Origin of the sequence: Pseudomonas sp. G11-1 (genome assembly GCF_024031555.1) — a bacterium.
Classification (GTDB): Bacteria; Pseudomonadota; Gammaproteobacteria; order Pseudomonadales; family Pseudomonadaceae; genus Halopseudomonas; species Halopseudomonas bauzanensis.
Window position 1 is genome coordinate 1,090,977 of the sequence record NZ_QEYQ01000001.1, and the last position, 57,671, is coordinate 1,148,647.

General features: G+C 61.2%; 49 protein-coding genes and 2 tRNA genes (2 of these 51 cut by a window edge). 9 read left to right on the forward strand and 42 right to left on the reverse strand.

Features of this window, described 5'->3' with window-relative positions; genetic code table 11:
• The 9 genes from gltB to DHB74_RS05085 form a co-directional block, all read right to left on the reverse strand.
• Positions 1 to 3,990 carry the 5' portion of a glutamate synthase large subunit gene (gene gltB, locus DHB74_RS05045; RefSeq protein WP_499160916.1) on the reverse strand. Its footprint begins 459 nt before the window's first position, so only the first 3,990 of its 4,449 coding nucleotides appear in the window; its start codon is at positions 3,988 to 3,990; its stop codon lies beyond the left edge, outside the window.
• 504 nt (positions 3,991 to 4,494) lie between these two features.
• Positions 4,495 to 6,030, reverse strand: a complete 1,536-nt coding sequence (locus tag DHB74_RS05050) for an AAA family ATPase (protein WP_169304560.1) — start codon at positions 6,028 to 6,030, stop codon at positions 4,495 to 4,497.
• A gap of 20 nt (positions 6,031 to 6,050) precedes the next feature.
• Positions 6,051 to 7,130, reverse strand: a complete 1,080-nt coding sequence (aroB, locus tag DHB74_RS05055) for a 3-dehydroquinate synthase (protein ID WP_036990149.1) — start codon at positions 7,128 to 7,130, stop codon at positions 6,051 to 6,053.
• A gap of 123 nt (positions 7,131 to 7,253) precedes the next feature.
• Entirely contained in the window at positions 7,254 to 7,769 is a 516-nt protein-coding gene (aroK, locus tag DHB74_RS05060) for a shikimate kinase AroK (RefSeq protein WP_074778663.1), read from the reverse strand.
• Positions 7,770 to 7,774: 5 nt separating this feature from the next.
• Entirely contained in the window at positions 7,775 to 9,952 is a 2,178-nt protein-coding gene (locus DHB74_RS05065; protein WP_499160917.1) for a type IV pilus secretin PilQ, read from the reverse strand.
• Positions 9,953 to 10,009: 57 nt separating this feature from the next.
• The gene (pilP, locus tag DHB74_RS05070) at positions 10,010 to 10,540 is read right to left on the reverse strand and encodes a type 4a pilus biogenesis lipoprotein PilP (protein ID WP_036989112.1); all 531 of its coding nucleotides are present in this window, start codon (positions 10,538 to 10,540) and stop codon (positions 10,010 to 10,012) included.
• Entirely contained in the window at positions 10,537 to 11,166 is a 630-nt protein-coding gene (locus tag DHB74_RS05075) for a type IV pilus inner membrane component PilO (protein ID WP_499160918.1), read from the reverse strand. The genes pilP and DHB74_RS05075 overlap by 4 nt, the downstream gene beginning before the upstream one ends.
• Positions 11,163 to 11,741 carry a PilN domain-containing protein gene (locus DHB74_RS05080; protein WP_074777496.1) on the reverse strand — a complete coding sequence of 193 codons (579 nt, stop codon included), beginning with the start codon at positions 11,739 to 11,741 and terminating at the stop codon, positions 11,163 to 11,165. The genes DHB74_RS05075 and DHB74_RS05080 overlap by 4 nt, the downstream gene beginning before the upstream one ends.
• Positions 11,741 to 12,805: a pilus assembly protein PilM gene (locus DHB74_RS05085; protein WP_036989108.1), complete on the reverse strand. Its 1,065-nt coding sequence runs from the start codon at positions 12,803 to 12,805 to the stop codon at positions 11,741 to 11,743. Before DHB74_RS05085 ends, DHB74_RS05080 begins: the two co-directional genes overlap by 1 nt.
• A 185-nt stretch (positions 12,806 to 12,990) precedes the next feature.
• On the opposite strand from DHB74_RS05085, the gene DHB74_RS05090 reads away from it, so the two are divergent.
• From DHB74_RS05090 to DHB74_RS05100, 3 genes are all read left to right on the forward strand, one after another.
• Positions 12,991 to 15,390 (forward strand): penicillin-binding protein 1A, encoded by a 2,400-nt coding sequence (locus DHB74_RS05090; RefSeq protein WP_499160919.1) that lies wholly within the window; start codon positions 12,991 to 12,993, stop codon positions 15,388 to 15,390.
• Between the two features lie 196 nt (positions 15,391 to 15,586).
• Complete coding sequence (locus DHB74_RS05095) at positions 15,587 to 17,278, forward strand: AMP-binding protein (protein WP_074777492.1); 1,692 nt, start codon at positions 15,587 to 15,589, stop codon at positions 17,276 to 17,278.
• Complete coding sequence (locus DHB74_RS05100) at positions 17,278 to 20,562, forward strand: acetyl-CoA carboxylase family protein (protein WP_499160920.1); 3,285 nt, start codon at positions 17,278 to 17,280, stop codon at positions 20,560 to 20,562. The genes DHB74_RS05095 and DHB74_RS05100 overlap by 1 nt, the downstream gene beginning before the upstream one ends.
• Before the next feature lie 13 nt (positions 20,563 to 20,575).
• Here DHB74_RS05100 and cydC read toward each other — a convergent pair whose 3' ends face one another.
• Genes cydC through DHB74_RS05120 form a run of 4 tightly spaced genes read right to left on the reverse strand, consistent with a single transcriptional unit; the run spans position 20,576 to position 26,336 of the window.
• Positions 20,576 to 22,222, reverse strand: a complete 1,647-nt coding sequence (gene cydC, locus DHB74_RS05105; protein WP_499160921.1) for a thiol reductant ABC exporter subunit CydC — start codon at positions 22,220 to 22,222, stop codon at positions 20,576 to 20,578.
• Positions 22,215 to 23,915: a thiol reductant ABC exporter subunit CydD gene (cydD, locus tag DHB74_RS05110; protein ID WP_499160922.1), complete on the reverse strand. Its 1,701-nt coding sequence runs from the start codon at positions 23,913 to 23,915 to the stop codon at positions 22,215 to 22,217. Before cydD ends, cydC begins: the two co-directional genes overlap by 8 nt.
• Before the next feature lie 14 nt (positions 23,916 to 23,929).
• A complete protein-coding gene (gene cydB, locus DHB74_RS05115; protein ID WP_036989103.1) occupies positions 23,930 to 24,931 on the reverse strand; it encodes a cytochrome d ubiquinol oxidase subunit II in 1,002 nt (333 codons plus the stop codon).
• Between the two features lies 1 nt (position 24,932).
• Positions 24,933 to 26,336: a cytochrome ubiquinol oxidase subunit I gene (locus tag DHB74_RS05120; RefSeq protein ID WP_036989102.1), complete on the reverse strand. Its 1,404-nt coding sequence runs from the start codon at positions 26,334 to 26,336 to the stop codon at positions 24,933 to 24,935.
• Between the two features lie 228 nt (positions 26,337 to 26,564).
• On the opposite strand from DHB74_RS05120, the gene DHB74_RS05125 reads away from it, so the two are divergent.
• A complete protein-coding gene (locus DHB74_RS05125) occupies positions 26,565 to 27,338 on the forward strand; it encodes an outer membrane protein OmpK (RefSeq protein ID WP_499160923.1) in 774 nt (257 codons plus the stop codon).
• Between the two features lie 27 nt (positions 27,339 to 27,365).
• Here DHB74_RS05125 and DHB74_RS05130 read toward each other — a convergent pair whose 3' ends face one another.
• Positions 27,366 to 27,545, reverse strand: a complete 180-nt coding sequence (locus DHB74_RS05130; RefSeq protein WP_036989100.1) for a hypothetical protein — start codon at positions 27,543 to 27,545, stop codon at positions 27,366 to 27,368.
• 101 nt (positions 27,546 to 27,646) lie between these two features.
• Positions 27,647 to 29,083, reverse strand: a complete 1,437-nt coding sequence (locus DHB74_RS05135) for a YdgA family protein (protein WP_499160924.1) — start codon at positions 29,081 to 29,083, stop codon at positions 27,647 to 27,649.
• Positions 29,084 to 29,232: 149 nt separating this feature from the next.
• Between DHB74_RS05135 and DHB74_RS05140 the strand changes: the two genes are divergently transcribed.
• A complete protein-coding gene (locus tag DHB74_RS05140) occupies positions 29,233 to 30,123 on the forward strand; it encodes a DMT family transporter (RefSeq protein WP_136868787.1) in 891 nt (296 codons plus the stop codon).
• On the opposite strand, the gene DHB74_RS05145 is transcribed toward DHB74_RS05140, so the two are convergent.
• Complete coding sequence (locus tag DHB74_RS05145) at positions 30,095 to 30,181, reverse strand: small membrane protein YohP (protein WP_136868991.1); 87 nt, start codon at positions 30,179 to 30,181, stop codon at positions 30,095 to 30,097. The genes DHB74_RS05140 and DHB74_RS05145 overlap by 29 nt on opposite strands.
• 123 nt (positions 30,182 to 30,304) lie before the next feature.
• The gene (locus DHB74_RS05150; RefSeq protein WP_499160925.1) at positions 30,305 to 32,098 is read right to left on the reverse strand and encodes a thiamine pyrophosphate-requiring protein; all 1,794 of its coding nucleotides are present in this window, start codon (positions 32,096 to 32,098) and stop codon (positions 30,305 to 30,307) included.
• A 205-nt stretch (positions 32,099 to 32,303) separates the two neighbouring features.
• On the opposite strand from DHB74_RS05150, the gene DHB74_RS05155 reads away from it, so the two are divergent.
• Positions 32,304 to 33,158, forward strand: a complete 855-nt coding sequence (locus DHB74_RS05155; RefSeq protein WP_499160926.1) for an acyl-CoA thioesterase — start codon at positions 32,304 to 32,306, stop codon at positions 33,156 to 33,158.
• Positions 33,159 to 33,333: 175 nt separating this feature from the next.
• Here DHB74_RS05155 and benD read toward each other — a convergent pair whose 3' ends face one another.
• From benD to DHB74_RS05190, 7 genes are all read right to left on the reverse strand, one after another.
• Positions 33,334 to 34,113 (reverse strand): benzoate diol dehydrogenase BenD, encoded by a 780-nt coding sequence (gene benD / locus DHB74_RS05160; protein WP_036989093.1) that lies wholly within the window; start codon positions 34,111 to 34,113, stop codon positions 33,334 to 33,336.
• Positions 34,110 to 35,132: a benzoate 1,2-dioxygenase electron transfer component BenC gene (benC, locus tag DHB74_RS05165; protein WP_499160927.1), complete on the reverse strand. Its 1,023-nt coding sequence runs from the start codon at positions 35,130 to 35,132 to the stop codon at positions 34,110 to 34,112. Before benC ends, benD begins: the two co-directional genes overlap by 4 nt.
• Before the next feature lie 32 nt (positions 35,133 to 35,164).
• Positions 35,165 to 35,656, reverse strand: coding sequence for a benzoate 1,2-dioxygenase small subunit (gene benB / locus DHB74_RS05170; protein ID WP_499160928.1), 492 nt, complete (start codon positions 35,654 to 35,656; stop codon positions 35,165 to 35,167).
• Complete coding sequence (locus DHB74_RS05175) at positions 35,653 to 37,029, reverse strand: Rieske 2Fe-2S domain-containing protein (protein ID WP_499160929.1); 1,377 nt, start codon at positions 37,027 to 37,029, stop codon at positions 35,653 to 35,655. Before DHB74_RS05175 ends, benB begins: the two co-directional genes overlap by 4 nt.
• Before the next feature lie 108 nt (positions 37,030 to 37,137).
• Positions 37,138 to 38,082 (reverse strand): catechol 1,2-dioxygenase, encoded by a 945-nt coding sequence (gene catA, locus DHB74_RS05180; RefSeq protein ID WP_499160930.1) that lies wholly within the window; start codon positions 38,080 to 38,082, stop codon positions 37,138 to 37,140.
• 106 nt (positions 38,083 to 38,188) lie between these two features.
• Positions 38,189 to 38,479, reverse strand: coding sequence for a muconolactone Delta-isomerase (catC, locus tag DHB74_RS05185; RefSeq protein WP_136868782.1), 291 nt, complete (start codon positions 38,477 to 38,479; stop codon positions 38,189 to 38,191).
• Positions 38,480 to 38,493: 14 nt separating this feature from the next.
• Positions 38,494 to 39,612 (reverse strand): muconate/chloromuconate family cycloisomerase, encoded by a 1,119-nt coding sequence (locus DHB74_RS05190; RefSeq protein WP_499160931.1) that lies wholly within the window; start codon positions 39,610 to 39,612, stop codon positions 38,494 to 38,496.
• Between the two features lie 105 nt (positions 39,613 to 39,717).
• On the opposite strand from DHB74_RS05190, the gene DHB74_RS05195 reads away from it, so the two are divergent.
• Entirely contained in the window at positions 39,718 to 40,620 is a 903-nt protein-coding gene (locus DHB74_RS05195; RefSeq protein ID WP_499160932.1) for a LysR family transcriptional regulator, read from the forward strand.
• A 153-nt stretch (positions 40,621 to 40,773) separates the two neighbouring features.
• On the forward strand, positions 40,774 to 41,559 hold the full coding sequence (locus DHB74_RS05200) for an alpha/beta fold hydrolase (RefSeq protein WP_499160933.1): 786 nt from the start codon (positions 40,774 to 40,776) through the stop codon (positions 41,557 to 41,559).
• Between the two features lie 143 nt (positions 41,560 to 41,702).
• Here DHB74_RS05200 and DHB74_RS05205 read toward each other — a convergent pair whose 3' ends face one another.
• The 5 genes from DHB74_RS05205 to DHB74_RS05225 form a co-directional block, all read right to left on the reverse strand.
• Positions 41,703 to 41,969: a helix-turn-helix domain-containing protein gene (locus tag DHB74_RS05205; protein WP_235833871.1), complete on the reverse strand. Its 267-nt coding sequence runs from the start codon at positions 41,967 to 41,969 to the stop codon at positions 41,703 to 41,705.
• Positions 41,966 to 43,288, reverse strand: coding sequence for a HipA domain-containing protein (locus tag DHB74_RS05210; protein WP_499160934.1), 1,323 nt, complete (start codon positions 43,286 to 43,288; stop codon positions 41,966 to 41,968). Before DHB74_RS05210 ends, DHB74_RS05205 begins: the two co-directional genes overlap by 4 nt.
• 161 nt (positions 43,289 to 43,449) lie before the next feature.
• The gene (pcaF, locus tag DHB74_RS05215; protein WP_499160935.1) at positions 43,450 to 44,652 is read right to left on the reverse strand and encodes a 3-oxoadipyl-CoA thiolase; all 1,203 of its coding nucleotides are present in this window, start codon (positions 44,650 to 44,652) and stop codon (positions 43,450 to 43,452) included.
• A 13-nt stretch (positions 44,653 to 44,665) separates the two neighbouring features.
• Entirely contained in the window at positions 44,666 to 45,439 is a 774-nt protein-coding gene (locus tag DHB74_RS05220) for a CoA-transferase subunit beta (RefSeq protein WP_499160936.1), read from the reverse strand.
• A 1-nt stretch (position 45,440) separates the two neighbouring features.
• Positions 45,441 to 46,256 carry a CoA transferase subunit A gene (locus DHB74_RS05225; RefSeq protein ID WP_499160937.1) on the reverse strand — a complete coding sequence of 272 codons (816 nt, stop codon included), beginning with the start codon at positions 46,254 to 46,256 and terminating at the stop codon, positions 45,441 to 45,443.
• A gap of 145 nt (positions 46,257 to 46,401) precedes the next feature.
• On the opposite strand from DHB74_RS05225, the gene DHB74_RS05230 reads away from it, so the two are divergent.
• The gene (locus DHB74_RS05230; RefSeq protein ID WP_074777445.1) at positions 46,402 to 47,232 is read left to right on the forward strand and encodes an IclR family transcriptional regulator domain-containing protein; all 831 of its coding nucleotides are present in this window, start codon (positions 46,402 to 46,404) and stop codon (positions 47,230 to 47,232) included.
• 136 nt (positions 47,233 to 47,368) lie between these two features.
• Here DHB74_RS05230 and DHB74_RS05235 read toward each other — a convergent pair whose 3' ends face one another.
• The 13 genes from DHB74_RS05235 to mutY all read right to left on the reverse strand — a co-directional run.
• On the reverse strand, positions 47,369 to 47,761 hold the full coding sequence (locus tag DHB74_RS05235) for a septal ring lytic transglycosylase RlpA family protein (RefSeq protein WP_036989074.1): 393 nt from the start codon (positions 47,759 to 47,761) through the stop codon (positions 47,369 to 47,371).
• A gap of 127 nt (positions 47,762 to 47,888) precedes the next feature.
• On the reverse strand, positions 47,889 to 48,338 hold the full coding sequence (cynS, locus tag DHB74_RS05240) for a cyanase (RefSeq protein ID WP_499160938.1): 450 nt from the start codon (positions 48,336 to 48,338) through the stop codon (positions 47,889 to 47,891).
• Positions 48,339 to 48,405: 67 nt separating this feature from the next.
• The gene (locus DHB74_RS05245) at positions 48,406 to 49,635 is read right to left on the reverse strand and encodes an acetamidase/formamidase family protein (protein WP_499160939.1); all 1,230 of its coding nucleotides are present in this window, start codon (positions 49,633 to 49,635) and stop codon (positions 48,406 to 48,408) included.
• Positions 49,636 to 49,792: 157 nt separating this feature from the next.
• Positions 49,793 to 51,280, reverse strand: a complete 1,488-nt coding sequence (locus tag DHB74_RS05250; RefSeq protein ID WP_499160940.1) for a SulP family inorganic anion transporter — start codon at positions 51,278 to 51,280, stop codon at positions 49,793 to 49,795.
• A gap of 412 nt (positions 51,281 to 51,692) precedes the next feature.
• Positions 51,693 to 51,768 (reverse strand) — tRNA-Thr (locus tag DHB74_RS05255).
• 316 nt (positions 51,769 to 52,084) lie between these two features.
• Entirely contained in the window at positions 52,085 to 53,335 is a 1,251-nt protein-coding gene (locus DHB74_RS05260; RefSeq protein ID WP_499160941.1) for a methyltransferase, read from the reverse strand.
• On the reverse strand, positions 53,316 to 53,972 hold the full coding sequence (locus tag DHB74_RS05265) for an ABC transporter permease (protein ID WP_036990141.1): 657 nt from the start codon (positions 53,970 to 53,972) through the stop codon (positions 53,316 to 53,318). The genes DHB74_RS05260 and DHB74_RS05265 overlap by 20 nt, the downstream gene beginning before the upstream one ends.
• A 41-nt stretch (positions 53,973 to 54,013) precedes the next feature.
• Entirely contained in the window at positions 54,014 to 54,706 is a 693-nt protein-coding gene (locus DHB74_RS05270) for an ABC transporter permease (RefSeq protein WP_074779427.1), read from the reverse strand.
• Between the two features lie 55 nt (positions 54,707 to 54,761).
• The gene (locus DHB74_RS05275) at positions 54,762 to 55,514 is read right to left on the reverse strand and encodes an ABC transporter substrate-binding protein (RefSeq protein ID WP_074779429.1); all 753 of its coding nucleotides are present in this window, start codon (positions 55,512 to 55,514) and stop codon (positions 54,762 to 54,764) included.
• Positions 55,511 to 56,293, reverse strand: coding sequence for an ABC transporter ATP-binding protein (locus tag DHB74_RS05280; protein WP_036989068.1), 783 nt, complete (start codon positions 56,291 to 56,293; stop codon positions 55,511 to 55,513). Before DHB74_RS05280 ends, DHB74_RS05275 begins: the two co-directional genes overlap by 4 nt.
• Positions 56,294 to 56,549: 256 nt before the next feature.
• Positions 56,550 to 56,625, reverse strand: a tRNA-Phe gene (locus tag DHB74_RS05285).
• A gap of 96 nt (positions 56,626 to 56,721) precedes the next feature.
• A complete protein-coding gene (locus tag DHB74_RS05290; RefSeq protein WP_036989067.1) occupies positions 56,722 to 56,994 on the reverse strand; it encodes an oxidative damage protection protein in 273 nt (90 codons plus the stop codon).
• A 12-nt stretch (positions 56,995 to 57,006) separates the two neighbouring features.
• A protein-coding gene (gene mutY / locus DHB74_RS05295) for an A/G-specific adenine glycosylase (RefSeq protein WP_036989065.1) crosses the window boundary here: on the reverse strand, positions 57,007 to 57,671 show its 3' portion. It continues 388 nt past the right edge of the window; the window shows 665 of its 1,053 coding nt (coding positions 389–1,053); its start codon lies beyond the right edge, outside the window; the stop codon is at positions 57,007 to 57,009.

Genomic DNA, 57,671 nt, shown 5'->3' on the forward strand with positions numbered 1-57,671 from the left:
GCAGGTGTTACCGATGATCGAACTCTGCTCGGACCGGAAGGTACTGGCCGCCGGCGGTACGATCACCAGCTTGCCGCCGGTCATGCCCTTGCCGACGTAGTCGTTCGCATCGCCCTGCAGATACATATGCAGGCCACCGGCATTCCACACCCCGAAGCTCTGGCCTGCGGTGCCGCTGAAACGGAAGGTGATGGGCGCGCTGCTCATGCCCTGGTTGCCATGTACCCGGGCAATCTCACCGGAGACCCGGGCGCCGATCGAACGGTCGCAGTTGGTCAACGTCAGTTCGTACTCGCCACCGGTAGCGCCCTCAATCGCCGCGCGCGCCATATTCACCATGCCCTCGGCGGTCAGGCCCTTGTCGAAGGGTGCGTTGCCCTGGATCTGGCAATACTGCGGCTTGTCCGCCGGCACCGCGTCGCTATGCAGCAGCGGGCGCAGATCCAGACCCTGCTGCTTGCCGGTCGTACCGGGCAAAATTTCCAGCAAGTCGGTACGGCCGATCAGGTCCTGCAGCTGGCGCACGCCCAGCTTGGCCATCCATTCGCGGGTTTCGGTGGCGACGTAGGTGAAGAAGTTCATCACCATCTGCACCGTGCCGATGTAGTGGTTATCACGCAGGGTCTTGTTCTGCGTAGCCACGCCGGTGGCGCAGTTGTTCAAATGGCAGATACGCAGGTATTTGCAACCCAAGGCGATCATCGGCGCGGTACCGAAGCCGAAACTCTCGGCGCCGAGAATCGCTGCCTTGATCACGTCCAGACCGGTCTTCAGACCGCCATCGGTCTGCACCCGCACCTTGCCACGCAAGTCGTTGCCACGCAGGGTCTGGTGGGCTTCGGACAGGCCCAGCTCCCACGGCGAGCCGGCATATTTGATGGAGGTCAGCGGCGAGGCGCCGGTACCGCCGTCGTAACCGGAAATGGTAATCAGATCAGCATAGGCCTTGGCCACGCCCGCGGCGATGGTGCCCACACCCGGCTCGGCGACCAGCTTCACTGACACCAGCGCCTGGGGATTGACCTGTTTGAGATCGAAGATCAGCTGCGCCAGATCCTCGATCGAGTAGATGTCATGGTGCGGCGGCGGTGAAATCAGGGTCACGCCGGGCACCGCATACCGCAGCCGCGCGATCAGTTCGTTGACCTTGCCACCGGGCAATTGCCCGCCCTCACCCGGCTTGGCGCCCTGGGCCAGCTTGATCTGCAGCACTTCGGCGTTGACCAGATATTCCGGCGTCACCCCGAAACGACCCGAGGCGATCTGCTTGATCTTCGAGGTGCGGATGCTGCCGTAGCGTGCCGGATCCTCCCCGCCCTCGCCGGAGTTGGACCGGGCGCCCAGCCGGTTCATCGCCTCGGCGATGGCCTCATGGGCTTCCGGCGACAATGCGCCGAGGGAAATACCCGCGGAGTCGAAGCGTTTGAACAAGGAGTCCAGCGGCTCGACTTCGGATAGCGGAATGGGCGTCTGATCCTCACGCAGCTGCAGCAGATCCCGCAGCGTCGACACCGGGCGCTGATTGACCAGCGCGGCGTACTCCAGATACTTATCGTAGCTGTCACCCTGCACCGCGTCCTGCAAGGCCCGCACGATGTCCGGATTGTAGGCATGGTACTCGCCGCCAAAAACGAACTTGAGCAACCCGCCCTGCTGGATGGTCTTGCGCGGGTTCCAGGCTTCGCGGGCCAGCAATGCCTGCTCGGCCTGCAGATCGCTGAAACGCGCGCCCTGGATCCGGCTGGGCACGCCCTTGAAGCAAAGATCAACAATCTCATCGGCCAGACCGACCGCTTCGAACAGTTGCGCACCACGGTAGGAGGCGACGGTGGAAATACCCATCTTCGACAGGATTTTCAGCAGCCCCTTGGAAATGCCTTTGCGGTAGCTTTTGAAGACTTCATAGAGATCACCGATGACCTCACCGGTACGAATCAGGTCGGCCAGCACCTCATACGCCAGGTACGGATAGACCGCCGAGGCCCCGAAACCGATCAGCACCGCGAAATGGTGCGGATCGCGGGCGGTAGCAGTGTCCACCAGAATGTTGCAGTCGCAACGCAAACCGGCAGCGATCAGGTGATGATGCACCGCACCGACCGCCAGGGCCGCATGCACCGGCAGTTTGCCCTGCTCGATTGCCCGGTCGCTCAGCACCAGCAGCGTCTTGCCGGCACGTACCGCGGCTTCAGCTTGCTCAGCGATGGCGGCCACAGCGGCACCCAAGGGCACATCGGCAGCCACGTTGAGGTCGATGACCTGATGGGCGAAGCCCGGGCGTTCAAGGTTCATCAGGGTGCGCCATTTAGCCGGCGACACGATCGGGCTGCTGAGGATGGCGCGGTTGGCGTGATCCGGGGTCTCTTCGAAGACGTTACGCTCAGCGCCCAGGCAGGTTTCCAGCGACATGACCACGGCTTCGCGCAACGGATCGATGGCCGGGTTGGTGACCTGGGCGAACTGTTGCCGGAAGTAATCGTAGACCGTACGGACCCGGCTCGACAGCACCGCCATGGGCGTGTCGTCACCCATGGAGCCGACCGCTTCCTGGCCATTCTCACTCAGCGGCCGCAATACCTGATCACGTTCCTCGAAGGTGACCTGGAACATCTTCATATACTGCTGCAGGGCTTCGGATGCGAGGAATTCGTCACGGTTATCCCGGTCATCCAGCGTACCCTGAATGCGCAGGGCATGCTGCTTGAGCCACTTGCGATACGGGTGCCGCGATTTCAACCGGCTATCCACCTCATCGGTGTGCAGCACTTCACCAGTGCGGGTGTCCACGGCCAGAATCTGCCCCGGGCCAACCCGCCCCTTGCTGATGACATCTTCCGGGCGGTAGTCCCAGACGCCGACTTCCGAGGCCAGGGTGATGTAGCCGTTGGCAGTGATCACATAGCGCGCCGGGCGCAAGCCGTTGCGGTCGAGCAGACAGACCGCGTAGCGCCCTTCGGTCAAGACGATACCGGCCGGACCGTCCCAGGCCTCCATATGCATGGAGTTGTATTCATAGAAGGAGCGCAGGTCGGCATCCATGGTTTCCATGTTCTGCCAGGCCGGCGGTACCACCATGCGCACGGCACGGAACAGGTCCATGCCTCCGGCCAGCAGCAGCTCGAGCATGTTGTCCATGCTGGACGAGTCCGAGCCGGTGACATTCACCAGCGGTGCCAGGCTGTCCAGATCGGGCAGCAGATCATTGGTGAATTTGTTGCGTCGGGCATGGGCCCAGTTGCGGTTGGCCGTGATGGTGTTGATTTCACCGTTATGCGCCAACAGGCGGAACGGCTGCGCCAAGGGCCAACGCGGCAGCGTATTGGTCGAGAAGCGCTGGTGGAACACGCTGATCGCAGTTTCCATGCGCGGATCACCAAGCTCGGGAAAGAACTTGTCCAGATCGGCGGGCATCATCAGGCCCTTATAGGAAATCACCTTGGGCGAGAGGCTGCAGATATAGAAGTCCGGATCTTCCTGCAGAGCGATTTCCACCCGGCGGCGGACATAGAACAGCTTGATCGCGAACTGCTGCTCGTCCAGCCCTTCGCCGGAAATGAATAGTTGCTCGATATGGGGTTGGCTACTCAGCGCCAATGGACCCAATACATCCGGCTGTACCGGCACCTGGCGCCAGCCCAGGGATAATAGTTCCTGGTCAGCCAAGGCGGTGGCGAAGGCCTGGTGCGCGCACTGTTGCGCTTGCTCACTGGCGCCACTGAATACCATGCCCACGGCATATTGCTGCGGCAGGCTCACCGCCAGCTCATCCTGGGCAATGGTGCGCATGAAACGATCGGGCATCTGCAGCAGCAAGCCGCAACCGTCACCGGTCTTGCCATCAGCGTTGATGCCGCCGCGATGGGTCATGCAGGTCAGCGCTTCGATGGCGGTTTTCAGCAAATGATGACTGGCCTCGCCTTGCATATGAGCAATCAGACCGAAGCCACAGTTATCCCTGAATTGTTCAGGCTGATATAGACCTGCTTTCATAGACACGCTCTCGTATTTCCTTGAATTTCAGGCACTTGCAGTCTTAATCAGCCACAGAAAGAGCCGATGGACGCTGCAAGGGAGAACTCGATTGTACACACGCGACCTAGGGCCTACAATTATTTTTGCCGCAAAAACATATATAACTGTCGTAAAAATGAATGCATTATTTCCGAGTATGGAAATTTTGAACCAAAGCAGTGCAAGGAATAACTTTCCTGCACCATGAGAGGGCAATATCAGTACAGGGAACGCCGGGAGAGGATCGAACTGAAGTGTCAACTGGGAGCCCAACGCCGCTCACTTGGCCCCGTCATGCTTGGCGCAGACGAGAATGACAGGGTCGAGCACGACAAAGCGCCACTCGAACGGAGCCTGGAATGCCTAAGTGAACGGATTACAGCTGGAAACGGGCTGGCTAGTGATGGAGGCCGGCAAACCGATGCGGTCGGGACCGCTTCCACATGGTGTGGCGTAGTTGCACCACACCATGCAGGGTTGCTGTCAGCGTAGCGACTGCTGGATGCTACCCATGCTGCGTGGCCAGGGATTGAGCTTGCGCAGAGACTCGGGCAACCTCGCCGCGCCCTGTTGCGCCTGGGTACGGCCGGCATAGGCACCTTGAGTCACGACGAACCAGGGTTTGCCTTCATGCACCGTCTCGAAATAACCCAGATCCGCTACGCCTGATTGGGCTCTAATGAAGTCCAGTGCTGCCTGACGCGAACGGCTGCCCAGCACCTGCAAGCTGTACTCGCTGGCCGCACGTTGACGATACCAGCCAGCCTCGTGGTATCCACCGGTGGCTGGTGCAGAGGTAGTGGTCGGTGGCGCGGTCGGCGCGGCCGATTCAGGCTGGGGTCGAGGCTGAGATTGCGGCTGGGGCGCAGGCGCTGCCACTGGCTCTGGCGCCGCAACGACCGCAGGCGCCTCGATGGGCGTCGGCTCTGGCATGGCCATCGGCTCGGGCAGATCATTGGGATCGGCGACGCTGGGCGGCGGTAGTGTTGGCTCGTTACCGCTAGCAATGGCGGGGGTTGCCGGCTCAGCATCCGGATCCTGCAGGATCCGCTCGAGCGGATCTGCAGCATTGTCGCTGGGCATCTGCAATACCGGACCTTCTGCACCGCTCACATCCACAGTGGCAACCTGATCGGGCAGGTTGATGACGGTACGGGTGGCTTCCGGCTCATCACCGCCCATCATCCAGGCGATGGCGACTCCGATACCCACCAGTACCAGCGCGACCAGCGAGCGTAACGGCAGCACCGCGCCCTTGGCCCGGCGCGGCGGCATCGGCCGAGCCGGCTCGATCGCGTCAATCATCACCTGTCTGGCGACCTCGTTGATGTTTCCTGGCCAACCGCCGCTTTGCTGATGGATCTGGGCAATCTGCTCGTCATCCAGCAGCTCGATGCCCTGGCCCGCTGTCTCCAGACGCTGTCCCAGATAATCGCGGGTCTCCTCCAACTCGAAGGGAGCCAGCTCGACAAGTTGCAGCCAGACCCGATCCGCCGGCATATCCACAGTCGCCAGGAGGTCGGCGATGCTTTCATCTGCAAATAGAAAGACTCGTGGCGCGGCTCGCCCGCCGGATTGACTGAGATCGGCCAGCAACTGAATTGCTTCGCTGTCCAGACTATCGGCATCATCCACCACCAGATACAGCTGCAAACCAGTGGCATGCAGCTGTTCCGCGCGCTCGCATAGCGCCCGGGTATCCGCTACGTTCAGCGCCTGGCAGAGGAAACGCGTCAGCGCTGGCGCATCGGCAAAGTCACGCCCCGAGGTGACGATGCATTGCACATTGTCCTTGTTGCAACTGGCAACCAAGGCCTGGCGCAGCAGCGTCTTGCCGGCGCCAGCCGGACCGACCACCACTTGCACCTGCTCGGAGAAATGCGCCATGTGGTGCAACTGTGCCAATACCGGCTTGCGCTTGGGTGTGAAGAAGCGAAATCCCGGCGTGCGCCCAGCGAAAGGATCATGCTGCAACTGGTAATGACTGAGAAAATCCTCTGTTGCGCTCAAGTCGCTCATATCTTCTTCCGGTTGATCAATCATCGGCCAGCCACCGCCAGAACGGCGTGCAGGGCCTGCTTATCGAAATCCGCGGTAACCACCGCCTCGCCCAGACGCTTGAGCAGCACCAGGCGCAATTGCCCATCCAGCACTTTCTTGTCCACGGCCATGAGACGCGTGAAGTCCTCTGCACGCATATCGGCCGGCGGCGCGACCGGTAGCCCGGCGGCAGCAATCAGCTCAATGCAGCGCAGCTCTTCATCTGCAGCCAGCCAGCCGAGCCTGCGCGACAGCTGCAACGCCATGACCATGCCCGCGCCAACCGCTTCGCCGTGCAGCCAGGCCCCGTAACCCTGGTGAGCTTCGATCGCATGACCAAAAGTATGTCCCAGGTTGAGAATGGCCCGGATACCGCCTTCGCGCTCATCCGCCGCCACCACCTCTGCCTTGATCGCGCAGGAGCGGGCAATCGCTTCGGTCACCAATTGCGGATCCAGGGTGCGCAGGGCCGGTATGTTCTGCTCCAGCCAGTCGAGGAAGGCGCTGTCGCGAATCAGGCCGTACTTGATAATCTCCGCCAGCCCGGCACTGATCTCACGGTCCGGCAAGGTGCGCAGACTGTCGGTATCGATAAGCACCGCCTTCGGCTGATAGAAAGCGCCGATCATGTTTTTGCCGGCCGGGTGATTGATGCCGGTCTTGCCACCCACCGAGGAATCCACCTGGGACAGCAGGGTGGTGGGGATCTGAATAAAGTCCACGCCGCGCTGATAGCAGGCAGCAGCGAAGCCTGTCATATCGCCGATTACCCCCCCCCCCAGCGCAATGAGCGTGGTACGGCGGTCGTGCCGGGCAGCGAGCAGAGCGTCGAAAATCTGTTGCAGGGTCGCCCAGTTCTTGAAGGCTTCGCCGGTTGGCAGCACCACCGGTAATACCGCGTAATCGGCCAGAGTGCGGGTCAGGCGTTCGAGATACAGCGGGGCGACGGTGTCATCGGTGACGATACAGACCTGGCGGCCAGCAATATGCGGAGCCAGCAGCTCTACGCGATCAAGCAGGCCACTACCGATATGAATGGGGTAACTACGATCATCGAGATTAACGGTCAATTGCTGCATGAAACTCCCCATAGGATCGGTTGCCCTGAAACCCGCAAGGATACATCAGTCCCGATATCTGCGCATGCAGCCTTCAATGAGAAGCAGTTATCATCAACGCGGGGATGACTAGAGCTGTTGGTACTACTCCGGCTCCTGCTCCAACTGCGTCATGATCGTGTTGACCACCACCTTGGGACCGCGCTGATCGGTATCGATGGTGAGATGGGCGATTTCCCGGTACAACGGATCACGACGGGCCATCAGTTCGCGCAAGACCTTTTCCGGGTCAGCGGTTTGCAGCAGTGGTCGCTGGCGATCCTTGCTGGTGCGTTGCAATTGCTGATCAACGCTGGTGCGTAGATAGACCACCAAACCATTGGCCGCCAGTGCCAAGCGATTGGCCTCGCGCATGACAACACCACCACCAGTGGCAAGAACGATACCTCGCTCCTGCACCAACTCGGCGATCATGGCTTCTTCACGCTGGCGGAATCCCTCTTCCCCTTCCACATCGAAGATCCAGGGAATATCGGCGCCGGTTCTGGCCTCGATTTCCCGGTCCGAATCCTTGAAGGGATACCTGAGCTCTTTGGCGAGCAGGCGCCCGATGGTACTTTTTCCTGCCCCCATCGGGCCTACGAGGAAGACGTTACGCAACACTGTTACCTGGCAAGACTGATAGCTCCATTGTTGATAATGCGCGGAGTCAGGAATACCAGCAGTTCGGTTTTGCTTTCGTAACTCACGTCACGCCGGAAGGCTCTGCCGATAACTGGAAGGTCTCCGAGGAAGGGCACCTTCTCCTGACTCTTCTGCGATTCACTGGAGAATACACCACCGATGACGATAGTTTCACCATCAGCCACCAGAATCTTGGCATTGACTTCGTTCTTGCGGATGGTCGGCACACCATTCACCTCGTTGGTGAAGTCGGGCTCATCCTTGGTCACGATGACTTCCATGATCACCTGGTTGTCCGGCGTGATCTGCGGCGTCACCTCCAGGGACAGCACCGCTTCGGCAAAGGCCGTAGTGGTGGCGCCGCTGGAGCTGGCTTCCTGATAGGGGATTTCCGAGCCCTTGAGGATCTTGGCGGTTTCCTTGTCAGAGGTAACTACCTTGGGCTGGGAAATGATCTCGCCGTTACCAGTGCTTTCCATGGCCGACAGCTGCAAATCGAGGATGGTGTTGTCGGTGATGAAGCCGATACCGATACCCGAGGTAGCACCCAACACGCCCATATCGACGAAGGGGGTATTCAGCGGGATTTCCGGAATGCCGATGAAACCGGCAGTGTTACGAGACGGCACAAAGTTTTCATCGCCAGGGGACCCTTGCGCGTAGGGATCCTCGGCTACGCCCATGTTCGAGCTGCCATCCTGACCGAAGGCGTTGAACCGGCTACCCAGATTCACGTTACCACCCCAACGCACACCCAGCGCCTTGTCGAAGCCGACGTTGGCCTCGACGATGCGCGCCTCGATCATCACCTGACGTACTGGAATATCCAGTTGGGTCACGATACGGCGCAGCTCATCCAGCTTGGCCTGGGTTTCCAGGGCGATGATGCTGTTGGTACGATCATCTACCGTGATCGAACCACGCTGTTCACCCTCGCCAGCGGTGACGGAAGCGAACAAGGTGGCAATATCCGATGCCTTGGCGTAGTTGACCTGAATCAGCTCACGGCGCAGCGGCGCCAGCTCGGCGATCTGCTTCTGCGACTCCAGTTCCTGACGCTCGCGGGCGGCAATTTCTTCGGCCGGCGCGACCAGTAGCACGTTGCCGATCTGCCGCTTGTCCAGACCCTTGGTCTTCAATACCAGGTCCAGCGCCTGATCCCAGGGCACATTCTGCAGTCGCAGGGTGATGCTACCCTGAACGGTATCACTGGCTACCAGATTGAGATCGGTGAAATCGGCGATCAGCTGCAATACCGAGCGCACTTCGATGTCCTGGAAGTTGAGCGACAGTTTTTCGCCAGTATAGGAGAAAGCATCGGCGCGGCGCTGCTCGACCTCGGTCTGGCTCAGCGGCTTGAAGCTGACAATCAGCCGACTGTCAGCCTGATAGACCAGGTGCTCATAGAAACCAGTGGGCTCGATGGAAATGGTGGTATCCTTGCCGGAGGCGCTGGCATTGACGAAATTGACCGGGGTGGCGAAGTCCTTCACATCCAGGCGTACCCGCAGCTCATCGGGCAGGCTGGTATTGGGGAAATTCAACCGTACGCGACCGCCCTGCTCCTGCACATCGACGCGGATCGACGGATCGGACAGATCAACGATGACGTTACCTTCACCCTGCTCGCCACGCTGAAAGTCCAGGCTGCGAATAGCCGGCCCGCTGGTCGCCGCCGCAGGACTGCTCACCGCTGCCTGCCCACTGCTCCGCCAATTGCTGTTACCGGCCTGGGCCGGACCGGCGGCCGGCGTGGCCCCCGCAGCATAGCCGGGCGCCTTGTCAGCGCCGACCAGAATATACAGATCGTTGCCATCGACCCGGGTGGTATAGGGTGCCAGATCTGCCAGGTTGATGATCAGGCGGGTGCGGTCGTTGGCTTCCACTACGGTCAGGCTGCGGGCATTGCCCAGCCCGAGTTCCCGCGAACGCTCGCCCAGCTTGTTCTTGACACCCGGCAAGTCGATGGCAATCCGGGCAGGCTGGTCAATGGTATAGCCTTTGGGTGCGGCCGCCACCGGCTCGTCGAAGGACAGTTTGAGTTCCACCCGTTCCCCAGGCAGCGAGGCCACATCGAGACGTTCAAGGTCGGCCGCAAGCGCCAGCGGACTGAGCAGCGCAAGCACGGCTGCGAATGAAAACTTCCTGGTTAGAGGCATTTGATTGCGTTCCACGCGTGACTGTTTACAGTTCATGTTATCTCTCCCTGGTTGACCTTATCCGCGCTCAGGCAAGCTGAGTGTGCGCGGCCGCTCCAACCAACCACCTTCCCCATCCGGTACTATCTCGACCACATCGACACGACCTTCCTCGATGCTGGTAACCCGGCCGTGGTTACGGCCCAGATAATCACCGACCTTGACCCTGTGAACGCTTCCCGCGCCACGAATGAGTGCCTGCATGCCCTGGTTGTTGCTGAGCACGCCGACCATCTCGAACCCCTCGATATTGAAACCTTCGAGGAACTGCCGGACCCGGTTCTCGTCCGGCTTGATGTCCTGCGAGCCCTTCTGCCGTTGCGTCAGGTCAATACGCACCGGAGGCTGGAAGGGACTGCGCAGGGAGGAGGCACTGTAGGTGAAGGCTTCATAGGGCTTGAACCGGGGCAATGGCTCGATCTTGCCCGCCGGACGCGCCCGGGTCTCTTCCATGAAGACCTGCAAATCACTGAAGTCATTGCCACCACAGCCGCCGAGCAGCAACGCGCCGAGGATGGCCAGACCGGAAACCGGCTTGAACAGGCTCATGGCTGACCTCCCGCATCCGTATCATGATAGCGGTAGGTCCTGGCCAGGATATTCATCTTCAACAGATCGGGGTTGCCCTCGCTGACCGGTGCGATATCGAAGTCATGCAGGGTCACGATACGCGGCAAGCCGGCGACGCTACTGACGAAGGTGGCGATATCATGGTAATTGCCCTGCACCACGATACTGATCGGCAGTTCGATATAGAACTGCTGGGCCACTTCCGGCTGCAGGGTGATGGATTCGAACTCAAGGCCACTGTTCAGGCCCATCTGCGTGATGTCTTCCAGCAGGCCGGGCACCTCGGTGTCGCTAGGCAACTGCTTGAGCAGAGTGCCGAAGCGCTCCTCTATTTCGACCAGTTGCTCCTTGTAGGCTTCCAGGTTGGCGGCCTTGAACGACTTTCCGGCGAATTCGTTACGCAACTTCACTTCTTCGCTCTCGGTACGCTCCAGATTGGCCTGCAGGTCCTTGAGATGGAAGTGGTAGCCGAGAAACAGCAGCACCGCGAATACCAGTGCGCCGACGATCACCTTCAACGCACCGGGCCAGGAGCCCATATTGTTGAAGTCGAGGTCATTGATGTCGACCTTCTTCAGACTTTCCATGGATTGAGCAAAACTCATTGCTGCTGTTCTCCCTCAGCGGCTGGCGCACCCGGCTCGGTCTGGCGGACCGACATCTCGAATACGTTGGCCTGATCCAATGCTCCCTGGGTGACCGCCTTCACGGCGGTCAGGTTCGGCGTAGTCAGCCAGTCGGAGGCATCCATCTGTCGCATGAGATTGGATACCCGGCTGTTCGACTCCGCTCCACCCTTGATGCCGATCACCGCTCCCTTCATGTTGACCGAGGTGAAGTACACGCCATCCGGCAGCGTGCGAGCCATTTCGTCGAACACACGCACGATGATCGGACGATTGCCCTGCAGGTCCTGGATGATCTTCATCCGGTCCAGCAGTTGCGTGCGTCGAGCCTGCAGTTGTTCGATTTCCTTGATACGCCCATCCAGCAGGCTGATTTCCTTGCGCAGGAAGTCATTGCGAGCATTCTGCTGATCGATCTTGCCGTTCAGGTTGCGGTCGCCGAGAAAGACCAGCAGACCGGCAAACAGTACGATAAGCACCAGAATGCTGATGAATTGTTTCTTGCGCTCTTCCCTGAGCTGCTCGCGCCAGGGCAACAGGTTAATGCGAGCCATCAGTCGAAACTCCTCATTGCCAGGCCACAGGCGATCATCAGTGCCGGCGCGTCATTGCTGAGCGCGACCGCATTCACCTTGTTCGACAGAGTCATGTTTGCAAAGGGGTTGGCCACCAGAGTGGTGGTGCCGAGTTTCTGCTGGATCAGTTGATCCAGTCCCGGAATCGAGGCAGTCCCGCCAGCCAGCAGAATGTAGTCGACATCCTGGTACTGACCACCGGCGAAGAAGAACTGCAATGAGCGGGACACCTGCTGCGCCACCGCATCCTTGAACGGTTCCAGCACCTCGCTCTCGTAGTCGTCCGGCAAGCCGCCCTGCTTCTTGGCCCGGCCGGCCTCTTCCTGGGACAGCCCGTAACGGCGCTGGATCTCGTCGGTCAGTTGCTTGCCGCCGAACAGCTGCTCCCGGGTATAGATGGTGCGTCCCTGGCTCAGCACGCTGAGGGTCATCATGGTGGCGCCGATGTCGATCACCGCAATGGTCAGATCGTCGGGATTGCCGTCGAGCTGATCGACTACCAGTTCGCAGGCCCGCTCCATGGCGTAGGCCTCGACCTCGACGACCTTGACGTCCAGCCCGGCCAGCGCCAGTGCGGCTTCGCGGATATCGACGTTCTCCCGACGACAGGCCGCCAGCAATACCTCGACCCGTTCGGGGCTGCGCGGCGAGACGCCCTGCACTTCGAAATCGATGGAGACCTCGTCAAGCGGGTACGGAATATACTGATCCGCCTCAAGCTTGATCTGCTCTTCCATCTCGTCGTCATCGAGGCCGGCATCCATTTCGATGAGTTTGGTAATCACCGCCGAGCCAGCCACGGCGACAGCCGACTGTTTCAGCGAGGAACGCGAACGGGCCAGCACCTTTTCCAGGGTCTGGCCCACGCCTTCGAGTTCGATGATGTTTTTTTCCGCTACAGCGCCGGGTGGGAGCGGTTCAACCGCATAGGCCTCCACCTTGTAGCGGTTCCCTGATCGGCTGAGTTCAAGCAGTTTCACGGTTGTGGAACTGATATCAATACCCAGCAGCGTATTCGCCTTTTTTTTGAATAGCCCTAGCACAGCCAATTTCCTATCAGCATCCGCCACTTACGGGCGGTTTATGTTTTACCGCATTAAATAACAGTCCTTGTCCCAGCGCAAATGGCTAAACGGAAAATAATTCGCTTATAATGCGGACTGTTAACCCGTTCTCAACACCATCTCATATCAACCGTTTCATTTGACAGGGAAATGCTCAATCCCTCATGCGTTTTATAATTTTTCTCTTCTGGTTGCTGGTCGCCGTGGCGAGCGCACCGCTACTGGTCATCAGCGGGGTCGCCCTGTATCTCAGCCCGACATTACCAGACGTAGATACACTGCGTGATGTCAAATTGCAAACCCCTTTGCGCATTTACAGCGCAGATCACAAACTGATCGCCGAATTTGGCGAGATGCGCCGCTTGCCGATCAGTTTCGAGCAGATTCCCCAAGAATTTATCGACGCCATTCTGGCCGCCGAGGATGACAACTTCCTCAACCATCATGGGGTAGATCCCATGAGTCTGCTGCGGGCCACTTCCGAACTGCTGAGCACCGGGCAGATTCAGACGGGCGGTAGCACTATTACCATGCAGGTGGCGAAGAACTATTTCCTCAGCAGCGACCGGGTGTTCTCACGCAAGTTGAACGAGATTCTGCTGGCGTTGCAGATCGAACGCAACCTCAGCAAGCAAGAGATCTTCGAGCTGTACGTGAACAAGATCTACCTGGGCAACCGCGCCTATGGTATCGAGGCGGCCGCCCACGTCTACTATGGCAAGCCCATCGCCGAGCTGCCGCTGGCGCAACTGGCGATGATCGCCGGGCTGCCCAAGGCGCCCTCCGCATACAATCCGGTCGCCAATCCCGAGCGGGCCCGAATTCGTCGCGACTGGATCCTGCAGCGCATGCTGCTTCTGGGTAGCATCGACCAGGCCGCCTATGACGAGGCCGTTGCCTCGCCCATCATCGCCCGCAACCATGGTGCCAACCCAGAGATGGAAGCGCCATATGTCGCCGAGATGGCGCGGCTGGAGATGCTCGAACGGTTCGGCACTGCGGCCTACATCGACGGCTACCATGTCTACACCTCGGTCGACAGTCGCTTGCAGACGCTGGCCAACCAATCCCTGCGCGCCGGCCTGATGACCTATGATCAGCGCCACGGCTACCGCGGCCCGGAAGCCCGCCACCCGGATGCCACTCCCGAACAACTGATCGACCTGCTCAAGCCCCACCGCAGCATGGGCGGGCTGCGTCCGGCCATCGTTAGCGACGTGGGCGCGGACACCGTCAGCATCCTGCTGCGTAACGGTGACAGCGGCACCATCGCCTGGGAAGCCATGCGCTGGGCCCGTCCTTACCTGAGCGCCAACAGCATGGGACCGAACCCGAGCAAACCGGCCGATGTGTTGCAGCGCGGCGACCTTATTCGGGTACAGCCGGCCGAGCAGGACGGTCAGTACAAACTGGCGCAGATACCCCAAGCACAGAGCGCCCTGGTGGTGCTCTCGCCGGAAACCGGTGCCATTCAGGCGCTGACCGGCGGCTTTTCCTTCGTGCAGAGCAATTACAACCGCGTAACCCAGGCGCGCCGCCAGCCGGGCTCTTCGTTCAAGCCGTTCCTCTACAGCGCGGCGCTGGACCATGGCTATACTCCCGCCAGCCTGGTCAATGACGCCCCGCTGGTCTTCAATGATGGCAATCAGCGCGACGATTGGCGGCCCCGCAATTCCAGCGGCGACTTCCTCGGCCCGATCCGCCTGCGCGAAGCCTTCTACCGCTCGCGCAATCTGGTTTCAATTCGCCTGATGCAAGACATCGGCGTGGACCAGTCGCTGACCTATATGGAGCGCTTCGGTTTCAGCCGCGAAGAACTGCCGCGCAACCTGTCCGCCTCGCTGGGCACCCCGGAACTCACGCCGCTGCAGATTGCCACCGGCTATGCCGTCTTCGCCAATGGCGGTCATGCAGTCCGGCCCTGGCTGATCGAGCGTATTGAAAGTGCCGAACATCAGGTAATCGACTTTGCCCGTCCGGCAGTCATTCCCCGGGCGGTGGATTCCGAACAGCAGCGCATTGATGCCTATATCGGTTTGACGCCAGGTGAAGTACCGCCCGAGGCTCGCGTGGCCGAACAGGTAATCGATCCGCGCACCACCTATCAGCTCACCAGCATGCTCAAGGACGTGATCAACCGCGGCACAGGCTCCCGCGCCCGCTCGCTGCAGCGCAGCGACCTGGGTGGCAAGACCGGCACCACCAATGAGCAGAAGGATGGCTGGTTCGCCGGCTTCAATGGCGATCATGTAGCCACTGTCTGGGTCGGTTTTGATCAGCCCTCGACCCTGGGTCGGCGCGAATACGGCGGCACCACTGCACTGCCCATCTGGATGGAGTTCATGGCCGGCGCCCTGGAAGGCCAGCCCGAGCATGATCTGGAGCAACCCGAAGGCCTGGTCGTCACCCGGGTCGACCCGCTGACCGGGCGTAGCGCCCGGCCCGGTACCCCGGGCGCCTACCTGGAAATATTCAAGGAAGAAGATGTCCCGCCGCCAGCCAGTGAGCTGGACTCCGGTGGCTTCAGCAGCGACGGTGGCATCACCCCGTTGGAACTGTTCTAACCGCTGGTGCAGGGCAGCACCACATCTTATTGGTGAGAGCGGCCAAGGCCGCTCTCACCAAAACCCGCAGCGTCATGCCAGCGCTCACCATAAACATCGGTACTGCCCCGCCATTCGCCGTGGCAAGCATGCTGCTTTTCCTGCCGAACCGCTCTACTCTGACCTGCCACCAACAATAACAAGGCAGGTGTCGATCATGCATGAGCGAGACTATCTGGAGCAGCTTCGCGACCTACAGCGCCAGGCCTGGCCCGCCGGCCATGCCAGCGAACCGCAGTACCCGCTGGGTCAGCGCCCGCTTACGCATTATCTGCAGCACTGGGCGCAGGCGACCCCGAACAAGCCCGCCGTACGCTTCTATGGTCATGACCTCAGCTATGCCGAGCTGCATGAGCTAAGCGACCGCTTCGCTGCGCTGCTGTTGGATCAGGGCGTGCAAGCCGGGGATCGCGTCGCCGTATACATGCCCAACTGTCCGCAACTGCATGTCGTCTTCTACGGGATTCTCAAAGCCGGCGCCATTCACGCTCCGGTCAGTCCCATGGCCACGGCGACAGAGTTGGCCTACCAACTGAAGGACTGCGGTGCCAGCGTCATGGTGTGCTTTGATCAATTGCTGCCAGTGGTGCGCGCCGCGTCTGGTGAAACTGCGCTGCGCGTGCTGATCAGCACCAGTCTGGCGGAAGTCTGTCCCGCCGAGCCGCCTTTCGCCATACCTGAATTGCTGCAAACGCCGAAACTGGCCGTTACCGACAGTATCGACCTGCTGCCAGCCCTGGCGGCCACCGAGCCCAGAGCAGATCTGCCTGAACCGGCACTCGACGATATCGCCGCGCTCAATTACACCGGCGGCACCACCGGCCTGCCCAAGGGCTGCATCCACACCCATGGCGACATGCTCTATACCTGCGCCAGCTTTCTGCCCGCCGCGCTGGGCTTGGATAGCGAACGCGTGACCCTGAACTTCATGCCCGAATTCTGGATTGCCGGAGAAAACTCCGGGCTGCTGTTCCCGGTATTCGGCGGGACTACCCTGGTGTTGCTGGCGCGCTGGGATGCGCTGGCGTTCATGGGCGCGGTGCAGCACTACCAGGTCAGTCATGGCAGCCTGCTGGTCGACAGCGCGGCGGAAGTCCTCGATCACCCGCAGCGGCATGAGTTCGATCTCAGTTCGCTGGAAGTCACCAGCTGCGTGTCCTTCATCAAGAAGCTGACCCCCGAATACCGGCGCCGCTGGCGCGAGCTGACCGGCTGTACCCTGTTCGAGACCAGCTTCGGCATGACCGAAACCCATACCTGCGACACCTTTACCGCCGGGTTGCAGGAAGATGATTTCGATCTGCGCTCGGCACCGACCTTCGTCGGCCTGCCGGTGCCCGGCACCGAGTTCAAGGTGTGCGATTTCGACAGCGGCACGCTGCTGCCACTGGGCAGCGAGGGCGAGCTGTGCGTGCGCTCTCCGTCCTTGTTCAAGGGCTACTGGAATAAACCCGAGGCCAGCGCCGAGGCCCTGCGCAATGGCTGGCTGCATACCGGTGACAGCGGCGTGATCACCGAGCAGGGCTTTATCCGTTACCTGGGTCGGCGCAAGGAGATGCTCAAGGTCAATGGCATGAGTGTGTTCCCCAGCGAGCTGGAAGCCATGCTCGGCCAGCATCCGGGCATTCTCGCTTCGGCGGTGATCGGGCGACCGGACGAACAGCGCGGCGAGACGCCGCTGGCCTTTGTCATCGCTCGGCCCGGCAGTGGCCTGACCGCTGACCAACTGCGCGACTGGTGCCGCCAGACCATGGCCGTGTACAAGGTGCCAGAGGTGCGGCTGGTGGATACCCTGCCCATGACCGCCACCGGCAAGGTGAAGAAGAACGAACTACAGGAATGGATCTGATGCCTTTCAAACGTCTGCTGATTGCCAACCGCGGCGAAATCGCCATTCGCCTGGCCCGGGCCGCAGCCGAGCTGGATATCCCCAGCCTGGCGGTCTATGCCGAAGACGATGCCCAGTCGCTGCATGTACGCAAGGCCGATACCGCGGTGGCGCTGCGCGGCCGGGGCGCCGCAGCCTATCTGGATCATCGGCAACTGATCGATATCGCCCGGGACCATGACTGCGATGCCATCCATCCGGGCTACGGCTTTCTCAGCGAGAATGCCGATTTCGCCCGCGCTTGCACCGAGGCAGGCATTACCTTTATCGGCCCGGATGCCGAGGTGCTGGACCTGTTCGGTGACAAGGCCAGCGCCCGGCGCCTGGCAGTCCAGCATGATGTACCGCTGGTCCTGGGAACCAACCAGGCGACCAGTCTGGAGCAGGCGCAGGCCTTCATGGCCGGGCTGCCGGCAGGCTCGGCGGTCATGCTCAAGGCCCTGGCCGGCGGTGGCGGGCGTGGCATGCGTGCGGTGCACTCCATCGGAGAACTGGAGCAGGCCTTCGCTCGCTGCAGCTCCGAGGCTCGCGCGGCCTTCGGCAATGGCGACCTCTATATCGAACGGCTGATCCGCCACGCCCGCCATATCGAGGTGCAGATTATCGGCGATGGTCATGCGGTCAGTCATTTGTGGGAGCGCGACTGCACCCTGCAACGGCGCAATCAGAAACTGTTGGAAGTAGCTCCCGCGCCGGGGCTCGACCCGCTGCTGCGCGAGCGGCTGCTGGCCGCTGCCGTGACGCTGACCGCCGCCGTGGGTTATCGCGGCCTGTGTACCGTCGAGTTCCTGGTGGACGAGGACAGCGGCGATTTCGTGTTCATGGAAGCCAACCCGCGCATCCAGGTCGAGCACACCGTCACCGAAGCGGTGACCGGGCTGGATCTGGCGCAACTGCAGATCCGTCTGGCCGCGGGCGCCAGCCTCGCCGAGTTGAATCTGGAGCAATCACGCATAGCGCCACCCCGGGGCTACGCGGTGCAATTGCGCATCAATCTGGAGACTATGCAATCCGACGGCAGCGCCACCCCCAGCGGCGGCACCCTGACGGCCTATGAGCCACCCGGTGGTCATGGCGTACGCGTCGATGGCTACGGTTACAGCGGCTACACCACCAACCCGGCCTTCGACTCACTGCTGGCCAAGCTGATCGTGCAGGGCGAGGGAGATTATCCCAGCGTCCTGCGCCGCGCCTATCGCGCGCTATGCGAATTCCGGCTGGAGGGCGTGGACAGCAACCGGGCTTTCCTGCAGAACCTGCTGCTGCACCCAGAGGTGCAGGGCAACCAGGTCACCACCGGCTTCATCGAAGCCAATGCCGCCGCGTTGGTTGGCACCACCGATCAACCGCATCCCCAATTGCATGCCAACGGCAACGCCGAGGCGCGGCAGTCTGGCCCAGCCGAAGCCGCCGCACCGGCCGGCAGCGAGCCGCTGAAGGCGCCGGTCCAGGGTGTGCTGGTGAGTCTGGCGGTCCAGCCGGGTGAACAGGTCCGCGCTGGCCAACAGCTGGCGGTGATGGAATCGATGAAGATGGAATTCGAGGTCAAGGCCGAGTGCAGCGGCATCATCCGTGCCCTGGCCGCCAGCCCCGGTGACAACCTGTTTGCGGGCAACCCGCTGCTGTTTATCGAGCCGACCGGCACAGCAGGCGCGGAACAGCTCAACGAAGAACAGATCGATCTGCAGCATATCCGCGCCGACCTGCAGGAGGTTCTTGAGCGCCGCACCGGACTGACCGATGCCGAGCGCCCCGAGGCGGTTGCCAAGCGCCGCAAGACCGGGCAGCGCACAGCCCGTGAGAACCTGGCCGAGCTGCTCGATGATGGCAGTTTCATGGAATACGGCGGTTTCGCCCTGGCCGCCCAACGTACCCGCCGCAGCCACGAAGACCTGCTGAAGATGAGCCCCGCCGACGGCCTTATCGCCGGCATCGGCACGGTGAACGCTGAACTGTTCGGCGCTGAAACCGCCCGCTGCATGGCCATGAGTTACGACTATACGGTCTTCGCTGGCACCCAGGGCGTAATGAACCACAAGAAGACCGACCGCATGCTGGAGCTCGCCGAGCAATGGCGGCTGCCGCTGGTGTTCTTCACCGAGGGCGGTGGCGGCCGACCGGGGGATGTGGACAAGGTCGGCGTGGCCGGCTTGGATTGCACCACCTTCATGCGCATGGCCCGGCTCAGCGGCCAGGTACCGCTGGTTGGCGTGGTGTCGGGGCGCTGCTTCGCCGGTAACGCCGCATTGCTCGGCTGCTGCGATGTGATCATCGCCACCGAGAACGCGACTATCGGCATGGCTGGCCCGGCGATGATCGAGGGCGGGGGCCTTGGCAGCTATACCCCGGAACAGGTCGGACCAACCAGCGTACAGGCACCCAACGGGGTGATCGATGTACTGGTGAAAGACGAAGCCGAAGCGACCCGGGTCGCCAAGCAATACCTGTCCTATTTCCAGGGCGATCTGGCGGCGGACGATTGCGCCGACCAGCGGCGGCTGCGCCACCTGATTCCCGAGAATCGCCTGCGTGTCTATGACATCCGCCAGGTCATCGAGGCGCTGGCCGATACCGGCTCGGTGCTGGAGATCCGCCGGCAGTTCGCGCCGGGCATGATCACCGCGCTGGTCCGCGTCGGCGGCAAGCCCTTTGGGCTGATCGCCAATAACCCCATGTACCTGGGCGGCGCCATCGATGCGGAAGCCGGGGACAAGGCCGCACGCTTCATGCAGCTGTGCCAGGCGCACGGGCTGCCGATGGTATCGCTGTGCGACACGCCCGGCTTCATGGTCGGCCCGGAGGCGGAGCAGCAGGGCACGGTGCGCCACGTGTCGCGGATGTTCGTCACCGCCGCCAGCCTGAGTATTCCGTTCTTCACCGTAGTGCTGCGCAAGGGCTACGGCCTCGGCGCCCAGGCCATGGCCGCCGGCAGCTTTCACGCGCCCATGTTCACCATCGGCTGGCCGAGCAGCGAGTTCGGCGCCATGGGCCTGGAGGGCGCGGTGCGGTTGGGCTTTGCCAAGGAACTGGCAGCGCTGGACGATCCCGCAGCTCAGCAGGCGTTATTCGACAAGCTAGTGGGCGAGCTGTATGCCCGCGGCAAGGGCCTGAGCATGGCCAGCTTCCTGGAAATCGACGCGGTCATCGACCCGGCGGAAACCCGGGACTGGTTGTTGCGCGGGTTGAGTTCAGCGCCGCCGGAGTCGCTGCAGCGCGGCACCCGGCCGTTTGTAGACACCTGGTAACAGCTACCTGCGGTCAACCATCACCAACAGGCAGAACCCGTAGCCGATCAGCCATGATCGGCTGATGGCTGGCAATGACCAGCAAGCCCTGCGCCTGGCGCCGCACCAGCGCTGCCATCACCTGTTCACGGGTGGTGGCATCCAGCCCGGCGAAGGGTTCGTCGAGCAGCAGTACCGGCCGCTCGGCCAGCAGCAACCGCGCCAGGGCAATGCGCCGCGCCTGCCCGCCGGACACCGCCGAACCCAGCTCCCCGGGCTGCAGCTGCAATTGCTGCGGATGTGCCCTGGCCCAATCCGCCAGCGCCACGTCCGTCAGCGCCTGCCACAACTGCTCATCGCTGGCCTGTGGGTTACCCAGGCGCAGGTTGGCGGCCAGTGACAGGTTGAAGATATCGATATCCTGCGGCAGGTAGCCGATCACTTGACGCACATCCCAATGCAGCAGTGGCTGGTCATTGAGCCGGCACTCACCGCTGGATGGCAGTTGCTCGCCGGCCAGTAGCTGCAGCAGGGTTGACTTGCCGCCACCGGACGGGCCCTGCAACAGCAACGTCTCGCCCTGCTCCAGTTGCAAATGAATATTGTCCGGGCCATTCAGCGCACCGGGCCAGCGGGCGGTAACGGCATGCAGCTGCAACCTCCACGGCCCTTCAGGGCGCGGACGTGACGGCTCCTGCTGCGGTGCATCACCGGCCAGACTGTTGAGTCGATCCCGCGCCGCCTGGCTCAGGCCCAGGGCAACGAAGCTGCCGGCCAGCGGCAGCAGCGCCTCGCTCAGCCCCAGCAATGTCAGCAGCACCGCCAGCAACAACGGCACCGACACTGCCGCCTCGCTGATCAGCGGCCAGCCTTGCCACAGCAGCGCCAACAGGCTGGCGGCCAACGCCCATTGCTGCAGCAGCGCGATGCGGCTGCTCAGCCGCTGCTGGCGATCCTGGCGTTGCAGATGCGCGCGGTCCTGCCCGGCAAAGGCGGCGCTGCGCTCACCCCAGCGTTGCCAGATCAACAACGGGGTCAGCAGCTCCAGGCTATCGAGCAGAAACTCCCGCCGCTGCTCGGCATGGGCGACCTCTTCACGCGCCAGCCGTCCGCCCTGCCAGTATCCCAGCCAGGGTGACAGCCAGGCCAGCAGCAGCCCGGGCAACGTCACCAGCAACAACCCCGGGCTCAGCAACGCCAGCCAGAGCAACAGCAACCCCAGCAGCAGACTGGCCCAGGCCCAGGGCAGCACCACGCGCAGGGGGAATTGATCCAGCAAATCGATATCCGCCACCAGCCGGTGCATGGCACCCGGGGTGCGCAGCGGCAGGCGTCGAGCCTGGGTGATTCGCCGGAACAGACGGCTGCGCAGGTCCCGCAGCAGACCCAGGGCAGCATGGTGCGACGCCAGCCGCTCGGTATAGCGGCCTACGGTGCGGGTCAGCGCCAGCAGTCGAATAACCGCAGCCGGGCGGAAGATATCGAAGCCGTGTCCGGCACTGGCACCGGCAAGCGCCAGGCCTGCCAGCGCCGCAGCGCTGATAAACCAGCCGGACACCGCCAGCAACGCGATGGCGGAAAACAGCGTGATGAAACCCAGCACGCCAGCCACCCACCAACCACCCAGGCGACTGTTGAGCAGGCTGCGCAGACGCACCGCCGGTTGATGCTGTTCAGCCATGTTCACCTTCCTGCAATTCCACCTGCCGATCCAGCCAGTCCAGCCCCACCGTCTCATGACTGACCAGCAAAACCGTACGGCCGCGGCTGAGCCGCTCCAGCAACCTGCCGATCAGCTCGGCGGTTTGCGGGTCCAGATGTGCTAGGGGTTCATCCAGCAGCCAGACCCAGGTATCACGCAATAACAGCCGGGCCAGGGCCAGACGGCTGAGCTGGCCACCGGACAGCCCCAGCCCGCGCTCGCCCAGCGGCGTTGCCAGTTGCAGGGGCAATTGCCGCAGCAGGGGCCACAGGTCGACCTCCTGCAACGCAGCAATCAGCTGTTGGTCGCTGGCGCCGGGCGCCGCGAGGCGCAGATTGTCTGCCAGCGTGCCGGGAATCAGCTCCGGTTGCTGGGCCAGAAAGCCCACATGACGATGCCAGTCGCTGCGCCGCACGACATCCAGCGGCAGGTCATCGATCAGTACCTCACCGGTATGGGGCAGAAACCCCAGCAGTACATGCAGCAGGGTCGATTTGCCACTGCCACTAGGCCCACGCAACCAGACCCGTTCACCCGCGGCCAGACGCAGATCCAGCGGGCGCAGGCGCGCTGCGGCGCCGGGCAGATCGACACCGACGCTGCGACAATCAATGACCGGGGCCTGCTGGAGCTGCAAGGGCTCCGTGCCCGGATGCTGCCACAGCTCAAGCTTCAGCAACGGCAGCAATTCGGCGAGCGCGCCCTCGGCTTCGGCTCGCGCATGGTAATCGCTGCCCAGCTGCCGCAGCGGTGCATAGAACTCCGGCGCCAGCAGCAGGATAAACAGGGCGCCCTGATAAGGCACCGGAATCTCGCCCTGGGCCCAGGGCAGCATGCCCAGCAGGCCCATGCCCAGATAGAGCGCCACCATGGCGATGGCGATCGAGGCGAACAGTTCCAGCACCGCGCCGGACAAGAACGCCATGCGCAGCACGCGCATGGTGCGGCTGCGGTAATCCTCGGCGGCCTGCTCCACCGCCAGCTGCGCCCTATCCAGCGCCTGCAGATGACGCAGGGTCGCCATGCCGCGGAGCAGATCGAGAAAACGCCCGCTCATCTGTCCCAGCGCCACGAACTGGCGCTGGCTGGCGTTCGCCGCCGCCTGGCCCAACAGCACCATGAACAGCGGCACCAGCGGCGCCGTCGCCAGCAGCAAGGCGGCAGCCAGCAGACTGTGCCAGGCGGTGGCCAACAACAGCAGCAGCGGGACGATGACCACCAATTGGCGCTGGACCTGATAACGGCTGACATAGCCATCCAGCGCATCCACCTGCTCCAGCAGACGGCTGCCCAGCTCGGCATCGGCGCCGAGCCCACGCCGCGCCGGCCCGAGCATCGCCAACCGCTGCAGCAATTGTTCGCGCAGCGCCTGGCGCACCCGCAGGCTGACCCGCTGCGACAGGCGTTCGCGGCCGTATTGCAGCCATGGGCGGAGGATAAAGCAGAGCGGCAGCCCGACCAGCCACGGCCACCAGAGGGAGGAGTCGAAGCTGGCCAAGTTGCCTGCCTGCCAGGCGAGCAGCCAGTGGCTGAACAGGCTGGCCAGCAACCAGCTCTGCAGGATGAACAACCCGGCCGCCGCGACGGCCAGCGCCAGCGCCGCATTCAGCAAGCGCTGTTGCGGCGCCAGCAGCCAACGGAGCCAGCTTTTTGTCTCGGCGGGGTCAGACACCGGCGCAGCGCTGCTCAGTGGTAACCCTCACCCACCTTGACCTTGCCGCGAAACACCCAATAGGTCCAGGCGGTGTAGGCCAGGATCACCGGAATCACGAACAGCATGCCAATCAGCAGGAACAGCTGCGAACCCGGCGCAGCGGCGGCGTCCCACAGTGTGTAGTTGGGCGGCACCACATAGGGCCACTTGGTCACCAGCAGACCGAGATAGGTAAAGGCGAACATGCCCATGGTCGCAACAAAGGGCATGGACTGTTGGCGCCGACGCAGGCCGCGCACTACCAGCAAGGCAAACAGCAACGCCGACAAGGGGAAGATCCAGATCAGCCGGATCACGCTGAACCAGCGCTCGAAGGCCGATGGGTCCACCGCCGGGGTCCACACGCTGACCACCGCAAAGACTGCCAGCACGGCGGCCAGCAACCAGGGCGCCAGCCGGTAGACCCACTGCTGGATATGCCCCTCCGTCTTCATGATCAGCCAGGTGCTGCCAAGCAGCGCGTAACCGGCCACCAGCCCCAGCCCGGTCAGTACGGTAAAGGGCGTCAGCCAGTCCAACGCGCCGCCCACGTAACGGCCATCCAGCGTGTTGAAACCTTCGATATAGGCGCCCACCACCGCGCCCTGGGCAAAGGCCGCAACCATGGAGCCGCCGGCAAATGCCCAGTTCCACAAGTAGCGGTGGGAGCCTGCCTTGAAGCGGAATTCGAAGGCCACGCCGCGGAAGATCAGCCCGGCCAGCATCAAAAATACACCGATGTACAGCGCCGGCATCAATACCGAATAGACCAGCGGGAAGGCTGCCAGCAACCCCGCCCCACCGAGAATCAGCCAAGTCTCGTTGCCGTCCCAGACCGGTGCCACCGAGTTCATCATTACGTCCCGCGCGTCCTCATCCGGGGCGAAGGGAAACAGGATACCCACCCCCAGATCGAAACCGTCCATGAGCACGTACATCATGATGCCGAAGGCGATGATCACCGCCCAGATAATAGTCAGATCAATGCCATGCATATCAGCGCCCTCCTTCTTCGATACCGACGTGAGACGCCGACAGCGGCCGCTTCGGACGCTCGATGTCGTGTACCTCCTCGTCATCCTGGTCGATACTTTCCAGACCGGCGCGCAATACCAGCATCAGGTAGTACAGACCGGCGCTGAAGATCGCCGCATAGACCGCGATGTAGCCCAACAGGGTGAAGAGCACCATTCCACCGGTCAGCGATGGTGTCAGCCCTTCAGCATGACTCATCTGCCCATATACCACCCAGGGGAAGCGACCTACCTCCGTGACGATCCAGCCACACAGCACCGCAGCGAAGGGCGCGAAGGTCATCAGCCGCATGGCGTTGAGAAATTGCGGTTGCCGCCAGTAGCGGCCACCGGCACGTAGAAACAGTCCGGCGAGCGCGCAGCCGATCATCAGCAAGCCGATACCCACCATGATGCGGAACGCCCAGAACACGATCCACACCGGCGGCCGCTCCTCCGGCGCCACTTCCTTGAGCCCCGGCACCTCACCGTCCAGATCATGAGTGAGGATCAGACTACCCAGTTTCGGCAAGCCGATCTCGAAGTGATTGGTCTCGTTCTCCTGATCGGGAATGGCAAACAACAGCAGCGGCATGCCGCGCGTGGTCTCCCAGTTGCCTTCGATGGCCGCCACCTTGGTGGGTTGGTGTTCAAGGGTATTCAAACCGTGATAGTCACCAACCACTGCCTGGGTCGGCGCCAGGAACAGGATCAGCCACAGGCACATGGACAACGCCCGGCGGTTGGCCTCCACCTCACGCCCCACCAGCAAGTACCATGCGCTGACGCCCGCCACCACGAATGAGCCGGTCAGGAACGACGCCAACACCATATGCGTGAAGCGGTACGGGAAGGACGGATTGAAGATGGCTTCGCGCCAGCTGCCGACCACGAACATGCCATCGGTCAGCTCGGTGCCGACCGGTGTATGCATCCAGCTATTGGCCGCCAGAATCCAGAAGGTGGAAATAATCGTACCCAATGCCACCATACAGGCGGCGAACAGGTGTACCCCCGGCGGCACCTTGTTGCGCCCGAACAGCAGTACCCCAAGAAAAGCCGCTTCCAGGAAGAATGCGGTCACCACCTCGTAGCTGAGCATGGGCCCGATGAAATTGGCCGCCGCATAGGAAAAATTGCTCCAGTTGGTGCCGAACTGGAAGGACATGACGATACCCGACACCACCCCCATGGCGAAGGCTACCGCAAATACCTGAATCCAGAACCGTGACAGCCGCGTGTATAACGGATTGCCGGTTTTGAACGCCAAGGCTTCAAGAAAGGCGATAAAGGTCGCCAGACCGATGGTGAACACGGGAAAAATCGCATGAAAACAGACAACGAAAGCAAATTGCAGGCGAGATAGCAGCAGCGGATCGAGTTCCATCTGTGCAACTCCTTGGACTGGAGAAAGAAAACCGGCGGCACCGATATCCACAGGGGTAACAGGCAACACGATACCATCAGGCGGATCACGCGGCGTGCGACATAATGTCTGTGACAGGCAATGGCCCAAGGTGTTCCAGAGATCCGCGCTCGGCATTGCGATGCCGTTTGGCTTTTTCGGCAAAGGCTTTAATATGCGCGCTTCTCAACCCAGTAGTCGGAATCCACAATGCACAAACCGATCATCGGCATCGCGGCCACCACCCTGGCGCTCGCCAGCAGCCTTGCCGCCGCTTCCCCCTTGCAATGGCAAGACAACAGCCTGACCTACCTGTACGGCAATGATTTCGAGGTCGACCCCAAGACCCAGCAGGCAGTCACCTTCGAGCATGTCAGCGGCTGGAGTTTTGGCGACCTGTTCCTGTTTGTCGACAGCATTCACTACAACGGGGCCAAGGATGCCAATGGCAACAACAGCACCTGGTATGGGGAAGTCGCACCGCGCCTGTCATTCGGCAAGCTGAGTGGACAACAGATCACATTCGGTCCGATCACCGATGTACTGCTGGCCGGTACTTACGAGCGTGGCCGTGGCGACATCAAGAACTACCTGCTCGGACCCGGCTTCGACCTGAACCTGCCCGGCTTCGACTACTTCCAGCTCAACACCTACTACCGTCACTCCGATACGCCGGACGGCGTGCGGGGCGCCTGGCAGGTGACCCCGGTGTGGGCGGTGACCTTGCCGGTCGGCAAGTCGGATATCCTGATCGATGGCTACATCGACTGGATCGTCGATAACGATGGGGATGGCAAGCACGCCAACCTGCATTTCAATCCACAGGTCAAATATGATCTGGGCAAGGCGCTGGGCTGGAAGGCCAAACAGCTGTATACCGGCATCGAGTACAGCTACTGGAAAGACAAGTACGGCATCAAGAATACCGCAGCTTTCGATACCAACCAGAACGTCACCAACCTGCTGGTCAAGGTGCACTTCTGATCAACTGACAGCGCCGGTGTCGCCTGTTCAGCTCAGCGACACCGCCTCCAGAATGCGTGTTCCTATTGTCACCAGCAACACGGCAGAGCCAAACAGCATCAGCCCCACCCCCCAACCCTTGTCGCGAAAGCTGAACCCGGTGCCCAGCAACAGAAAGCCGATCACCAACAGGCCCAGCATGAGGTGAAGTTCATCAGTAGGGGTCATTGCAACTCTCTTCGATGGTTGCCTGCGGACTGCCTGTCGCAGGCTGGACCGAACATGTTACTTGCCCGCCATGACACTGCCAAGGCGGGCAATACCGGGCGTTATTTCAATGCTTCCAGACCGGTGTCCGGTGACAGCATCGCCAGCATCCCGATGAAGTCTTCAAGGGGAATACTCTGGCCGTTGAGGTCGATGAGACCGTCGGCATAACGCAGGTTGGACAGAATGTTGTCACCCTCGAGCGTACCCAGCTGCATCATCTCTGCCATGCCTGCGGCCATCTCCGCCAACATCAACGCTTCCTGCTCCACCGCAGCCGCGTCCGCGTCCGGCTGGAACAGCGCCTTGTAACGCACCATATCACTCAGCATCGGTTTGGACAGCGTCAGATTGGCGTCCAGGCCACCAATCAACTGCTGCGCCAGCATGGCCGGCGGCAGATCGAAGGACGCCGGCTGGCTCAGATCCACCCCCAGGGTGAAGCGGCTTTCGCCATTGGCCGTCCGGATCGACAGGTTATCCAGCGCCACCCTCGGTTTGCGCTCCAGCAACTGCTGCATCGCCGTGGTGAACTGCTCCTCCAGCGCCTGCGGATCACTCGGCTCAAGGCCCATGCTCAGGGTGTTGTACATGCCGGCGAGCACGGCGGTCGCCGCCGGATCGAGCCGACTGAGACTCCAGTCCATGCGCACTGAACCCAACGACTGACCACCGTAGCTGACCGCACCCACCTGGTAGTTGAGGGCGCCCTTTACTCCCTCGGTGCCCAGCGTGGTGCTGTCGGTCTGTACGATATCCTGCAGTACCATCACGGGTCCGTCGGCGACCTCCATGGCCAGGCTGTCCAGGGTCAGGCGACCATCACCCAGATACAGGCCGTATTCGCCCTCGCGGCGGCGATCCAATTCGAACTCACCACCCACCATGTCGATCTGGGCCAGCCCCTGGATCTTCAGCGAGTCGACCCGACCGGTCATCACCACCTTGCTGCCCTGGGTATCGGTGGCAAAATCCGCATCCAGACCGGAGAACGTCAGCTCGGTGCCATCCTCATTAACCACCATCGGTGCTATGCGGATATCGCCGGTAATGTCGTTGCGGTAACCGATGCTGCTATTGACCATCACCGGAGCCTGGGCGCGGCTGGCGGCGAACAACCCGGCGAGTGCATCGCTGGGCTCCAGTTCGGCATGACTGACCGCCATCACCGGCATCCAACGCAACGAAGCCAGTCGCGACAGCGGCAGGGGGCCGTGCTCGATCCGATCCTTGATGAACAGCTCGACCGGCAGCTCGGCGCTGTCAGTTGCCGGCAGAGCCAGGCGATAACGCGCTTCGCTGGAGAGAATGCCACGCTTGAATTCAACCAGCTCAAGGGCCATATCGCTACCCGGAAACTGCGCCGCCAGTTGCTCGTTGCCCTTGCGGACAGAGTCCTGCAGAACCGCCTCCAACCGCGTGCCCGTATACCAGGCCCCGGCGCTCCCTGCGCCCACCAACAACGCCAGCGTGCCCGCTGCTATCCCTGCCTTGTTCATCGTGTTGTCCTTGCATGTGAATGGTATTGATTCGCCGCTGCGGCGAACCGCACAAATCTGCCACAGCCCTCGGCAGATTGCACTCCTTTCCCGAAGCTGGCTATCATCCTTCGCCGCCCTGGCCCAAGGGCTGTTGCCCAAGGAAACCCATGTTCTATCTCATCGCCGTCACCCTGTTATGGGCCATCTCGTTCAGCCTGATCGGCGCGTACCTGGCCGGCCAAGTCGACAGTTATTTCTCGGTACTGACTCGCATCGTCTTGGCCGGGGCGCTGTTCCTGCCGCTGCTGCGTCCGTGGCGGTTGCCCCGCGGCGCGGCTCCCGGCCTGCTCGCCGTGGGCGCACTGCAGTTCGGCCTGACCTATATCTGCCTGTATCTGTCCTTCGAGTTGCTCACGGTACCCGAGGTGCTGCTGTTCACCATCTTCACGCCGCTGTATGTGGCGCTGGTGGACAATGCCTTGCGGCGGCGTTTCAGCGTCGGCCCGGTGGTCGCCACACTGATCGCCGTCGTGGGCGCGGGCATCATTCGTTATGACGGGATCAGCGATGATTATGTGAAAGGCTTTCTATTATTGCAGCTGGCTAACCTCGCCTTCGCCCTGGGCCAGGTGGGATATGCCCATCTGGTGCATCACTTCCAGATGGACCGCCGCCAGCAGTGGCACGGTTTCGGCTTCTTCTTCATCGGCGCCCTGCTGCTGGCGCTACCGGCCTGGCTGTTGCTCGGCGATCACCAGCAGCTGCCACAGACGTGGCTGCACTGGAGCGTACTTGGCTGGCTGGGGCTGATCGCGTCCGGGCTGGGATTCTTCTTCTGGAATCGCGGCGCCACCCAGGTGGATGCCGGCACCCTGGGCATCATGAATAACGCTTTGATTCCCGCCGGGCTGGTAGTCAATCTGGTGATCTGGAATCAGCAAGCCGACCTGCCGCGCCTGCTGCTGGGCGGCGCGGTGATCGGCCTGTCGTTGTGGGTGAACCTGCGCTGGGACAGGTGGTTGGGACGGGTCAGAAAATCAGCATCAGCAGACCGATGATGACCAGCAGACCAACCAGAAAGATGATACCTGCAGTGCTGGCGAGAAACTTGAGCATAGAGAACTCCGTATTCGAGGTATGTCATTTTTCGACCCGGACGGTGGCCTGACAGTTCAGGCAAAAGCTCGCTTTCGGCGTCTCCTTCGCGAGGGCGAGTTGACTGGTAACCCTGGAGCCGGTTCAGGCCTTTGATTTACCGGGCAACATACGGCTCAGTACCTGCTTGGCCGACTGCTTGATGATGCCCTGCTGATCAGGGTCGCCCTGCAGCAATGTCTGGGCATAGGCCTTGGCCTGCTCCAGCTTGATGTGCGGCGGCAGCGGCGGCACATCCGGGTCGGTCTTGAATTCGATGACGACCGGCCGGTCAGCCACCAATGCCTCTTCCCAGGCTGCGGCCACGGCGTCTTCGCGGTCGACATAAATACCTTTCAGGCCGATGGATTCGGCGAAGCGGTGATAGGGCACATTGGGGATGTTCTGCGACGCCTCGAACTTCGGATCGCCTTGCATGGCCCGCTGCTCCCAGGTCACCTGGTTGAGGTCCTCGTTGTTGAACACCGCGCAGATCCACTGGCCGTTGCCCCATTCCCGCCAGTACTTGGCAACCGTGATCAGCTCGGCCATGTTGTTCATCTGCATCGCCCCGTCGCCGACCAGCGCCACCACCGGCCGGTCCGGATGGGCGAACTTGGCAGCAATGGCGTAGGGCACCGCCGCGCCCATGGACGCCAACCCGCCGGACAGCGAGCACAGCATATCGCGGCGAATCTTCAGGTCCCGCGCATACCAATTGGCGCAGGAGCCGGAATCGCAGGTGATTACTGCCCGGTCCGGCAGCCGTGGCGACAGCTCAAACACTACCCGTTGCGGATTGATCGGGTCTGCGGCGACCATGGCGCGGGCTTCCAGGGTCTTTTCCCAGTCCTCGCGCCAGGCCTCGACCTTGCGGCGCCAGCTACGGTCGGCCTTGTCGGTGAGCAGCGGCAACAACAGCCTTAACGTCTCGGCGGCATCGCCCTGCAGGCTGACCTCCATCGGATAGCGCAGGCTGAGCATGTCGGCCTTGATATCGATCTGTACGCCCCGCGCCTGGCCTTCTTTGGGCAGAAATTCGGAATAGGGAAAGCCCGAGCCAATCATCAGCAAGGTGTCGCACTCGGTCATCAGCTTATAACTGGGCTCGGTTCCCAGCAGGCCGATGGAGCCGGTCACCCACGGCAGCTCATCGGGCAGCACCGCCTTGCCAAGCAGGGCCTTGGCCGCCCCGGCGCCCAGCTTCTCCGCTACCTGGATCACCTCATCCGTGGCCCCGAGCGCGCCGGCACCAACCAGAATGGCGACCTTGCGCCCGGCATTCAGCGCTTCGGCCGCCAGCTCCAGATCCTCCTGGTAGGGCACCACCTTGGGCCGGCTGTAACCGATGCCCGAGTGCACCATGCCGTGGGCATGGGCCGGTTCGCTGTATGCCTCGTCCTGCAGATCATTGGGCAGGATGATGGTCGCCACCCGGCGCTCACCGTAGGCCGTGCGAATGGCCCGGTCCACCAGATGCCGCACCTGTGCCGGCGCGCTGGCCTGCTGCACGAAGGCGCCGGACACATCCTTGAACATGGCCGTCAGATCCAGCTCCTGCTGATAGTGACTGCCCAGACTGGTCCGCGCCTGCTGCCCGACGATTGCCAGCACCGGCATGTGATCGAGGCGCGCATCGTACAGACCGGTGATCAGGTGCGAGGCGCCCGGCCCCGAGGTGGCCAGGCAGACACCCAGGCCGCCGCTGAACTTGGCATCGGCCGAGGCCATGAAGGCAGCCATTTCCTCATGCCGGGCCTGGATGAAACGGATCTTGCCATTGGCCCGGTTCAGCGCCCCCATGACGCCATTGATACCATCGCCCGGATAACCGTAGATGCGCCGCACGCCCCAGTCGTACAGGCGCTCAACGAAATAGTCACTGACTGTAGTACCCATGGAATCACCTCCTCGGCTCGACCGTATCCGCCCCGGATCACAGCCCGGGGCCAGGCGCTGCTGAGACTGTGACCGGACGCTGCGGGCCAGGGTTCAGGTGAATTTTTCCTGATCGACCTGCATTTATCGCAGTGATGAGATTGCTTCCGCCGCCTTAAAACCGGATGCTCGGGTTATACAGCCATACGACGGATTCACCTGCGCCATGACCGAACAATACAAGACAACATCACCCCTGAGTTTCAGCTTCTCGCCCCGCTATACCGATCTGGATACCTGGCGGCACGTGAACAACTCCCGTATCTATCAATTGCACCTCGAAGCCCGCGTGCTCGCCCACGTCAGCCGTTTCGGCCAGGACGCCTGGTTTTCCGACGACGTGCGCCTGCGGCCGCTGCGTACCATCACCGATTATCGCCAGGTCAGCTGGTACGGCCGCGATATCAATGCCTGGATCAGCGTGACCGACTGCGACGATGACAGTTTCCGCCTGCGCTGCGAGCTGTATCAGGATGGAGCACTGGTGGGAACCCAGGAATCGGTAATGGCCGCTTTCGAGAATGGCCATCGGATAGCCCTGCCCGAGAACATTCGTACCGTCATGGCGGCTGCCAGCAATGGCAGCGCCGGCCCGCTGGCACCAGCGGACTACCGCGACCACCTGCAACATGCGCACAACTTCGCCATTCGCCAGCAGCTTACGCCGCGCTATGCCGATGTGGACGCGGACAGCCAGCGCAGCGAGTCGGCGCTGGCGCTGTATATGGAACAGGCCCGCTCGACCGGCGTGCGGCAGCTGGACTTTGACGGGCTGGGGGTATTGGTGGCGTCGGTGGATGTCAGCTTCGAGCATTACCAGGCCGGCTGGACGCCGCTGGAACTGGCCGCCGGCATCAGCCGTATCGGCAATAGCTCTTTCCTGTTTACCAGCTGCGCCCTGCACAAGGATGCGGTGCAGGTCAGTGCGCGCAGCGTGATGGTGGTGATCGACCCCGCCACCAACCGGCCAGTGCCGATTTCACCGGCGCTGCGGGAGCAGTTGGAGGCGTGGTCGATTTGAGATAACAGGGAGCAGGCTTGTGGGTGCGGCCTGCTCGCCCCCTGGGATTGTCGAGCACCAGCTCGACAGCTTTCCCATCAGACAACACCGATGCCATCGCCAGCAAGGTACGAGCTGATGCTCGAACCTCGCAGGCGTCTGGCGCCAGTACCCAGCTTGGCCGGCCGATCGCTGGTCAGCCCTGATCCCCACCTGCCACCGGCAGAATGGTGCCAGTGATATAGCTCGCCGCATCCGATGCCAGAAACAGGATCGGCTCGGCCTGCTCGTCCAGCGTACCGTAGCGGTGCATGAAGCTGCTGTCGTTGGTCTGCGCGATCAGCGTCTGATACCAGCCCTGCTCCCGCTCGCCCTGCGCCTCGGTATTGCGCGGCGTCAGTCGCGGTGGCGCCTCGGTGCCGCCCGGGGCGGTGGCATTGACGCGGATGCCCTGCTCGGCATATTCGAACGCCAGGTTCACCGTCAGCCCGTTCACGCCGGCTTTCGCCGCACCATAAGGCACGCGCATCAGCCCGCGGGTGGCCACCGAGGACACGTTGACGATGGCACCTTGCTGCTGCGCCACCATATACGGCAGCACCGCACGACAGCACCACAAGGTTGGAAACAGCGAGCGCTGGATTTCCTTCTGGATCTGTTCGGGCTGGTAATGCTCGAAGGGCTGGGCCCAGATGGTGCCGCCGACGTTGTTGATCAATACATCGATCCGCCCATATTCCTGATGGGCCCGCGCCATGACACTCTCGGCTCCTTCCCAGGTTTCCAGGTCGGCCTGCAATGCCAGCGCCTCAATCCCCCGGTCACGCAGCTCGCCAGCCACGCCCTGAACATAATCGGCAATGTCCACCAGTACCAGCCGGGCGCCCTCGGCGCCGGCCAGTTCGGCAACCCGCTTGCCGATGCCCTGGGCGGCGCCGGTGATTACCAGCACCTTGCCGGTGAAGCGGGCGCTCATGCGACCTCCTGCGCCGCTACGCTGGGCGTGAAGCGTTCGTAATGGAAGGAGTTCGGCTCGATGTTCTGCTCGCGGAAGTAACCCAGCACCGCATCGACCATCGCCGGTGGCCCGCACAGGTAAACGTCGACATCACCGCCATTGAGCGGCGCACCGTCCATATGGTTGGTCACGTAACCCTTGTTTGGATGGTTGCTGTCCGGGCTGGAGACCACGGTAGCGAAGGTGAAGCCGTCAATGGCATCGGCAAACGCCTGCAATGCCGGCACACACACCAGGTCCTCATCACTGGTCACACCATAGATCAGATGGACCGGCTGGCTGCTGCCATTGGCCTTGAGCTGTTCGAGCATGGACAGGAACGGCGCCAGACCGGTACCACCAGCCAGCATCACCACCGGACGCTCCACCGCGCGCAGATAGAAGATCCCCATGGGGCCGGCCAGCTTGACCTGATCACCGGTCTTCGCGCTGCCCACCAGCCAGGTGCTCATCAGGCCACCCGGTACGTTGCGGATCAGAAAACTCAGTTCCCGGCTGCCGGGGGCGGAGCTGAAGGAATAGGCGCGGGTTTCGCTGCCGCCGGGCACCTGGATATTCACGTACTGGCCGGGCAAGAAGACGATATCGGTATCAGCGGTGACCTTCAGCTCGATGCTGGTGGGTGAAATCAGATTCACCTCGGACACCGTGCCAGTGGTTTCCATGATGCTGGTCTTGCACAGGGTGGAAGCCGCCGGGATATTCACCACGCAATCGCTGGAGGGCACCATCTGGCAGGTCAGGATCAGCCCCTGCTCGGCTTCGTCCTCGGTCAGCGCTTCCTCGATATACTCCTCGCCCAGGTCATATACGCCCTGCTGGCAGCTGCCCTTGCAGGTGCCGCAGACACCATCGGAACAGTCCATCGGCAGGTTGATCTGGTTGCGGTAAGCCGCATCCAGCACGGTTTCACCCTCGTTGCAGCTGATGAAACGGGTGACGCCATCTTCGAAATTGAGTGCGATGTTGTAGCTCATGTCGGTTACTCCTGATCGGCGCGTCCGATCAATCACAGGTGATAGATATCAATCACCTGATTGATGTAATCGTTGTTCAGAATGACCTTCTTCTCGGTGATCACCGGTTGCTCGCCGGTGATATCCAGGGTGCAGAAGGCGGTACCGAAGAACATCTGGGTGGTGTGGTAGCGATGGCTGTTGGTCTGCCAGTTGAAGCGCAGCTTCACCTGGCCGTCAGTCTGCTCCAGAATTTCCAGATTGGTCCGCAAGTGCGTGACGCGAGGCTCCGGCATGGAAGTGGCACCCGAGCGCTCGGTCTTGATCCGATAGACACGATCTTCCAGGCCCTTGCGGCTGGGGTAATAGATCAGCGACAGCTCGGTCTGCGGGTTCTCGGTGAGGGTGTCCTCATCATCCCAGCAGGGCATCCAGTACACCGCTTCCTCGTGGTAGCAAGTCAGCCACTCATCCCACTGGCGATCATCCAGCAGGCGCGCTTCGCGGTTGATGAAGGCCTGGATCTGTTCGAAGGTCATGCTCATGCCGAAGTCTCCTGTGCGGTAAGGGCAACGAAACGGGCGCGCTCGGTCTCGACGGCACGCAACATTTCCTCGACCCAATGCTGATGATGCGTCACGTACAAGCCTTCATCCTCGGGCTTGGCGCCGCTGAGCGTGGGCTGGAGATCGATGCGCTGGGCACCTTCGTCCGCGCCTTCGATCCAGTGCGCCGCGCCGCGGCTCATGTCGTTCCACTTCAGGCCTTCGGCGTTGTAACCCTGCTGGCAGGCACGGAACTCTTCCAGATCATCCGGTGTACCCATACCGCTGACGTTGAAGAAGTCCTCGTACTGGCGGATACGCTTGGCACGCTCGTCCGCCGGCTCGTTCTTCGGTGCCCAGCAATAGATGGTGATCTCGGTCTTGTTCAGCGAAATTGGGCGCAGCACGCGAATCTGGGTGGAGAACTGGTCCATCAGGTACAGGTTCGGGTAGATGCACAGGTTCTTTGTGGTGTTGACGATGGCATCGGCACGCGCCTCGCCTACCTTCCCCTGCAGACGCTCCAGATGCTTGTACACCGGACGCACCTGGGGATTGGTCAGGCGGGTCCAGAGCATCATGTGACCGTTCTCGAAGGAATAGAAACCGCCTTCACTGGACCAGCTCTTGGCGTCCACCGCCTCGGTGCCGCCCTTCTCATAGTCACGCTGGCCCATGGTCGACAGGTAGTTCCAGTGCACGGTGCCAACGTGATAACCATCGGCGCCGTTCTCGGCAGTCAGCTTCCAGTTGCCTTCATAGGTGTAGGTCGAGGTGCCACGCAGCACTTCCAGGCCGTCTTCGGCCTGATCGACGATGTTGTCGATAACCTTGGTGGTCTCGCCCAGATACTCGGCCAGCGGCAGCACGTCCGAACTCAGACTACCGAACAGGAAGCCCCGGTAGTTCTCGAAGCGCGGCAGGCGCTTGAGGTCATGGGAGCCGTCGGTATTGAAGCTCTCCGGGTAGCCGCCCTTTTTCTGGTCGCGGGCCTTGAGCAGCTTGCCGTCATTCTTGAAGGTCCAGCCATGGAAGGGGCAGGTGAACGAGGCCTTGTTACCGCGCTTCTTGCGGCACAGGGTGGCGCCACGGTGCGAGCAAGTATTGAGCAGCGCCTGCAGCTCGCCTTCCTTGGTGCGGGTGATGACCACCGGCTGACGACCCAGGGTCAGGGTAAAATAGTCACCGGGATTTTCCACCTGGCTCTCGTGGCCGAGGAATACCCAGTTGCCTTCGAAGATGTATTTCATCTCCAGGTCGAACAGCTGCTGGTCGGTAAAGATGCTGCGATCGCAACGGTAATTGCCGTTGGCTGGATCGACTTCCACCGCGCCGCGAATTTTTTTCTCGAGTTGGTCGAGTTGACGAGTCATGTGCGTAACTCCTTCAATGCTTTTATTGGTCGCCAGCACCGGGTACAGGCCCCCGGACCAGCCCGCTACCGGGCTGGTCGATGTCCTGCTTGCTGGCGCTGGGGTGGTTCAGGCTACCGCGGCATCTTCCAGAGCGCGCTTGCGCTCATGGCGGGCTTGCAGCTCGGCCTTGTCGGTGGAGACCAGTTGGAAATTGAATTCCACTTCGGTGATCGGCCCGCTGACACCATGCTTTTCGCCGTCGTCGGAATGCTCGACTGCGCGTGCCTCGACCACCAGCTCGTCGCGGGTCGCGAAGGCGAAGTCGTCATAGGTGAACTCATCGCCGGCCAGGTTGATCTGGGTGGTCAGATGCTTGTGACCGGGCGCCGAGATGAAGAAATGGATATGCGCCGGACGCTGGCCATGGCGACCAAGCTGGTTCAGCAGCGCCTGGGTCGAGCCCTCGGGCGGGCAGCCATAGCCAGACGGAATGATCGAGCGGGCAACATAGCGGCCATGCTCGTCGGTGCTGATCCGGCGACGCAGGTTGTAATCGCTCTGCGACTTGTCGAAGTAGGAGTAGTTACCCTTGGAGTCGGCATGCCAGATGTCGACGATGGCATTGGCCAGGGGCTTGCCATCCTCATCGGTCACCTGACCTTTGATCAGCATGGGCTCAGCTGTCTCGTCTGTGCCATCGTCCATGCGGGCAAAGCCGTCCGCCAGCGGTGCACCGGCGACATACAGCGGGCCTTCGATGGTGCGCGGCGTACCGCCGGCCAGGCCAGCTGCTTCGTCCTCGGCATCCATACGGATATCCAGGTACTTGTCCATACCCAGGCCAGGCGCCAGCAGCGAAGCTTCGCCATTCTTGCCCAGCTCGCCGACGTAGTAGACGGCACTCCAGAACTCTTCCGGGGTGACATCGAAATCTTCAATCAGTTGGAATACGTCGCTCATGAAGCGATGCACGATCTTCTTCACTCGCTCATTACCGGCCTCGACGTGGAAGCCGGCAACCTTGTTCAGCAGTTCTTGTACTTCGGCAGTGTGGGTGGTTTTGATTGTCATGGTTATGTCCTCATATTTATTCTTATTGCCTGATCACAGCTTGGGCGTTGGCAATGTTGTTCAATGGCGCCTGCTTGCCTGACGGCGCCTGTTTCACAGCTTCCTGTCAGCGATCATCCTCGTGGATCGACGACGGGTGGCGGCACAGGGGCGCCACGCTGATGTCCATATAGGGGAACAACGGAAGGCCACTGATCAGATCCTGAAGTTCAGCGTTGTCCTGCACATCGAAAATACTGACGTTGGCGTAGCTACCGGCCACGCGCCACAAATGGCGCCACTTGCCCTGGCGCTGCAGATCCTGGGCGTAGGCCTTTTCCCGCGCCTTGATTTCATTGGCCACTTCCGCCGGCATGTCGTGGGGAATGTTGACCTTCATCTCGACCTTGAACAGCATGTTCTTCTCCTCGGTTATTTGCGGCGGTATTCGGCCAGCTTGTCTTCGTCGATCTCGACGCCCAGTCCCGGACCGCGGGGCAGATCCACGCCGTTGTCATGGAAATTCAACGGCTGAACCACAATGTCATCCTTCATCAACAGCGGGCCGAACATCTCGCTGCCCCAGTGCAGGGTGTCCAGCGTCGACCAGGCATGCAGCGAGGCTGCCGTACCGATGGTGCCTTCGAGCAGGGTGCCGCCGTACAGGCCGATACCGGCTGCCTTGGCTACCGCGGCCTGCTCCAGCACACGCAGCGGGCCACCGGCCTTGGCGATCTTCATCGCCACCGCACCGCTGAAACCTTCCGCTGCCAGCTTGTACATGTCAGTGGCGTCGGCCACAGCTTCGTCGGCCAGGATCGGGATGTGGAATTTGGCGGACAGGCGGGCCAGGGCAGCGAAATCCTTCATCGGCGTCGGCTGCTCGACCAGATCGATACCGGCTGCCTGCAGTTCGGCCATGCCTCTGGCGGCGGTAGCCTCGTCCCAGGCTTGGTTCACATCCACCCGGACACTGGCTTCATCGCCCACGGCAGCCTTGATCGCAGCCACATGGCGTACGTCATCCATTACCGGGCGCGAGCCGATCTTCAGTTTGAAGTCGCAGTGGCGCTTGGCGGCCATCAAGGTCCTGGCTTCATCGATATCTCGCGCGGTATCGCCGCTGGCCAGGGTCCAGAGCACCGGAATGTGCTGGTGAATGGCACCGCCCAGCAGCTCGGCGAGAGGCCGATTCAGACGCTTGCCGAGCAGATCAAGCAGGGCGGTCTCGATCGCCGACTTGGCCAGATTGTTGCCGCGGCTGGAGCGATCCAGCCTTACCCGCAGGGTATTGATATTATCCGCCGGCTGATTGATCAGCTGTGGCTTGAAATAGGTGTCGATGGTAAGTTTGACACTCTCGGGGCTTTCCGGGCCGTAGGCCAAACCGCCGATAGTGGTCGCCTCGCCCAGCCCTTCGAGGCCATCGGAGTCCCTGAGGCGCACGATTACCATGGTCTGTACGCCCATGGTGGTCATCGAGAGCTGGTGCGGCCGGATGGTCGGAATGTCGACCAGAACGGCTTCAAGGGACTGAATGGTGGCGGGCATGTGTACTCCGAATGCGAGACAAAAGGGCTGTGAGTCAAACAGTACGAAGTTTCAGCCGTGCCAACCAATATTGAATAAGTAAGCAGCGATACCTGGGAGGTATGGATGGAGCTCAGACACCTGCGTTACTTCGTCGCAGTCGCAGAACAGCGCAATTTCACTCGCGCAGCGGAAAAGCTGTTCATTGCCCAGCCGCCCCTGACCAGAGCCATCAAACAGCTGGAAGAAGAGATTGGCGTAGAGCTGTTCATCCGCAAGGCAAGGGGTTTAGAGCTGACGTCGGGGGGCGCCTACTTTCTCGCCCACGCCCAGCAGATTCTGGATAAGGTCGAAACCACCATCGCCGATACCCGACGAATTGCCTCCCACCGCAAAACCATATTCTCCATCGGCTTCGTCCCTTCGGTGTTCTATGGCCAGCTTCCCTTGATGGTGCGCCGGCTGCGGCAGAACAAGAATCTGGAGATCGTCCTGCACGAACTGAAGACCCGGGAACAAGTCGATGCCCTGAAGGCCGGAAAGATCGATATCGGTTTTGGCCGCATCAGCATCGAAGATGCGGAGGTGGACCAGGAGAAACTGTTCGACGAACCGCTAATCGCCGCTCTACCCGTTGCCCACCCGTTGACGGCCCGCCCACCAAGCATGAAGGAGCTGGCGGAGATGAACATGATCCTCTTCCCCTCCAGCGCCGGCCCGAACTTTGCCGATCTGGTGCATGGCCTGTTCCGCCGGCGCGGGCTCAAGGTCAATGTCATACAGGAGGTCAACGATCTGCAGACCGCGCTATCGCTGGTGGCCTCGGACATGGGGTTTACCCTGGTACCGGAGCAGGTGCGCCGCCTGCAACGTGAAGATGTGGAGTACATGCCACTGGCCGATGACCACATCACCGTCCCGGTCATCGCCTCACGTCGTCACGGAGAAAACCCCAACGCCATCATGCGGTTGACCAATACCATTCTGGCGGAACTGGTGGAAAACCGGCTCACGGGCCGCTATCCCTGAGGAGATGTCGCCGCGCTAACGAGAGTTCGACTTTCGGCGGACAATGGTCGGCGGCACTTGACGGAGCAAATCATCTGACCGCAAGATGTTCGCATTAAAAACTTTAGTTCGTAATGCGAACATCATATCCATCAACCAGACAGGATATTCACCATGACATTCTGCGCTCACCAAGGCCGCACCATCAGCTACCGCCTGCTCGGCCAGCCCGAGAGCCCTCTGCTGGTCCTGGCCCATCCGCTGGGCATGACCCAGGGCATCTGGGACGACATGCTCCCCGAACTGCTCAGCCGCTTTCGTGTTCTCACCTGGGATTTGCCCGGCCACGGTGCCAGCAGCGCCTGGCCGGATGACCGCGACGCCATCGAAGCCGAAGACCTGGCCCAGGAAGCACTGATGCTGGCGGGCCTGGCCGGTGCCGAGCAGTTCCACTTTGCCGGCACCTCCATTGGCGGCGTGATCGGCCAACAACTGCTGAGCCAGCACGCTGACAAGCTACTGTCCGCCACCCTGACCAATACCGGCCCGGTCATCGGCACGCCCGACGCCTGGCGCCAGCGCGCTGACATGATCATGGAAAAAGGCCTGCAAACCATGGCGCCGGATCTGGTCCCGCGCTGGTTCGGCCCGAAGATCTGCATTGAGCAGCCAGCGCTGGTCCCGGGCTGGTGCGTACAGCTGGGCCGCACCGACAACCGCAGCTACGCCCTGCTATGCCTGATGCTCGGCCGCTGCAACTACAGCGAAGCCTTCAGCAATGTGCAGGTACCGCTGCAGATCATTGCCGGCAGCGACGATATCGCCACCCCGCCCGCATCACTGCAGGCATTGGCCAAGTCATTAGGTGCGGCGGAGCCGGTGGTGTTGGAGGGGGTTGGGCATGTGCCGGCGGTGGAGTGTCCGGCCAAGATGGTGGAGCTGCTTAAACAGGTGATTTGAAAGTTTGAAGTTTGTTTCTCCCCTACCCCATAAATACAGGGCGCATAGCCCTGTATTTATGCAAATTTCTCCATTAATCCAGCAGCTCAAAATTGATACTCATCGGTTCGCTGCCAAAGTGCTTCAGGTAACGCACCCGCCCATTATTTTCGCCGTAACGGCACCACTCCCATCTGCATACCAAAGGCCCGTAACACACTGTTGACGGTCTCCAGCGTCGGATTGCCGCTATCCTGCTCCAACTGCCGCAGGGTGCGCAGGGAAATCTTGCACATGCGGGCGAAATCCGCCTGGGTGAGCCCTGTAATGCGAGTGCGTAGCTGACGGACGGTTTCGCCGAGGCTGATGCTGCCTTCGTCGAGCTGGCGCCAGATATCATCGAACACCTCTGCACGACTCTGCTCTTTCATATCAACCCCCATTTCTGCAAGGTTGCCGGCAAGCGCTTGAGTGGTATCAACGGAGCGTTCCAGGTTTCTTCGGGCAGATGTAGAGAGCTGAGCAGGTCGGGCAAGGCCAGCAACGCTGCGGCATCCTCTCGCAAACCCTCAAATAGCTCATCGCCATCAACCCATCGCCCTAACTGTTGGCAGGCTCTGCGCCAATCCACCTGATTAAGCTGCTCGATACCATCCGGCCACCGCGTTGTTCTCACCACACCAGCGGGGTCCATTACCATGGGTGCGATGTCATACATGGGGGCCAGGCTGATGCTGTCCGCCTCTCGTTGCACAGCAAGGTTGCGCCCATGATTGTCAGTATTGCCGAGTACCTGATTAATCAGATCGCGCCGCAGATACTCACGCAGCATGCCGGGTATACCCTGCTGCTGCCCCGCTGCCACCCAAACCTCGACCAGGCGCTCGGCCACAGCAACATGGTCCATTCGGCTACCCGGCCGAGTTACACCGCACAGTGAGTAGATGGATTCAACGGCAAGACGCTTGACGGTTTCACCCTCAACTTGCCGATCAAAACGGGGCATCCACAGGCTGGGACGGTTCGCTTCTTCGTAGGCCAGTCCATCGCTTGCGATGGTGTTGAACCTCAGTGCCCCCAGTGCTCGGTAATAGCAATATTCGCTGAACAGGATATTGCGATCCGTCGCGGCCGCCGGATGCCGTGGAAACTTGACGAACCAGTGGTGCCGGGCCTGTTCGTCAGGTAACGACGCATCCGGATACAGGGCACCGCTTACATCTTCTGCCAGTAGCAGTTTGGGCGCTTCACCGCCGGCACCCGAAGCTCCACCCACGGCAGCGCCATGGTCATAGGCATGATCAAGAAACAGGGTGTCGCGGCGAATGACTTCAGCCCGGGAGAACCCGATCAGCGGACTGGATGACAGGCGCTCAACACCTTCCAGGATGCGCAGATGCCCGATAGGTGCGGTCGTGCATTGCTGTAGCAGGAAGAAATCTTCTCCCGCACCGAGAGGTACGGACATGCGAGCGAGGATATGCCTCCGGGCTGCGCCAGCGGGGATGATGTCATGCAGAAATGCGGGAGCGATACCGCGGTGGATATCCCATGACAGGGGGTACCCTGCACTTACCGATGGTTGAAGGACAGAATCCAGCGCGTGCAGATGCTCAACGAGATAATGGCTGAAATATTCTGTTGAACAGACGCTGGCCAGTCCCTGCTCCGGCTGGTCGAAACGGATCACCATCGCATCCTGCCAGCGACCGTCGAGATGGGTTTGTAGTGTTACCCTGTTCGAGTCCATGACCTGCCTCCAGAGATCCTGATAGGCATTATAGTACCTAAAATCAGGTCTTGGACAAGCAGAAACGGCATTTTAATGCCTTTAATCATACGTATCAGCTAATTATAGGCATTAAAATGCCGACAGCGGAGCCCCTTGTGAGGGCCCCGCTATCGACTGGATTACGCCCGCTCGATCAGCATCGCAATCCCCTGCCCCACACCCACGCACATGGTGCAGATAGCATAACGCCCACCGGTGCGTTGCAGCTGGAATGCGGCCGTCATCAGCAACCGCGCGCCAGACATGCCCAGCGGATGGCCCAGGGCGATGGCGCCGCCGTTAGGGTTGACCCGCGGGTCGCCGTCGGCGATGCCCAGCTCGCGCATGACCGCCAAGCCTTGAGCGGCGAAGGCTTCGTTAAGTTCGATAACGTCGATGTCGTCGATCTTCAGGCCGTGCTTGTCCAGCAACTTACGGGTCGCCGGCACCGGACCAATGCCCATGATCCGCGGCTCGACGCCGGCGGTGGCCATGCCGAGGATCTTCGCCACCGGCTTGAGCCCATGGGATTGCACCGCAGCTTCGCTGGCCACCAGCATGGCGGCAGCGCCATCGTTGACGCCGGAGGCGTTGCCGGCAGTGACCGTGCCGTTATCCCGGAAGGGCGCGGGCAGTGCGGCCAGCTTGTCCAGCGTGGATGCGCGCGGATGCTCGTCGGTGTCGAAGCTCAGCGGCTCCTGCTTGCGGCGCGGAATGCTGACCGGCACGATTTCCTCGGCAAAGATGCCATCGGCCTGGGCGCGGGCGGTCTTTTCCTGGGAGCGCAGGGCGAACAGGTCCTGGTCGGCGCGGGAAACCCCGAACTGCTCAGCGACGTTTTCTGCGGTTTCCGGCATGGAGTCGATGCCGTGCTGCTTTTTCATCAGCGGATTGACGAAGCGCCAGCCGATGGTGGTGTCTTCAATCTTCTGGCCGCGGCCAAAGGCGCTGTCCGCCTTGCCCATGACATAGGGCGCGCGGGACATCGACTCGACGCCGCCGGCCAGCACCAGGTCCATTTCCCCGGCGCGGATGGCGCGGAACGCGGTGCCTACCGCGTCCATGCCCGAGCCGCACAGGCGGTTCAGTGTGGTGCCCGGTACGCTGGTCGGCAATCCGGCCAGCAACGCGGACATGCGGGCGACGTTGCGGTTGTCTTCACCGGCCTGGTTGGCACAGCCCATGATGACTTCATCAATGGCCTGCGGGTCCAGCTCGGGCGCCTGCTCCAGCACGGCACGGAAGATCTGTGCTGCCAGGTCGTCGGGGCGCACGCTGGCCAGGGTGCCGCCGAAGCGGCCGATGGCCGAACGGCGGGGGTGACAAATATAGACGTTGCTCATGACAGTCCTCGATTTATTGACCGGCGTGGTGCGCCGCGGTACGCGCCTTCAGGTCGCGCAGCACGGTCAGCTCCTGCTCGCTGGGCGGCGGGGTGCTTTCCAGGCTATCGGCGAAACGAATCTCCCAGCCGGTGGCCTCGATCACCTGCTCGCGGGTCACGCCCGGATGCAGGGAAGTGACGACCAGCTCCTTGTCCTGCGGATCGGGCCGAAGGATGCATAGATCGGTGATCACCACGGTCGGGCCACGGCCAATGTTTGGCACGTTATCCCGCGCCTTGCCATCGCGGCCAAAGCCGACAGTGGTGATGAAGTCTATGTCCTTCACGAAGGTACGCTTGGAATGCTTGACTGTGATGAACACCTCTTTGGCATTGGTGGCGATTTCCGGGGCGCCACCACCGCCAGGCAGGCGTACCTTGGGATCACGATAGTCGCCGATCAAGGTGGTGTTCAGGTTGGCATAACGGTCAACCTGCGCGGTGCCGAGAAAGCCGACGCTGACGTGCCCGCCCTGCAGCCAGTAGCGGAACATCTCGGGTACCGAGACGGTGGTCAGTGCCGATGAGCACAGCTCGCCATCACCAATGGACAACGGCAGCACGTCGGGTTTGGTCTGCAAGGTGCCGGACTCGTAGATCAGGGTGATATCCGGCGCATGGGTCAGCCGCGCCAGGTTCGCTGCCTCACTGGGCAGGCCGATACCGACGAAGCAGGTCATGTCGTTGTTCAGTGCGCGCGCCGCAGTGACGCTCATCATTTCCGAGGAGGTAAATTCGCTAGTCATCTCAAGCCGCTCCATTCTCGAATACGTTGTCTTTCAGCCAGACCTGGAACAGCTCGCGATCACGGCCGATGGCATCCCAATCTTTGTAGAAAGCGTTATCGCGATCGTAGTAGCCCAGCGCATAGGAAGGCGCAGCGCCCTTTTCCGCTACGGCGATGGCGCTGATAGCCCAGGACGGAATGACACAGGCGTTTACCGAAGCGCCCAGGTCGTCGACAACTTCCTCAACGGTGACGATGCTGCGCTTGGCTGCCAGCACCGCTTCTTTCTGCACGCCGACAATACCTTCCACCAGCACGTTGCCCTTGCGGTCAGCACGTTGGGCGTGAATGACCGTCACATCCGGCCGGATCGACGGGATCGCCGCCAGACGCTCACCGGTAAAGGGGCACTCGATGAACTTGATCTGATCGTTGACCTTGGGCAGATCACTGCCGATGTACCCGCGCAATACCGCCAGCGGGAGCCCGGCGGCGCCAGCCTCGTAAGCATTGGCCATGGCCGCGTGGCTATGCTCGACCAACTCGAGAGCGCACGGCCAGCTCTGTTGGACGGCATCGCGCAGGCGATGTAGCGAGCCTACACCCGGATTGCCGCCCCAGGAGAAGATCAGTTTGCTGGCACAGCCGGCACCGATCATCTGGTCGTACACCAGATCCGGAGTCATGCGGATCAGGGTCAGCTCGCGTCTTTGCTGACGGATGATTTCATGGCCCGCGGCGAAGGGAATCAGGTGGGTGAAGCCTTCCATCGCGACGGTATCCCCGTCGTGGATATGCTTTTTCACCGCGTCCTGGAGAGAGAGGAATTCAGCCATTACATATCTCCACTAAGATTAATTGGGCAAGTTCGTATGGCGAACTTTTGTTTTGTATGCGAACATCATGGCGCAACTACTTTCCTTCCGTCAATACCAGCTTTGGGCTTAATCGAAATACGCGCTGATGTTCGCCATGCGAACAATGCTAAGATCGCCTCTGTCATGCATCTCAGGGAGAACGGCTCTGGACAATAAACTTCAACCCGGTGATCGGGATTACGTCGCTGCGTTGGCGTCGGGATTACAGATACTCAGCGCCTTCGATGCCGAGCATCCACGCATGACCCTCACCGAGATGGCCACCCGCACCGATATGGACCGGGCCAAGGCCCGGCGCTTTCTGCTGACCCTGGAAGCCCTGGGTTACGTCAGGCGCAGCGCTCGAGATTTCGAGTTGACCCCCCGGGTTCTGGAGCTGGGGCATGCCTTCCAGGCGTCCAACCAGTACCGCGCCGTCATCCAGCACTACCTACAGGACATCACCGCCGAAATCGGCGAGTCGTCCTCGCTCAGCGTGCTGGATGGGGTCGATGTGGTGTATGTGGTGCGTTCGGCAGCACCGCACCGGTTGATGGCAATCAGCCTGTCGGTCGGTACACGACTACCCGCTGCCTATACGTCCATGGGCCGGGTATTGCTCGCGCAACTGCCGGAGGCGAAGCTTGATAGCCTGTTGCAGCAGGTGAAATTGCGCGCCCACACGCCCCATTCGCTGGTCGACATGGATGCGCTGCGCGCGGAGATAGCGCAGGTCAGGGAGCGAGGTTATTCCCTGGTCGACCAGGAATTGGACCTGGGGTTGCGCTCGGTGGCGACGCCGGTGTTCGCCAGCAATGGTGATCTGCTCGGCGCCATCAATATCAGCACCAATGCCGCACGGGTACCCCTTGAGGTGTTGCTGGATGATTATCTGCCGCGCCTGCGCCGCCTGGCCGATACCGTGCAGAAAACGGTGCGTTCTGCGACAGGCTAGTGTCGGTTTCACGCGCGGCCAAGCTGGGTGTACTGCTGGGCTCGGTGGCCGCTGCCGCATAGGGGATGATCTGGGGCATGCTCTATGCCCCGTCGCTTGGGCGATGCAGAGAGCAATGTTCAAACGGCCACCCGAACTACTTGATGACCTCCATCCTGACTTTCAGCAGGCCTGCGGAGGTATCACCGATACTGGCAAAGGCCGAGCGAGAAAGATCGATAACCCGACCACGGACAAATGGCCCTCGGTCGTTAATGCGCACCACCACGCTTCTACCATTTCGCACATTGGTCACCCTGACCTGTGAGCCGAACGGCAGTGTCCGGTGTGCTGCCGTGTTCTGGCGGGCTTTGTAGCGCTCGCCGCTGGCGGTCTTCCGGTTCTCGTAGCGGTCGGCATAGAACGACGCCTGACCTGATTCTGTATGCCCCACCCAGTTGCCGCCAGCACCCGACCCGGGCATGCTGCTGCACCCGGATATCACAGCCAGCACCACCAGCAGGACGAGTGCCTTGATAGTTGATTGCATTAAATACCTTTCAAACTCATTGCGTTGGAAACAACCTCATCAGGGACAGCTTGCGCTGTCGTGGTTAACTGACACCGGACGCTGCGTTAAGTTTTCTTCCGCAGCATCCGATTGCTGAAAGCTATACTCAGTAGCTCTTGTAAGGCAGGAATTTGCCCGACAGTACCACGTTGACCCGGTCCCCCTTCGGATCAGCCTGGCGCTGGATATCCATGGAGAAATCGATGGCGCTCATGATGCCATCACCGAATTCCTCATGGATAAGCTCCTTGATGGTAGTGCCGTAGACGCTGACGATCTCGTACCAGCGGTAGATAAGCGGATCAGAGGGCACCGCGCTGGGCAATGACCCTTTGTACGGCACGATCTGCAGCCAGGCTATGGCTTCGTCAGGCAACTCGAATAACTGGCCCAGCGCCTCGGCCTGCGCCTTGTCAAAGGTCATCTGCCCCAGACAGCCCGCGGTCACGAACTCCTTGGATAGCCCTACCACCTCCGCCGCCTCCCGCCATTGCAGGCCTTTGCGGACCTTGCTGGCGAGGATCAGACGGGTCACTTCTTCTCGGCTTGAAATCATGCTTTGCTCCTCGACTCGGGATCAGGTGTACATTGCTCTGGATTCACTGTGAAAAAAGCGATGGCTGTCACGGCTGGAATTCACTGAAGTCCGCCTTGCGGATCATGGAATTGATGCCTTTGGTCTTGTCGACTACCTGGGACACCTGGAAGTCAGTCGCTGCGCTGAGATAGGCATAGGCGACGGTCTCGTCCACGCCGTACTGCTCGACAAGGAACCGGATAGCTTCACGCGTGGACTTTTTCATTGCCTCGTCCAAATCCTCGTCCAGGCCCAGGGTGATCCAGAAATCATCTGTTTCACCCATCGGCTGGGAGAGCTGCTTGCCGGGAATATCACTGGCCCCACTCTTCAGCAGCGTCAAGCGAAAGGTGGCACGCGCCGAGCCTTCCAGCGCGGTCAAGGCGACCTCGCCGTCACCTTGCACGAAGTGGCTGTCACCGGTGTAGAACAGGGCACCCGGAACTGCGACGGGGTAATAGGCTGTCGCACCCGCACCGAAGTCGTTTACATCCACGTTACCGCCGTAGTGGGCCGGGGGCACGGAGTGGACGGGTTCATCGGTATCGGCGGCCACGCCCATGATCCCCATGAACGGTTGCAGCGGAAACTTGATCTTCCTGCCATCGCCGCCGTCCAGCACCCCGACGTATCCGTTCTCACTCCATTCAATGGGTGTGAATATCGACAGATTGCCGTACCGCTCCGGATGCTCGGCACTGGCATCAGCCTGAGCCGGGGTCTTCGGATACTCACCCGGCAGCGCGCCCTTGCCGTGCCGGTTTGAAATGACGCCATAGGGAACGCGCGGCTCGACCGCCAGGATCTCCACCTTGAGCACGTCGCCCGGCTCGGCGCCTTCGATGGCAACCGGGCCGGTCACCACATGCGGGCCATCCTTGCTGAAATCATGGGCACGGTCCGAGGCGGTCAAGGCGATGGCCTCGGCCAGAACATGCTCGTGCTTGACGCCATGCGACCCGAAATACGCAGCAGGGTCGCGCCCCTGATCTTCCAACAGACCTTCGTGGGACACCGTGTCAAAGGTGACCACGCTGCCGGATGGAACAGTCAGTACCGGCTTGGCGGTGCGGTTCGGGAGATACCCCCAGATCACGTTATCCAAGGAAGACGGTACGTAGAAATTCCCGGCATATTCTCCCTGCTCCAGTTGAGTAGCGGTGTCGGAAAGCTGCTCGAGAATGGCGAACGGCTCTGGAGAATCGGCGTTCACGGCGACAGCCAAAGGAAGCAGAGCGAAAGGAAGCAAGCGGGTGAAACGATTGCGAATAGACATGGACCGTCCTCATTGAATGGATCAACAGGGACGGAGCAATATCTGTGCCGCCTCGCCAAGGCGTGATTTAGAGGCTTGGCGGCTGAGAGCTTGCGTTGAAATGGAGCATGGTGAAAATCAGTGCATCAAGGTTGGGCTTGCATTCCGAGTATCCTCCTCAGTGGCCCATAAGCTTGTCGACAGCCTCCGGTTTGTCATGGACGCCAAAGCGGTCAATGATGGTCGCGCTTGCCTGGTTGAGCCCCAGCACCTCTACTTCCGTCCCCTCACGCCGGAATTTGAGAACGACCTTATCGAGTGACGAAACAGCAGTGATATCCCAGAAATGGGCGTTGTTCAGATCGATAGTGACCTTCTCCAACACCTCCTTGAAGTCGAAGGCGGAGACGAACTTATCCGAGGAACTGAAGAAAACCTGGCCCACAACTCGGTAGATTCGCTGCTTCCCCTCTTTGTCCTGCGTCGAGGTGATTTCCATATAGTGCCCCACCTTGTTGGCGAAGAACAAAGCGGCCAGCAGCACACCCGCCAGCACACCGAATGCAAGGTTATGGGTGACTACGACCACGGCGACCGTCACCAGCATGACGATATTGGTCGACAGCGGGTACTTCTTCAGGTCCGCGATGGAAGACCAGTTGAAGGTGCCGATAGAGACCATGATCATCACAGCGACCAGGGCAGCCATGGGAATCTGGCTGACCCAGCCGCTGAGAAACACCACCAGAATCAACAGCACAGCGCCAGCCACCAGGCAGGACAATCGTGTACGCCCGCCCGACTTCACGTTGATCACCGACTGACCAATCATGGCGCAACCGGCCATACCGCCAATGAGCCCGGAAGCGATATTGGCTACGCCCTGGCCCTTGCACTCACGGTTCTTGTCACTGGTGGTGTCGGTCAGGTCATCGACAATGGCTGCGGTCATCATGGACTCCAGCAAACCAACCACCGCCAGCGCAGCGGAATAGGGAAAAATGATGGCCAGCGTCTCGAAAGTCAGCGGGACATCCGGCCAGAGAAATACCGGCAGAGTATCCGGCAGCTCACCCATGTCACCCACCGTACGGATATCCAGCCCAAGGTAAAGAGACACAGCGGTAAGTGTCAGGATGCATACCAAGGGAGACGGAATCAGCTTGCCCACTCGGGGTAAATAAGGAAAAAGGTAGATGATTCCCAGACCGGCCGCGGTCATCGCATAGACATGCCAGGTAACGCCGGTCAGCTCAGGCAATTGCGCCATGAAAATGAGGATCGCCAGGGCGTTAACAAAGCCGGTAACGACCGAGCGCGAAACAAACCGCATCAACGAACCCAGTTTCAGGTAACCAGCCAGTATCTGCAGCACGCCACACAGCAAGGTTGCGGCAAGCAGATACTCAAGGCCGTGATTCTTTACCAGGGTCACCATCAACAAGGCCATAGCACCGGTCGCCGCCGAAATCATGCCGGGACGCCCACCCACAAAGGCAATTACCACGGCGATACAGAATGAGGCGTAAAGCCCGACCTTGGGGTCGACACCAGCGATGATGGAAAACGCGATCGCTTCAGGAATGAGTGCAAGGGCAACAACGAGACCCGCCAGAATGTCCCCGCGGATATTGGAGAACCAGTCTTGTTTCAGTGATAGGAGCATTGTATTTCTCAATTGCATGACTCGGCGACGCCGTACGGCTTGAACCGGACGCAATGGGTCGACACGACATTTTCAAAAAGATTAGAGATGCTGCGTAGGAGCGGAGCTCTCATGCACAGCGAGACAGAACCACTGGATTGTCCAGGGTCGCTTACAGCGGAGGGGGCTGGGCGCTATGGCGGCGTTAGCTGCCGTTCAATGTGAAGCTGGGTAGTCATCTTCAAACTGTCTTCCAAAACTTTAGAGGGGCTGACTATACATACGCCGCAGGAGATTATCGACCCTATCCCATGCGGCTCGGGTATCGCCAAACTGGCGCTTGCTTGATGGCGTGTCAGGTCCTCACCGCCACCCTCATGTCCAATCTGCCCAAAACAAAAAAGGCCCGCATTTCTGCGAGCCTTTTCAATGATGGTGCCGGCACCAAGAGTCGAACTCGGGACCTACTGATTACAAGTCAGTTGCTCTACCAGCTGAGCTATACCGGCATGGGCACGCATTATATAGGGATGGGCAATTCTGTAAAGCACTGAGGGGAAGCGAGGCATGAAATTCTTTTTCTCCGGCCTCAAAAAGCCCTTCTGTCACTTGTGAATTGTTTCTCTCGCTTCACTTGACATTGCGCTCCTAACTCCTTGTTTGCATGAACTTATTCACGCTGTACATTTTTTAACCTGATCTCTGGAGCCCGCGCCACAGAAGGTTCCCGACCACTTGCCAAGGGGTCATCAACATCTTTATGCACAGCAGTCGGGGATAAGTGTGAACAACCGATTCCTGTGGATAACTCTGTGCGCAACCCGTTCACAGCATGGGTGTGCTTTGTGGGCGGATTTTTTCTGCGGTCAGCAGCAGGTTGCGCGGAGTGAGCTGGTATTCACAGAAGTGGCCAAGGCGAACCTGGTAACCCGACTCCTGGAGATAGAGCGCACGTTCCAGTAGCAGCCAGATTTCCAGCGGGCGGCGGAACAGGCCGGGCAGTAGCTCAAGATTGCGCACCTGGGCCAGGCGCTGCCAGCCTCGGCGCTCCAACTGCTCCCAGCTCGCGGGATCTGGAAGCTGCAGCTGATGATGTGCCGCCAGGTCCCGGCAGAAATGGGCGATACCTTGGTTCAGGGCGCTTTCCGGACGCGAGGGGGTGGGCAGATAGTGATCGACACCGCGGGTTTCGCGCTGCCAGAGGTCGAAGGCCAGTCGCCAGGCCATGGACTGGTCGCGCAGGCGGCGCACCCGCTGGCCGGCGGTGATGCTTTCCTGAAGGGGCAGACCGAGATCGTCCCGTGTCAGGTGCAGCTGGGCGTGCCGAGCCACGGTCGACAGCGGTTGGTATTCCCTGCCCTCAATACGGTTGTAGCAGCAGGGCGAAATGGCTATTTGTGCACAGCCCCGGGCAGCGGCTTGCTGTAGCAGGGTCATGTGCAACTGCCCACAGGCATGCAATGCCACCACGCTGTGCTGCGGCTGCAGTCGTTGCCAGGCGGCAGGCGTCAGCACATCGGCATCCACATGACGACTGCTGATACCGACCTCTGCTCCCAGGAGTTCCCCTGCCCGGTTGAGCGCGGCATCACGCTCCAGGCAGAGCAGCGACTGACCACCCTGCCAGGCCAGCAGGCGCCCCAGGTGGCCCTTGCCGGCGCACCAGTCCAGCCACTCGCCGGTGGGCTGCTGCCACTGGCGGGTGGTGCAATCCGCGAACCGGGTGATCTGCTGCCATTTGCGTCCGGGAATATGTCGCGTCAGCCGCTCTGGAATCTCTGCCGGCCCTGCCCCGCTCCAGTCCGGCAAACGGGTCAGCTCGCGCGCCTGCCGGGCCAGATTGGCAAATGGCTCGGGCGCGTTCAGCAGCTGAGGGTGATTGTGCGCCGCCTCGGCTTGTTCCAGAGTGCGTGCACGGAGCCAGGCGGCCAGTTCCGGCAACTCGGCTTCCCAGGGCAAGACTGGAGTGGTGAAGGGTTTGGCGCGCCAGAGCGCCTGATGTTCATGCAACCAGGCGTCCAGCTCGGCGAAACGGGCAGCGTAATCGATGCCCGCTTCAGCGGTTGCGGCTGGCATCCACTTTCAGCCAGCGTTCGACCAGCTTGAACAGCTGGGTAAATAGCAGGGTGATGACCAGATAGATCAGGCCGGCGATTAGGAAGAACATCTCGTACTGGTAGGTGCGCGCGTTCAGGGTACGCACCACGCCCATGATATCCAGCAACGTGACGGTATACACCACGGCGCTGGCCTTGAGCATGAGGATGACCTCGTTGCCGTACGCCGGCAGGCCGATGCGGATCGCCCGCGGCAGGATGATGTGCTGCAGCGCCTGGCGCTTGGACATGCCTAGCGCCCGGGCCGCCTCCACCTCACCCGGCGGCACCGCCTGGATCGCGCCCCGCAGGATCTCGGCAATATAGGCCGCGGTATGCAGGGTCATGGTGATCAGCGCGCACCAATAAGGCTCACGCAGGTAGGGCCACAGAACACTGTCACGCACCACTTCAAATTGCGACAGGCCGTAATACACCAGAAACAGCTGCAGTAGCAGTGGCGTACCGCGGAAGAAGAAGATGTAGCTGTAAGGCACCGCACGGATGTACCAGTGCCGCGACGCTCGACCCAGGCCCAGCGGAATGGCGAAGAACAACCCGACCAACACAGCAATGCCGACCAGTTGCAGGGTAACCAGGGTGCCGTCCCACAGCATCGGCGCCCAACGGACGATCAATTCCCAGCGTTCGGCCCAGCTCACAGTTCGGTCCTCACGTAGCCACGGTTGGCGCGGTGTTCAAACCAGTGCAGCGCCCCCATGATGATCACGGTCAGGCCGAGGTAGATCAGTGCCGCCATGAAATAGAAAGTGAAAGGCTCCTTGGTCGAGTTGGCCGCCACCTGCGCCTTGCGCATGATCTCTTCAAGGGAAATCAGCGACACCAAAGCCGTATCCTTGAGCAGGATCAGATACAGGTTGCCGAGCCCCGGCAAAGCCACGCGCCACAGCTGCGGCAGGGTGATGCGCCAGAAGATCCGGAGCCGCGACATACCCAACGCCAGCCCGGCCTCACGCTGGCCCGGCGGAATCGACAGCAACGCGCCACGGAAGACCTCGGTGGCATAGGCACCAAAGCACAGCGCCAGGGCAATGGTGCCCGCGGCGAAGGGGCTGAGCGTCAGGTAGGGGTTGCCGAAATGACTGCCCAACCAGTTCATGATCGAGGTGGTGCCGTAATAGGCTATCAGCACCCAGAGGGTTTCCGGCACGCCCCGCACCACCGAGGTGTAAAAGCCGCCAACGCCGCGCAGTGCGATGCTGTTGGAGATCTTGGCGCTGGCACCCAGCAGGCCCAGCAGCAGCCCCAGGGCCACCGAGGCCAGGGACAAACGTATGGTCATCCAGGTCCCTTCAATCAGGGCTGGACCGAATCCGTGCAAATCGAGCATGAGGGTCAGAGTCAGTTGGTCAGCGCAACCGGGCCCCGCAGGGCCCGGTCAGTCATCAGTAAATGCTGAAGGGGAAGTATTTGGCGTTGATCTTCTCGTAGGTACCGTCTTCGACGATTTCCTTCAGCGCCTTGTTCAGACGCTCGCGCAGCGGGTCGCCCTTGCGCACGGCAATACCGATCTTGTCATCATCGAATACCGGGTCACCCTTGAACTCGAAATCGGAACCCGCGTCGCTCTGCAGCCACTCGTACTGGACGAAGACGTCAGCAAGTACGCCATCGATGCGGCCGGAGGCCATATCGAGGTAGGCGTTCTCCTGGGTATCGTACAGGCGGATGTTGACCAGATCACCGATGTCTTCTTCCAGCCACTGCCCGGCGATGGTCGCGCGCTGGGCGCCGATGGTCTTGCCCTTCAGGTAGTCCTTGTCCACCTTGAAGTCGCTGTTCTTCGGTGCGACGAACTGCAGCTTGTTGGTGTAGTACGGGTCAGTGAAGTCCACCGCGCGCTGGCGCTCCTCGGTGATCGACATCGACGCGACCAGGAAGTCGAAGCGACGGGTGTTCAGTGCCGGGATGATGCCGTCCCAGTCGGAGGTAACCACGCTGCATTCGGCGCCCATCTTCTCGCACAGGGCATGGGCGATATCCAGATCGAAACCCACGGCCTTGCCGGTGTTGTCGATTTCGTTGAAGGGAGGATAGGCTCCCTCGGTGCCGATGCGCAGCTTATCCGCTGCAACTGCCTGACCGCCGAGGAGAACGGCGGTCAGTGCCGCCAGGAGAACTGCCTTGTAGCTTTTCATCGATACTGCTCCTTCTTGTGGCTGGACATGAACTGTTTGCAGCGCTCGGAGTTGGGATTGTCGAATACCTGCTCCGGCGTGCCAATCTCTTCCACCTGTCCCTGGTGCAGAAATACTACCTGACTGGACACCTGACGGGCGAAGCCCATTTCGTGGGTAACCAACAGCATAGTACGTCCTTCGTCAGCCAGTGCCCGAATTACCATCAACACCTCCTGGACCATTTCCGGGTCCAGGGCCGAAGTGGGTTCGTCGAACAGGATGACCTGTGGCTGCATGGCCAGGGTGCGGGCGATGGCGGCGCGCTGTTGCTGGCCACCGGACAGCTGGGCCGGGAAGGCATCGCGCTTGTCGGCGATCCCGACCTTCTCCAGAAATACCTCGGCGGCGGCAACGGCATCGACCTTGGACTGGCCCAGCACCCGGCGCGGCGCCTCGATGATGTTGTCGAGGATGCTCAGGTGCGGCCAGAGGTTGAAATTCTGGAAGACAAAGCCGACCCGGGCCCGCAGGCGGTTGATCTGGGCGTTATCGGCCGCGACCAGGGCACCATCGCGACCGGACTTGAGTTTGATTTCCTCACCGGCGACCAGAATCTGGCCGGCATGGGGGTTTTCCAGCAGGTTGATGCAACGCAGCAGGGTGCTTTTGCCGGAGCCGGACGAGCCGAGGATGGAGATCACGTCGCCGTCGCGGGCGACCAGATCCACACCCTTGAGTACCTCCAGGTCACCATAGCGCTTGTGCAGGTTGCGCACTTCGAGAGCAGGGGGTGTCACGTATCGTTATCCATTTTGAAGCAATTCGGCAAAGCTAGCACAGCCGTTGGGTTCGACCAACAATCCGTTATGCCGACCCGACCAACACCATCGGCTCTGCCCGATTGCATGTCACCGACCAGATCTCGACAGACAACGAAGCTCGTCTGACCGACTGGCCGCTAACAGGGACGGTGTCCGGACCGGCCTGACTGGGCGGTCACCGCAACACGCCAATAAAAAAGCCCGCTGGTGTAAGCCAGCGGGCTTGAAATAGTGGTGCCCGGGGACGGAATCGAACCGCCGACACGGGGATTTTCAATCCCCTGCTCTACCGACTGAGCTACCCGGGCAACGGGGCGCTATTAAACGATTCGAGGCCTTGCATGTCAAGCACCGGCTGAAGATATTTTCACTTTTTTCAGCCGCTTAGGCGGAAGGCCGGATTTTCAGGCGCTGGGTGGAACGTAACCGTCGGCCTGGGCGTATTCCTCACCGGCCAGGAACTTGTCCATTTCCTGCTGCAGGAACTTGCGGTCCTCGGCATCCATCATGTTCAGACGGCGCTCGTTGATCAACATGGTCTGGTGGGCCTGCCACTCATCCCAGGCCTTCTTCGAGACATCCTTGAAGATGGCGTCCCCCTTCGGACCGGGGTATGGCGGCCGTTCGAGGCCGGGCAGTTCCTGCTTGTACTTGCGACACAACACCATGCGTGACATGGACTTCTCCTCTCAGCAATCGAGAATCTGTTCTGCCCGCTTGAGCAACTTGCTGACCGGTGCGGCCAGCCCCAGGCGGGAAGGTTGGCGCAGGTTATACCAGACCTGCCCGGCTTCGGCCACGCTCGGTGTCGGGCTGACCCGCACCAGCAGCGGCTGGATGTCCAGATGAAAGTGGCTGAAGGTATGCCGCAGCGGTGCCAGCGTTTCGGTCGCCTGCACCGGCCAGCCCAGCCGTTCGAGCAGCTCTTCCAGCGCCAGATGGTCATCCAGCTGCGGCGGGCACCAAAGCCCACCCCAGAGGCCGCTGTCAGGCCGCCGCTGCAGCCAGATGTCCCCTTCCGGGTTGACCATCAGCGGCATCACGCATTGGCGCACCGGCAACGCCTTGCGCGGCTTGGAATGTGGATAGGCGCTGGGCGTGCCCAGGATGCGCGCCGCGCACCCCGCCTGTACCGGGCACAGCAGGCACGACGGCTTGCTGCGCGTGCACAGGGTCGCACCCAGATCCATCATTGCCTGGGTGTAATGATCGAAGCGCTGCTGCGGCGTATAGCCCTCGGCGATCTGCCACAGCCGATCATGCACCGCCTTCTCACCGGGCCAGCCTTCGACCGCGTGATAACGCGCCAGCACCCGTTTGACGTTGCCATCCAGGATTGCCGCGCGCAGCCCCA

Coding starts and splice junctions, on each gene's coding strand:
- DHB74_RS05275 (WP_074779429.1), bottom strand. CDS start 55,514: ATGAAAAGCTACAAGGCAGTTCTCCTGGCGGCACTGACCGCCGTTCTC.
- DHB74_RS05140 (WP_136868787.1), top strand. CDS start 29,233: ATGTTCTATCTCATCGCCGTCACCCTGTTATGGGCCATCTCGTTCAGC.
- DHB74_RS05210 (WP_499160934.1), bottom strand. CDS start 43,288: ATGGACTCGAACAGGGTAACACTACAAACCCATCTCGACGGTCGCTGG.
- pilP (WP_036989112.1), bottom strand. CDS start 10,540: ATGAGCCTGTTCAAGCCGGTTTCCGGTCTGGCCATCCTCGGCGCGTTG.
- DHB74_RS05125 (WP_499160923.1), top strand. CDS start 26,565: ATGCACAAACCGATCATCGGCATCGCGGCCACCACCCTGGCGCTCGCC.
- aroB (WP_036990149.1), bottom strand. CDS start 7,130: ATGCAGCAATTGACCGTTAATCTCGATGATCGTAGTTACCCCATTCAT.
- DHB74_RS05175 (WP_499160929.1), bottom strand. CDS start 37,029: ATGACTCGTCAACTCGACCAACTCGAGAAAAAAATTCGCGGCGCGGTG.
- DHB74_RS05250 (WP_499160940.1), bottom strand. CDS start 51,280: ATGCTCCTATCACTGAAACAAGACTGGTTCTCCAATATCCGCGGGGAC.
- DHB74_RS05065 (WP_499160917.1), bottom strand. CDS start 9,952: ATGCCTCTAACCAGGAAGTTTTCATTCGCAGCCGTGCTTGCGCTGCTC.
- cynS (WP_499160938.1), bottom strand. CDS start 48,338: ATGATTTCAAGCCGAGAAGAAGTGACCCGTCTGATCCTCGCCAGCAAG.
- DHB74_RS05090 (WP_499160919.1), top strand. CDS start 12,991: ATGCGTTTTATAATTTTTCTCTTCTGGTTGCTGGTCGCCGTGGCGAGC.
- DHB74_RS05080 (WP_074777496.1), bottom strand. CDS start 11,741: ATGGCTCGCATTAACCTGTTGCCCTGGCGCGAGCAGCTCAGGGAAGAG.
- DHB74_RS05190 (WP_499160931.1), bottom strand. CDS start 39,612: ATGCCCGCCACCATTCAGTCCCTTGAAGCCGTTCTGGTCGACATTCCG.
- DHB74_RS05205 (WP_235833871.1), bottom strand. CDS start 41,969: ATGAAAGAGCAGAGTCGTGCAGAGGTGTTCGATGATATCTGGCGCCAG.
- cydB (WP_036989103.1), bottom strand. CDS start 24,931: ATGCATGGCATTGATCTGACTATTATCTGGGCGGTGATCATCGCCTTC.
- DHB74_RS05195 (WP_499160932.1), top strand. CDS start 39,718: ATGGAGCTCAGACACCTGCGTTACTTCGTCGCAGTCGCAGAACAGCGC.
- DHB74_RS05150 (WP_499160925.1), bottom strand. CDS start 32,098: ATGGGTACTACAGTCAGTGACTATTTCGTTGAGCGCCTGTACGACTGG.
- DHB74_RS05135 (WP_499160924.1), bottom strand. CDS start 29,083: ATGAACAAGGCAGGGATAGCAGCGGGCACGCTGGCGTTGTTGGTGGGC.
- benC (WP_499160927.1), bottom strand. CDS start 35,132: ATGAGCTACAACATCGCACTCAATTTCGAAGATGGCGTCACCCGTTTC.
- DHB74_RS05245 (WP_499160939.1), bottom strand. CDS start 49,635: ATGTCTATTCGCAATCGTTTCACCCGCTTGCTTCCTTTCGCTCTGCTT.
- DHB74_RS05100 (WP_499160920.1), top strand. CDS start 17,278: ATGCCTTTCAAACGTCTGCTGATTGCCAACCGCGGCGAAATCGCCATT.
- DHB74_RS05225 (WP_499160937.1), bottom strand. CDS start 46,256: ATGGCTGAATTCCTCTCTCTCCAGGACGCGGTGAAAAAGCATATCCAC.
- benD (WP_036989093.1), bottom strand. CDS start 34,113: ATGAGCGCCCGCTTCACCGGCAAGGTGCTGGTAATCACCGGCGCCGCC.
- DHB74_RS05270 (WP_074779427.1), bottom strand. CDS start 54,706: ATGCTCGATTTGCACGGATTCGGTCCAGCCCTGATTGAAGGGACCTGG.
- DHB74_RS05220 (WP_499160936.1), bottom strand. CDS start 45,439: ATGACTAGCGAATTTACCTCCTCGGAAATGATGAGCGTCACTGCGGCG.
- catC (WP_136868782.1), bottom strand. CDS start 38,479: ATGCTGTTCAAGGTCGAGATGAAGGTCAACATTCCCCACGACATGCCG.
- cydC (WP_499160921.1), bottom strand. CDS start 22,222: ATGGCTGAACAGCATCAACCGGCGGTGCGTCTGCGCAGCCTGCTCAAC.
- DHB74_RS05235 (WP_036989074.1), bottom strand. CDS start 47,761: ATGCAATCAACTATCAAGGCACTCGTCCTGCTGGTGGTGCTGGCTGTG.
- pcaF (WP_499160935.1), bottom strand. CDS start 44,652: ATGAGCAACGTCTATATTTGTCACCCCCGCCGTTCGGCCATCGGCCGC.
- DHB74_RS05200 (WP_499160933.1), top strand. CDS start 40,774: ATGACATTCTGCGCTCACCAAGGCCGCACCATCAGCTACCGCCTGCTC.
- DHB74_RS05155 (WP_499160926.1), top strand. CDS start 32,304: ATGACCGAACAATACAAGACAACATCACCCCTGAGTTTCAGCTTCTCG.
- DHB74_RS05130 (WP_036989100.1), bottom strand. CDS start 27,545: ATGACCCCTACTGATGAACTTCACCTCATGCTGGGCCTGTTGGTGATC.
- DHB74_RS05075 (WP_499160918.1), bottom strand. CDS start 11,166: ATGAGTTTTGCTCAATCCATGGAAAGTCTGAAGAAGGTCGACATCAAT.
- DHB74_RS05230 (WP_074777445.1), top strand. CDS start 46,402: ATGCTAAGATCGCCTCTGTCATGCATCTCAGGGAGAACGGCTCTGGAC.
- DHB74_RS05265 (WP_036990141.1), bottom strand. CDS start 53,972: ATGCTGTGGGACGGCACCCTGGTTACCCTGCAACTGGTCGGCATTGCT.
- benB (WP_499160928.1), bottom strand. CDS start 35,656: ATGAGCATGACCTTCGAACAGATCCAGGCCTTCATCAACCGCGAAGCG.
- DHB74_RS05145 (WP_136868991.1), bottom strand. CDS start 30,181: ATGCTCAAGTTTCTCGCCAGCACTGCAGGTATCATCTTTCTGGTTGGT.
- DHB74_RS05050 (WP_169304560.1), bottom strand. CDS start 6,030: ATGAGCGACTTGAGCGCAACAGAGGATTTTCTCAGTCATTACCAGTTG.
- DHB74_RS05260 (WP_499160941.1), bottom strand. CDS start 53,335: ATGCCAGCCGCAACCGCTGAAGCGGGCATCGATTACGCTGCCCGTTTC.
- DHB74_RS05120 (WP_036989102.1), bottom strand. CDS start 26,336: ATGGAACTCGATCCGCTGCTGCTATCTCGCCTGCAATTTGCTTTCGTT.
- catA (WP_499160930.1), bottom strand. CDS start 38,082: ATGACAATCAAAACCACCCACACTGCCGAAGTACAAGAACTGCTGAAC.
- DHB74_RS05290 (WP_036989067.1), bottom strand. CDS start 56,994: ATGTCACGCATGGTGTTGTGTCGCAAGTACAAGCAGGAACTGCCCGGC.
- DHB74_RS05095 (WP_074777492.1), top strand. CDS start 15,587: ATGCATGAGCGAGACTATCTGGAGCAGCTTCGCGACCTACAGCGCCAG.